This window comes from Gracilibacillus oryzae, assembly GCF_009498735.1.
In the GTDB taxonomy this organism is placed as follows: Bacteria; Bacillota; Bacilli; order Bacillales; family Amphibacillaceae; genus Gracilibacillus; species Gracilibacillus oryzae.
In genome coordinates this window covers 332,748-377,398 of the sequence record NZ_ML762425.1, presented here as the reverse complement: position 1 = coordinate 377,398, position 44,651 = coordinate 332,748, and the positions used below count along the sequence as shown (strand labels likewise).

Below are 44,651 nucleotides of genomic sequence, written 5' to 3'. Positions count from 1 at the left end.
AATGATCTCACCGCCAGATTTTATCTTACAGATCGTTGTCGCTATTCCTCTGATTGTTCTTTATGAAATTAGTATTATGCTGTCACGAATTGTTTATCGGAAAAAGGAAGCGAGACATAAGGCTTTTATGAACGAATCTTAAGAGAGGATCTAGTTGAAATGAAATCATTTTACCAATGGATGCTGCGTTATCGAGATGATTATGCATTAGACAATGAAAGAAAACTGGCAAACTGGATGTTCAGTGAACATGATTTTCCGATACATTCAAAGGATTATAATGAAATTAGTCAGTATTTAGAGTGGCATATCCCATTTGCAGACGCATTAACTACATTCGATCAATTATGGGAAAAATATAGGGAAGAAAACTAACCATGAGAAATCCTCATGGTTTCTTAATTATCTCTACCAGGAACATTTGTTCTGTTTCGATAGACGTAAATAATAGATTCATGTATAATATTAGATAAAAGTAGATATATAGGTTGGTGAAAGTTTTGAAAATTTTACATACAGCAGATTGGCATTTAGGTAAACTAGTGCATGGTATACATATGACAGAAGATCAAACCAAAGTCCTCGACCAAATAATGGAACTTATCATTCGAAAGGAACCTGATGTTCTTATTATTGCCGGTGATTTATATGATCGATCTGTTCCCCCTCGAGAAGCAGTTGAATTATTAAACCAAGTCTTTACAAGAATCTGTACGGAAATTGGCATTCCGGTTCTGGCGATTTCCGGTAATCACGATAGTCCTGATCGACTCGGATTTGGTGCTTCTCTATTCCGGTCGCGGCAGCTTTATTTACACACCTCGTTAGAACAAGCATTCATTCCAGTTACGTTAGAAGATAAAGATGGACCAATTAACTTTCATTTAATCCCATATTTTGAACCTGCTCAAGTACGAGAATATTTTCAAGAGGAAGAAATCCAGACACATCATCAAGCAATGGAAAAAGTTATAGACACAATAAGGGATTCTATGGATCCAGATGAACGACATATTATAGTTGCCCATACGTTTGCCGCTGGCGGGATGGAATCAGATTCGGAAGAGCGTCTAACAATGATTGGCGGCAGTCCCTATGTTGATGCATCACTTTTTATAGATTTTGATTATACGGCTCTTGGGCATCTGCACCGGCCGCAAAAAATCATGAAAGATACGATCAGGTACAGCGGTTCCATAATGAAGTATTCCTTTTCTGAAGCTAACCATCAGAAGTCAGTAACAATGGTGAATATGAATGCCTCGGGAAGCTGTGAAATCGATCAAATTCCCCTTACACCGGATCGAGATATGAAATCAGTAAAAGGCTATTTCCAAGAAATAATGGAGGAGAAAGTTATCAGCAGAACAGAAGATTATCTGCAAGTCGAACTGCTGGATGATGGGCAGATCCTCGATCCTGTTTCCAAGTTGAGAACTCTCTTTCCAAATATCTTAAGACTGGAGAGGAAACAGTATCTCCTGGGTCTTTCTATAAAAGACAGAGAAAAAATTCAGAAAAAACAAGAAATGAATCATGAACAGTTATTCCAAGCTTTTTATAAACAGATCAAACAAGAAGAGTTACCGGATGATAGATCAAATTATATACATGAGGTAATAACTTCACTTATGAAAGAAGAGAGGGAGAAATAAAATGCGTGTCCTTACATTAGAGTTGACTGCTTTTGGACCATACCGCAATAAACAATTAATAGATTTTCAAAAGCTGGGGGAAGAAATGATCTTCCTGATTACTGGTCCTACTGGTGCAGGGAAAACCACTCTCTTCGATGCTATCTGTTATAGTCTCTATGGTCGTGCTAGCGGAACTGACAGAGATCAAGACACTTTGAGAAGTCACTTTGCAACAAAGGATGACTTAACAAAGGTCACGCTCACTTTTTCCTTACATCAAAAAACCTATTCTGTAACAAGATCACCAAAACAATGGAAACCGAAAGCAAGAGGAGAAGGATATACTGAAGAACCTGCAACTGCTGTCCTTTATCAATTGAACGCTGAGAAGCAATGGGAATTAGTTCAGTCAAAAATTAAAGAAGTGAATGATACCTTGCAAGCGATGATTAATTTAGATTATGAACAATTTCGCAAAATGATTATGATACCACAAGGAGAATTCCGTAAACTGATATCGGAAAACAGTAAAGAACGGGAAGAAGTTTTACAAAAAATTTTCCGCACCTATATCTATCATGATATGACGGAAAAAATGAAAAATGACGCCAAATTAATAAAAGAGCAGATAGAGCAGCTTGAATGGAAGTTGCAACAAGAAAAGTTAAATGTATCATCTGAGATGATGGAACTGGAAGAAAATAAGCCATTTATCGAGCAAATAGAATTAAAAGTTAATGAATTAAAAGAACAGCTAAATCAGATTCATACAAGAAAAAATCAATTAATTCAGCAACAACAGGAGTTAGAACAAGACTATTATCGAAACCAGCAAATTGCAGAATTATTTGATCAACTGGATTTTAAAAAACAGGAAAAGATACAAATGCAAGAGCAGGAGACCGAGATACAAGAGGTTAAAGGTGTGCTCCAATTAGCATATTTTGCTGATCAATTGCTGCCATTAGACCAGCAATTGCAGACAAGAGAAGAAGAGTGGCAAAATCAAAAGAAACAACTTCAACATTTACAAGAACAACTGACGATCAAGCAAAACGCTTTTTTGAAGGAAGAACAACACTATCATCTGCTCAAGAATATGGAAGAAGACAGGGAAAAAATGAAATTAGATTTACTTCGCCAACAAGAGAATTTACACAATGTGAAAGGATATTTTGCTCGAAAAGATCAATTTCTTAAACTTTCAGGAACAGTAGAAAAACAAAGACAGGAAATAAACGGATTAGAGCAGTCAATAGAGCAATTAAACAAAGAAAAAGAACAAAGTTATCAAATAAGTGATCAGATTTATCAATTACAACAAACCATTCAAGAAGAAAGGTATAATCAGGAGAAATGGCAAAGGCAATTAGCAATCTGTCATGATATTCTCAAAGAGACTCTACAATTAGATACATTAAGAAGGAATTATCTCCAAGTTAAAAATAATGTTAATGAACTAAATCAACAGGTAGAGGTGCAAAAAGAAAAGTGTCTAGAGATCGAACAAGCGTATCACAAGAATATTGCACATATTCTTGCTGGTACTATCGTTGAGGGAGAACCATGCCCTGTATGTGGTTCAACCAATCATCCAAAAAAACGAAAAAGTAAGTCAAATGAATTAAATCAGGATATGGTAGATAAAGAAAGAAATTCATTACATCAACTAGAAGAACGACATAAATCAGTAGAGAGAAAAATGTATGAAATCCGGGAGCAGGGGGAAGCAAAAAAAGCTGTTATCAGCAGTTTTTATCAAACTTTAGATCCAGCACTCCAGTCGAAGAACTCCAAAGATTTAAATGAAACAGTTGAAAAGTTAACAGAACAAGAGAATAAAAGAGAGAAAGGCATTCTTGATTTGCATAACTCACTAGCAAAACTGCAAGCGGCTAAAAAGAATGTACAAGACATCCAAAAACAAATAGAGAGATCAAAAACGGAACAAACTAAGCTAAAGACAAGCTTCTCCCAAGATTTGGAGCAACTGCAACAGCTTCAAATCGAATTAACATCACAGGAAAAACAGCTTCCTGAACGTATAGATTCCGTTAATAGTTATCAAAAACAAGTAGATCAATTAGAACGAGATTATCAGAATAAAATAAAGCAATGGAAAGATACAAAAGAACGCTATGATAAAATAAAACACGAATTAGCAGAAATGAAAACAATTACCCAGCAAACAGAACAGTTTGAGCAACAATTGAAAGAAAGCTATGAAAAACAAAAGAACTTGTTCAACCAATCATTAGCTGAAAAGAACTTTTTGACTGTCTCCGCATACAAGGAGGCGTTAATATCTAAAGAGAAGCAGAGCCACCTGCAAGATAGGATAAATAGATATGATGAAAATAAGAAGTTAATAGAGCAAAGGATAAATGAACTAATGGCTTCATTGGAGAACAAAGAAAAGCCTAATCTTGAAATATTAAAAGACCAGCTTGATCAGTTTAAAGAGAAGCAACTGAGTCTCTCAAAAGAAGAGCAGCAGATAGAATGGCTTCTGACACATTTAAAACGATCGATCAAAACGGTTCAGTCGATTGAAAAGGAACTCGCAGATTTATCAGAGAAATATTATCATATTGGTGAATTAGCTAATATAGCAAAAGGTGATAACCCGCAAAAGCTTTCCTTTGAAAGGTTTGTTTTATCAACATTTTTAGATGAAATTTTACTTCAGGCCAATTTACGGCTTGATAAGATGACCGATCATCGATTTCAGTTGATTCGAAGTGAAGAAATAGCAAAAAGAGGAGCTCAAAGCGGGTTAGACCTGGAAGTACTGGATCACTATACTGGTCGAAAACGGTCTGTTAAAACTTTATCTGGTGGAGAAGGATTTAAAGCGGCTCTGAGTCTTGCACTAGGAATGGCTGATATTATCCAGTCACATGCAGGTGGTGTGCAATTAGATACATTGTTTATTGATGAAGGATTCGGTACACTTGATGAAGTTTCCTTAGAGCAAGCAATTCAATGTTTGAAGGATTTACAGCAGGATCATCGTGTGATTGGAGTCATCTCACATGTCGGACAATTGAAAGAAGCAATTAAAGCAAAATTAATTGTCCAAAGCTCGAATGACGGTTCCGATGCAAGGTTTGTCCTCCAATAAATTGCATAATGCAACAAATATAAACAGTTAAGAATCCTTTCTTGTCAAATTGTGCGCTTGCCCAGGAAATAATCGTAGTTATATTTCTTATTTCCTGCCCCTATTATGGCCTATACAAAATAAGGCAAGTAACATATATTGCTAATAAAAAGGCAAGAAAGGGATGAATAAGAATGAATTTATTTCGACCTCCAGGTCAATCACCATATATGTTTCAACAGCCTCCTTTTCAACAGGGTAATTTTATGAGGATGATGCCACCACAGCAAGGAGCTTTTCCGCCGCAAATTCCTGCTAATCAGCAAGGTATACAAGGGTTATTACAAAGATTTCTGCCAGGGAAAACAGCAACTGGCGGGGCTGGATTAAGTGCGAGTTCTGGTGGCTCTAATTTAATGGGTACGTTAAATAATGTGCAGCAAGTTTTGAAAGTCGCCCAACAGGCTACACCACTTATAAAAGAATATGGACCAATGATTAAAAATGCACCAAAGTTAATTAACATGATGAAAGCACTTAATGAAATAAATAATGAAGAGGAAACGGAAGACTTAGAAACTCAAACAAATGAAACGGAAAATTCAGCAGAAATTAATCTGGAAGATGATGATCATAATGAACCAGAACCAGCCGATGAGCAAGTTGTGACAAGATCAAGGATTTCAAGTCCAAAGCTGTTTATTTAAACTTGTAAGATGGAAGCACAAAACGGTCCACTTGCTTTTTTTTCTGATCCACCGCACAATAAGACTATCTAGAAATTAAGGAGGGTACTTATGGGTGATCAATCAATTGAGAAAGCTGTTTTTGCAGGTGGCTGTTTTTGGTGTATGGTAGAACCATTTGATGAGCAGCCAGGCATTATTAATATTGTCTCGGGGTATACAGGTGGAGAAAAGCCAAATCCTACTTATGAAGAAGTTTGCACAAATACAACAGGGCACAGGGAAGCTGTAGAAATCACTTTTGAACCAGATAAATTTCCTTACAAAAAATTGCTGGAATTATTCTGGCAGCAAATTGACCCAACGGATCCTAATGGGCAATTTAATGACAGAGGGGAATCATATAAAACAGCAATCTATTATACGAATGAAGAACAGAAAGAATTAGCAGAAGCATCGAAAAGGGAACTGGAAGAAAGTGGTAAGTTTGATAAACCAATTGTAACAGATATACTTCCAGCGAAACCATTTTATTTAGCAGAAGAAAAACATCAGGATTATTACAAAAAGCAGAGTTTTCATTATCAGTTATACAAAAAGGGCTCAGGAAGAGCGGACTTTATCAAGAGAAATTGGAAAAAGCAATATTCCAAAGATGAATTAAAAGAAAAACTCACCCCTATTCAATACCATGTTACACAGGAAAATGGCACGGAACGTCCATTTATGAATGAGTATTGGAATAATAATAGCGAAGGAATATATGTCGATTTAGTTAGTGGGGAGCCGTTATTTTCCACGAAAGATCAATATGACGCGGGATGTGGCTGGCCAAGCTTTACTCAGCCGCTAAACAGGCAAAGGTTGAAAGAAAATTTAGATACTTCTCACGGAATGAGAAGAATTGAAGTAAGAAGTGATGAATCTGATTCCCACTTAGGGCATGTTTTTGATGACGGTCCTATTGAAAAAGGTGGTATGCGTTATTGTATCAATTCTGCTTCCCTTCGGTTTATCCCGAAAGATAAACTTGCAGAAGAGGGATTGGAACAATATTTACCGTTGTTTGATTAATTACTGGTGTAAAAGAACTTGTATGATCAAGTTCTTTTACTTTATCTTAAAGGCGTGAGTGATATGAAATCAAAAATAATTCCATACATAAAGATGTACGGCGTTGCAATATTAATTACCGTTGTTTTTGTTTTGTTACATGTTCCGCTTCCTTGGATATTAGGTCCAATAGTCGGGATATTCATATTAAAGAAGTTTAGCAAAGATAATTATATTTTAAATAAAGAAATTCGTAATGTCAGTTTTGCCATTACAGGTGTTCAAATTGGAGCAACATTTACAACGGCAACGATTGGGCAAGTTGCACCCTATTTTCTGCCTTTTTTGCTTTTTACAGTAGTATTAATCATCTTATCAATTGTAAGCGGGATTTTTTTTGCGAAAATAGCTAAGATGGGACAGACAACAGGCGTCATTGGAAGTGTTCCTGGAGGATTATCTGTTATGGTAGCAATAAGTGACTCTATGAAGGCGAATACAGGTCTTGTCGCAATTTTCCATACTATAAGGTTGATCAGTGTTCTGTTCATTGTTCCAATAGTAGCCACATTGCTGTTTAAAGAGTCAGGTTCAAGTGAATTTGCTCAACAAACAGTGGATAATGATTCCCCTTTATGGACAATATTAATTTATGGTATTATCTATTTTATTGCATACCTGCTGCGTTTCAAGATACCTGCATCCTATGTTCTGGTTCCTATGATTATCATTGCAATCATTAAAATCATTGGACTGCCAATTATCCCTTTAGCGTCATTTTTGTTTCACTTTGCTCAGCTTTCCATAGGTATACATTTGGGCTTGTCGATTGAACTTAAAGATATAAAGAAAGCAGGTAGGTATACGTTTTTATATTTCTTTTTAACCATTGTCATTATTTCTCTTTCCGTTCTGTTTGGATATATGTTTGCTGAATTATCAGACTTAACCTTTGCAACAGGAATGCTGAGTATGGCACCAGGAGGTTTAGTGGAGATGGCGATAACTGCCCATGATATTGGAGCAGATCCTGCAATAGTTGGATCTTTACAGTTAGTAAGGATGCTGATTATCATTTTGTTATTACCCATTGTCTTGACTAAAGTATGGGGAAGACAATAATATTATTATGTAAACTAAAGTTCGCTTGTATTAATTTTAATTAATGGTATCATTATAATTGAAAGGGAGGTTTATATAAATGATACATAAAACTTGGGATAATCATGAAACTATTAAAAAAATTAAATGTATTCATACGAATGCCAAAAAATATAAAGTGAATTCTGTATTAACAGAAGGAAACGTTTATGAAGTAAAAAATGAAACAGAAGAGTTTTACTTTATTAAAGATAATACAGATCGTATGGCTGGATTCAGAAAAGAATATTTTGATGTCGTGTAATGTTTAAATCTGCAAATTTGTGGAAAATATGTTTTATTAGGTACATTTATTCAAAAGAAGCTTTTTATAGATTCACCTTAGGAGCTGATAGTTATGAAAAGAATACTATTAATTCGACATTGTCATGCAACAGGGCAGCACAAAGATTCCCCATTATCTAAAGTTGGAAATGTGCAAGCCTACGTATTAGCGAGACGTTTGAAACAATTAAGCTATCCAATCGACCGAATTATTTCGAGTCCATTTTTACGAGCAAAAGAAACAATTAAACCACTTGCTCACGAACTTGAAATAGATATTGAAATAGATGATAGGTTAAAAGAACGAACTTTAAGTGATGAGCCAATTGATGATTGATTAGACATTTTAGAACAATCTTTTCATAATTATCAATTAAAACTGCCAGGTGGTGAGTCGTCTAAGGAAGCATTAAACAGAGCGAACGAAGTGCTGGATGATTGTCTGACAAATGAGTACTTTGACACGACAATTATCGTTACACATGGTAACTTGCTGGCAATAATGTTACAAAGGTTTCAGGTGGATTTCGGCTTTCACGGCTGGAAGTCATTAACAAATCCTGATGTTTTTTCAATCCAGCGTACAGGTGGAGAATTTGTTATTGAAAGAATTTGGGATTAATCTATCGAATATAATGAAAAATAGTTGAAAATATTAATATTTGAGCTATAATGGTATTCGAGCTTTTTAAATGTATGGTAAAATGTATATATATACATAGCTAGATTATGGTTAAAGGAGGGGACAGTCTTGGCATTTGTAATAACTTCACCATGTAAAGTAGAGAAAGCAGGCGAATGCGTAGAAGTTTGCCCTGTAGATTGTATAGAAGAAGGAAAAGATATGTTTTATATCGATCCTGATATTTGCATAGATTGTGGTGCTTGTGAAGCAGTTTGTCCGGTCGAAGCAATCTATATGGAAGATGAAGTACCTGACGAAGAACATGAATATATCGCATTAAATAAGAAGTTCTTTGAAGACAATTAAAAAACCCACATGTTAGTGGGTTTTTTACATTTTAATCTCAAAATTAGAATGTTCCTTTGAATCATCAAATTCTTCAATCTTTACATCCGTAACTTTCGCAAACATAGAAGGTCCTTTTTTTATTTTTTCGATAAAGCTATCCAAATTTCCTTCTTCTCCCTGGGCCAATATTTCTACAGATCCATCATCTAAATTTCTAACCCAACCTGTTATATTATGATCTATTGCTGTACTTTGCGTGAAGTAACGAAACCCAACCCCTTGCACTTTCCCTTCTACAAACGCATGAATATTCTTCAATTCCATCACCTCTACTGAAAGAATAGCATTAGTATGGGACCAGATCCAAGTATAAAGACTGATTATAAGAAAATTTTGCTATAAAGAATGTCATATTTTTTCCCTGAATGGTCATGCTATTAACAGATATGGAAAGAAAGGGAGATATGGATGAATCATAAACGAATTCCTTTATGGCAGGAAGATAGAGACAGAAATAATTATCCTTCATTAGATAAAAATGAGAAAGCAGAAGTTGCTGTTATTGGTGCTGGTTTAACAGGAATTACAACAGCTTATCTATTAGCCTCTAATGGTTTGGATGTCATCTTAATTGATCGTGGGAAAATAGGCAGTGGAACTTCAGGACATACAACTGCCAAGATCACCGCACAGCATGGGATGATATACAGTGAATTTATTTCTCACTTTGGTAAAGAGCAAGCCCAATTATATTTTCAAAGCCAAATGGAGGCATTAGCCAAAATAGAAGAGCTTATTGAAAAGCATCATATCGATTGTCACTTTGAGAAACAGGATGCTTATCTTTATACAAATGATGAGAAAAATAAACACAAGTTAGAAGCTGAGTTCGAAGCATACCGCACATTAGATATTGATGGTGAAGGATTATTAGAAATGCCCGTTAACTTCCCAATGTCATATGCCTTAAAAATGAAGGATCAGGCTCAATTTCACCCGATGGCCTATATGGACGCACTGGCAAAAGCATTCTCTGAACTTGGTGGCAGAATATATGAGAATACACCTGTTTATGATATTGACAGTGCAGATCATCGAGTGATTAGAGCCGTTAATCAGCATACAATCGTATGTGATCAAGTGGTGATTGCCACACATTTCCCATTTTATGAAGGGGAAGCATTTTACAGTGGGAGAATGTACCCGTCAAGATCATATGTGGCCGGGTTCACCTCAAATGGGAAGTACCCAGGAGGGATGTATTTAAGTGTTGATCAACAAACACAATCCTTAAGATCGATTATCCACAATGAAGAAGAAATCTGGCTCTTTGGCGGAGGAGAACATAAAACAGGGCAATATAAACATAACGAGGAACCATACCGATTATTAAAAGACATGGCATCCCAACATTTTGATGTGAAAGAATGGAAGTATGAATGGTCAGCGCAAGATTATACAACGTTAGACAAGATGCCATATATCGGAAGACTAAACAAAAATCGCCAAAAGATATTTTTAGCAACAGGATACCGCAAATGGGGTATGACCAACAGTATGGTTGCAGCGAATCTAATCACAGATATGATTATACAAAATGACAATCCATATATCGATCTTTACCGGCCATCACGGTTTCATCCCGATCCTGACCTGAAGCAGTTCATCAGCACAAATACCAATGTTGCGAAAGAGTTTATCATGGGTAAAATCGGCAATAAAAACGATCATATCGACAAGTTGGAAATTAATACAGCAAAAAAAGTAAAGCATCACGGTCAAACAATTGGAATATATAAAGATACTCATGAAAAAATTCATGCAGTTGACACAACGTGTACACATTTAGGCTGTGAGCTGAATTGGAATAACACTGAAAAAACATGGGACTGTCCATGTCATGGATCAAGATTTCACTATAAAGGTGACGTGATCGAAGGACCAGCAATTAAACCACTTAACAAAATCGATTATTTGAATTGATTTTGTCTCACTATCTCAAGTATACTTTTGAAATGAGATAGTGAGTTGTCTTTCTATTTAACTTCCTATAATAAATATTATGTAAACTAGAATTAAATTTAGAATGGATGCATCGATATTTTCTATTATTTAATAAAAGTTTATCCATATCAATGACAAAAAAATAATTGCACAATCTCCAGTCTACCCTGCCGGATAAAATAAAGACTGTACAAACTTTAACGAAATTGATTATTATCTATATAAATTCTATATTCCGTCCCATTACTATCAGATTGCAACTTATATTGCAAATTCAGTATTCTGGCAATATCATCAATTATCTTTAACCCCAGTCCATTACCTGGATTGTTCACATCGAATCCCATTCCGTTATCACTAAGTGTAATTAATGAATCTTCAATTCTTACCTCAAGTTTGTCTGCAGCTGCATGTCTTAATGTATTTTGAAAAATGTTATCAAATAACCTTTGGAGCCACAAAGCATTACTTTCACATATCAAGTCCTTATCTATTCGCTTATATATTAATTGGATATTATGGATGCTATATAAATAGCTCCATTTCTGTACAATGTTCTCCATTAAAGTGTTCAGATTAGCCTGATCCTTAATAACATATGAGCTTTTCAGCGTGTCAGTTGATTGTAAATGAACTTCATTTGTCAAAACGGATATATATTCGATTTGGCTAGTTAATGATTCCACTATAGCTGTATGGTCTTTTAACTCAGCTTCTGAATAATACAATTGCAATTTCATTGCGGTTAATGGTGTATTAATATCATGTTTCAATTTTAATAAAAGTTCCCTTTTTATTTCCTCCTGCTGCTTAAGCTCTAATTCTCTGGATGTTGTTCTTTCTATTAATAAATTGACTGACTTGGTTAGCCTGCTTATTTCATCATCACTTTTTACCTCTATTTTCTGGGGAATTAGCTGATCATTCCTTGCTAAATCTCTAATCGCCTTATTTAAAATCCCTATTTTTTGTAATAGAGAATGAATGGATCTCGAAAATAAAAATGCTAATATAAAGAAGGATAAAAAAATAATAGTAACATGATTGGATAAGCAAACGATTCATGGAACGGAATGCTGCTGTTTTTAGCAACAATACTGTATATGATGGACATTAGAACACTAATCACAAGTACTAAGAACGGAACACTGACAATAGCGGAAAATAATAGTATCTGATACTTTCTTTTTAAATTCATCTCTTTGTAAAGGTATTTAATCTATACCCTTCTCCATATATATTTTCAATAATCTCACCATGTCTATCATTGATTTTTGTTCTGATCTTGTTAATGTGTACATTCAGTATATTAGGATTTCTGTCTTCAAGCTGCCATAAATAGTCAAAGAATTGCTCTTTAGTTAAGATTCGATCACGATTTTCATATAAGTAAAAGAACATTTTTCGTTCTATTGCAGTGAAAACAATCTCACTATGCAAGTTTTGATTGAAAACTTTCGTAAACTCTGCATCAATTGCTAAATGTTTGATTTGCATAAATTGCCCGTATTGATTTTCGATTTTTTTCTGAATTCTTAATAATAGCTCTCTTGGATCAAAGGGTTTGATCATATAATCTTCCCCTATTTTCAATCCTTGCAGTTTACTGTCCATATCATCTCGAGCAGATAAAAATATAATCGGGATATTAAATCCCAACCCTTTTATTTTCTTTGAGATTTGGAAACCGTCTTCTCCTGGTAACATGATATCCATTATAATCAGGTCTGTCTTGTCTGCAATCTCAAGAATCCCACTTCCCTCTGTCTTCCAATAAACTTTATACTGTTCTCTAAGCAGAATCTTCTGTAATAAATCGCCAATAATTAAATCATCTTCAATAATTAAAATAGTAAATCCATTCATGATAAAAACCTTTCACTTTATATTTACTGTATATTTTCTACTTTGTTCAAAAAATCTGTTGACAGATCAAAAATTTTCTCAGGATAATATAGATAAATACTATGTGTACTATTAATTTGCACAACTTCTGATAGAACCAGCTGTTCTGCAAACTCCTGGTATTCCTTCAGATTTAGTTTGGCATATTTAGAATGTTTATCTAGATACGCATCCACAAATAAGATAGGGGTTTCTTCCGGTATTGGCAGGTTCATTGATTTTTCCCATTTTCATCTGCTTGCAAGAGCTCTTTTTCCATATTATCATTAAGAAACTGTCTATAAGATAATGCTTTATACATTTCTTTCTCATGATCTGTTAAAAATGTTTGTTTCATCACTTCCGGATTATAAGTATACGAAGGAGCTAGTCGATGAAAACCTAATTTCGTTAAAAGGTTCACCCCTTTTATTGTAATCGAATCAAAGAATCCCATCTTAATGTTTGCATATTCCCTAGGTAAACCGATATCCAGCGCAATAATCGCTTTTACTTCATTCGGATATCTTTGAGCCCAGTAAATGGCTTCAATCCCTGATAAAGAGTGTGGCACTAAAATATACGGAGGTTTATTACCACTCTGAACAAGAGCTTTTCTCGTTTGTTCAAGTATTGTATCTATATCTCTGTCATCATCGAAAACATCACTGTACCCATAGCCAGCCCTTTCCACAACAGCTACTTTGTTCTGCTTTGAAAATTTGCTATATAGTCCCTTCATTTCATAGACTGGTGCGGCAATAGCCGAGCCAGACATAAATACAAATGTATTCTCACCATTCCCTTCATTATATACATTTATTTCTTTATCCTGAAACTCTACCAATGTCCCCTTATTGTCCAACAACTCTGCTTCTTTTCCTAACTGGTAATGATGAAAACTGAAAATTGCTGCAGTTCCAACTATGATTAAAACAATTATTACCCATAAAATTCTTTTTGTTATTTTCCATACTTTTTGCATACATTCTTCTCCTTTCTATTTCTATTAAAAGGATAGAATATAAAAATAAATTTGTTATTAATTTTCAAAAAATGATAAATAATTCAACTTCTTTTTATCCTCTGGACTTAAGCTTCATTTTATCATAAATATCCTGCATACTGTTTCTGTTTCCAGAAAGGAAGTTTAACTTACATTGTTCAAAATACTAGTTCAATAAAATGATTTTTAATTATTTTCAGGTGTAACCGTTTTAAATAATAACGGCGGTCATATTGTGCTTAGGAATGCTCATACACTTATAACAGACTGGTGAAGGGATTATACCGAAAGGAGAATACATGTTAAATATACCAACAAATCAAGATATTTATTTATTTCATCAAGGCACTAATTATTACAGTTACAAATTATTAGGTTGTCATCCATTCAAACAAAATGAGGAAAATGGATTCCGGTTTGCTGTCTGGGCTCCTCACGCTGTCTCCGTTCAATTAGCTGGTGACTTTAATCAATGGACTGGAGAAGGATTCGATTTGGAACGAATCAATGATGAAGGATTATGGCAAGGGTCTTTCAAAAACTTAACCGAAGATATAACTTATAAGTACAAAATTGTAACAGAGGAAGGCTGTAGCCTTTTTAAAGCAGACCCCTTCTCCGTTCAAATGGAGCTGCGTCCAAAAACAGCTTCAATCATTACTTCTTCTTCTACTTACCAATGGGGAGATAAGAAATGGAAAGCACTGCAAAAACGCTCCTCGTCTTACCATAATCCTGTTTCTATTTATGAATTACATTTCGGGTCATGGAAGTTAAAAGAAGACGGCACTTATTATAACTACCGAGAAATGGCCGATGTTCTCATCCCATATATTAAAAAATTAGGATTCACCCATATCGAATTATTACCGGTGATGGAACATCCTTTCGATTTATCATGGGGTTATCAGATTACAGGATATTATGCACCTACAAGCAGATATGGAAAAATGGATGATTTCAAATTCTTTATTGATCAATGTCATCAAGCTGAGATTGGCGTAATTTTGGATTGGGTACCAGGGCATTTTTGTAAAGATGAACATGGATTGCGGCAATTTGATGGAACAGCGATTTTCGAATACAGTGATCCAGAAAAGGCAGAAAAGCATACATGGGGTACCTTAACGTTTGATTTTGGACGTCCAGAGGTACAGAGTTTTCTTATATCCAATGCCGTATATTGGCTGGAAGAATTTCATCTGGACGGCTTACGTGTAGATGCGGTAGCAAGCATGACTTATTTAAACTTTGACCGGCCAGACTATAACAGGAAACTAATGAACAGTTATGGAACAGAGATTAATCTGGAGGCAACTGCTTTTCTAAGAAAATTGAATGAAGTAATAAGCCATTACTATCCTTCCGCATTAATGATGGCGGAAGACAGTTCGGATATGGCATTAGTTACTTCCCCAACAAATGTTGGCGGTCTTGGCTTTCATTATAAATGGAATATGGGCTGGATGAATGATTTATTAAAATATATGTCATATGATCCTGTTTACCGGAAATGGCATCATCATCTGGTAACTTTCTCAATGATGTATCATAATAGCGAGAATTTTGTATTACCACTGTCTCATGATGAAGTCGTACATGGTAAAAGATCGCTGCTTGATAAAATGCCTGGCGATCAGTGGCAGCAATTCGCAAATTTACGATTATTATATGGTTATATGTTCTGTCACCCTGGAAAGAAACTTCTCTTTATGGGGGGAGAGTTTGGCCAGTATATTGAATGGCGTGATCAACATGAATTAGATTGGTTATTGCTAAAATATCCGTTACATGATGCCATCCATCAATATATGCAGGCATTATTGCTTTTTTATCGAAACACCCCCCCACTCTATCAATTAGATTATGATCCTGATGGATTTGCATGGATTGATGCTGATAATTGTGATCAAAGTATTTTTGTGTTTCAGCGGAATGCTGAGCAATCAAATCAATTTCTTGTGGTCATTTGCCATTTTACACCCAACGTATATTACGATTTTAAAATTGGTGTACCAGTTCCTGGCACATACAAAGAGGTTTTTAATTCTGATGATGTGAAGTTTGGCGGTTCAGGACAAATAAATAGTCAACCATGTCAAACAATTGCTGAAGAGTGGCATCGGCATAAACAACATATACGAGTAAAAATACCTCCACTTGCAATCAGCGTATATCAATTAGAGGAAGAATTTGTGAAGGAGGAAACATAATGAAAAAAGAATGTGTTGCGATGCTTTTAGCAGGAGGAATTGGAAAACGTTTAGGACAATTAACTAAAGATATGGCAAAACCAGCTGTTCCTTTTGGAGGAAGGTATCGAATTATTGATTTTGTATTAAGTAATTGTCTTCAATCAAATATAAATACAGTTGGTGTGCTTACACAATACCAGCCGTTGACTTTGCATAAACATATTGGCGTAGGAAAACCATGGGATCTGGATCGAATGGATGATGGGTTGGCAATCCTCTCCCCTTTTACGCAACATAATGGCGGGAATTGGTACGAAGGGACAGCAGATGCAGTAACGAAAAATATTCATTATATTGATCAGTTTGATCCTCAATATGTTTTGATTTTATCTGGTGATCATATCTATCATATGGATTATAATGAGTTGCTAACTCACCATAAAGCAACAAATGCGGATGTGACTATTTCCGTTATGGAAGTCCCATGGAAAGAAACTTCCCGTTTTGGAATTATCCACATGAACACAGATTATGAAATAACGAGTTTTGAAGAGAAACCTCTAAAAACAAAAAGTAATTTAGCTTCTATGGGTATTTATGTATTTAAATGGAGTGTATTGAAAGAATGTCTCCAGTATGATCATAATAACGCCTATTCAGATCATGACTTTGGTAAGGATATTTTACCTTATATGTTACTGAATCAAAAGAAAATGTGTGCCTTTCCTTTTCGAGGCTATTGGAAAGATGTAGGTACAATTCAGAGTTACTGGGATGCCCATATGGATCTGTTAAATGGCCAGTTTCTTCTGCAATTAGACCAAAAAGACTGGATGACTTACTCTCATGATAATAATCATCCCCCACAATTAATTACAGAGACTGGTTCTGTTCATCAATCATTAATCAATAATGGTTGTATTGTTTCAGGAATGGTAGAAAGTTCTGTTTTGTTTGAGAATGTTCAAGTCGGAAACAATTCCATTGTCAAAAATTCGGTACTTCATCCCGGTGTTAGAGTTGGCCGTCATGTGTCATTGGATAGAGTCATTGTTCAAGAGGATGTAATCATACCAGACTATACCAATATTAATGTTCCATTATCTGATGAGCCGATCGTTTTATCAAAAGAATTTTTCATAGAAACCCAAAAAGTAGGTGGCATGAAATCATGAACAAAGTAATGGGAATTATTAATTTAGCTGAAGAAAAAAATTGTTTATCTGAATTAACGACAGACCGTTGCTTAGCTGCAGTTCCTTTTGCTGCAAGATATCGTCTCATTGATTTTGCATTAACCAATATGGTCCGTTCCAATGTGAAAGAAATCGCCATTTTTACTCATAGTAACTATCGTTCTTTATTGACACATGTCGGGTCAGGAGCTGATTGGGACCTAAATAAACGTCATGGTGGATTATATGTATTACCTCCTTACTGGCAGGATACTGATATAAATGGTGACATAGACTACTTTCTGCATAATTGGGATTATATAGAACGAAGCAAGGCGGAACATCTTCTCATCAGCGGCAGTTCTCTTATTACAAATACGAATTTTGATAAATTAATCCAAGACCATATCAATAAAAATGCCGATATAACTTTCTTAACAATAAAAACACCTGCCAGCCCGGCACTTAATGATACATCCACCTTTCAAGACAACCGGCAAAAGGCACTCTCAACTAAGATTAATAATGTAACAGAGTCAGCTTTTTATACTGGGATATACTTGATCAAGAAGTCATGTTTGCATTCATTGATTTTTTCCTCTGGATCTGAAATAACATCGAATCTATTAATAGATGTTATTTGCAGTCAGTTTTCATTAATGAATGTCCAAATCGTTCAGCATCAGGGATACAGTTGTTCAATTAATTCCATACAAGATTATTATCATCATAGTTTACAATTATTAGAACAGAAAAATTATGAACAACTATTTCAGTTAAGTAGAAATGTTACGACTAAAATAAGTAACTATAAACCAGCAAAATATGAGCAGACAGCATCGGTGAAACAATCATTAATCAGTACTGGCTGCCGAATTGCCGGGAATGTAGAGAAAAGCATGCTTTCAAGAGCAGTAACCGTTGAAGCTGGCGCTACAGTGAAAAATTCCATAATATTGGACCATTGTCAGATTAAATCAGGAGCCTATATAGAAAATGCCATTATCGATAAATTTACAGTATTATCAGAAGGTGACATAATTATCGGCGACAAAGAGCATCCCCACGTTATTGGAAAACAAAAAAATGTTCAAACGGTGGTTAAAAAATGAAAAAAAATATCTTGTTTGTTGCTTCAGAATGCACACCATTTGTTAAAACAGGTGGTTTAGCAGATGTAATAGGTGCCCTGCCTGGTGCATTGAATCAAGCAGATAGTGTAGATACACGAGTTATTTTGCCATTGTATCAATCTATTTATCCACACTGGTATGATCAGATGAGGAAAGTAGCTTCATTTGATGTTCTGGTAGGCTGGCGGAAGCAGCCAACAACATTATATCAGTTCACATTCAAGCAAGTTATGTATTATTTTATTGAGAATGACTATTATTTCGCTAGAGACGATGTATATGGATATGATGACGATGGAGAGCGGTTTGTATATTTTAGTGAAGCGGTGATCGCCTCCCTTCCCTATCTGGAATTTCAACCAGATATTCTCCATGCACATGATTGGCAAGCAGCATTAACCGTACTATTTAATAAAGTTTATCCTGATACATTGAAAATGAAATCTGTACTGACTATCCATAATCTGAAATATCAGGGAATCATGTTACGTGATTCCTTCCATGACTTGTTTCACTTAAATGAGGAACATATAAGCGGGATAGAATGGCATGGTCTTCTTAATTGCTTAAAAGCTGGTATTTTTCATGCGGATAAAGTAACAACAGTTAGCCCGACATATGCAGAAGAGATTAAGACCCCGTATTATGGGGAGGGTTTACATGCTTGTATTCAGGAAAAAGGCAATGATCTTGTTGGTATATTAAATGGAATTGATGTAAAAAGTTATCATCCAAAAACAGATCGTGCCATTCGTTTTCATTACCAGTTCTCTTCTTCAAGAAAAAGTTTAAATAAATTATATATTCAGCATAAATTCGGATTGGACATAGATCCTGATAAACCAATGTATGTCATGGTCACCCGTTTCGTTGAACAGAAGGGTTTACATTTAATAAAAGCGATATTAGACCAGTTCTTAACCGAAGAGGATGTTCAATTTGTTGTGCTGGGTACTGGAGATGGCGATTTCGAGCATTACTTTTATCAAATGGAACAAAGGTATAAAGGCACAATGATCGCCTATTTAAAATTTAATGAAAAGCTTGCCCGGCAATTATATGCTGCTGGTGATTTTTTTGTGATGCCATCGAAATTTGAACCGTGCGGATTAGCTCAATTAATTGCACTTCAGTATAATACTGTTCCTATCGTAAGAGAAACAGGCGGTTTAAAGGATACGGTCACCCCTTATAATGAGTATGACAAAACAGGGAATGGTTTCAGTTTTACAAATTATAATGCTCACGATCTTTTAGCAGTATTACGTTATTCTTTAGAAATATATCATGATCAAGATAAGTGGTATCCTCTCTTTCGTAATGTCAGGAAGTCTTCTTTCAGCTGGGAGCGATCAAGAGATCAATATATGGAGCTTTATAATCAAATGCTTCCATCTTAAAGAGTCTAGGCCCCATTGTAGGAGTGATAATATGAAAAGTATATCTGTTCAACAGTTTATTGACAAAATAGAAGAAAAGCGGGATGTAAAAGAGGTTCACGAGAATGGTTATCAGGAAATTTATTATATTATTTGCTCTATTTTGAATGAATATATTCATTCAGACTGGCAACAGACAGATGCTTCTATCAGGTCACAAAATACAAAAAAAGTATACTATTTGTCAATGGAATTTCTGATTGGAAGCTTATTAAAAAATAATCTTTTACATTATAATTTATTATCCATTTGCAATGAAGCGTTGGCGGAATTAGGTTTTGATCCGGAAAAGATTTATGAAGTAGAGCATGATCCCGGCTTAGGGAATGGTGGTTTAGGCAGACTGGCTGCTTGTTTTCTTGATTCCATGGCTTCACTCAATTATCCTGGCATTGGCTGTGGAATCAGATACCGTTACGGTCTTTTTGAACAAAAGATCATTAATGGCTATCAAACTGAATATCCTGATGACTGGTTAAAACAAAGCTACCCTTGGGAAATCAGAAAAGAAGATGAAGCAATGATAATTGAATATGGCGGTGAAGCGATTCTTGTCGAAACGGATACCGGGAACCTGACTTGTGAATATACAGGGACAGAAAAAGTAATGGCTGTACCGTATGATGTCCCTATTGTCGGATTTGGTAATCAATTTATTAACACGTTAAGATTGTGGAGTGCAGAACCTGTTAATGATAGACAAAACCATGATTATTATAATCAGTTAGAATATGAAAAGAATGTGGAACAAATATCAGGTTACTTATACCCTGATGATTCAAGTATTTCCGGAAAAAAATTAAGGTTAAAACAGCAGTATTTTCTTGTTTCCGCATCATTAAAAAAAATATTAGATGATTATTTACTAGATAAAACAGCAACTCTTAAACAATTAGATAAAAAAGTGGTAATTCAAATTAATGACACACATCCAAGTCTGGCTATTCCTGAATTAATGAGAATATTAATGGATGAAAAACAACTGAAATGGGATGAAGCATGGGGAATTGTCACGAATCTTTTCGCATATACAAATCACACGATAATGTCAGAAGCTTTGGAGACATGGCCAATCGATATGGTAAAAGAAATTGTCCCCCGTTTATATTTAATTATTGAAGAAATAAATGAACGTTTCTGTCAACGTATCTGGTTCGATTATCCTGAACTGCGCAATAAAATTCCCGAGCTTGCTGTTATTGCTTATGATCATGTGCATATGGCTCGCCTGGCAATCGTCGCAAGTTTTCGAATTAATGGAGTGGCTAAACTTCATACCGAAATATTGAAAACAAAAGAAATGAAAGATTTCTATAAGATATTCCCGCAGAAATTCCAGAACAAAACGAATGGGATCTCCCATAGAAGATGGTTATTAATGGTCAACCCACGTTTGGCTAATTTTATCTCTTCTGTTATCAGTCCTGTTTGGATTGAGCAGCCAAATGAGTTAAATCAAATGATCCGTTACGTGAATGATAAAGGATTACTGGAAGAGCTTGCAGCAATAAAATTAGCTAATAAGCAGGAATTAGCGCATTATATCTATAAAAATACAGGAGTTCTTGTTGATGACAGGTCTATTTTTGATGTGCAAATAAAAAGGCTTCATGAATATAAGCGGCAGTTATTGAATGTATTTCACATTATTTATTTATATCAGCGGATTAAAGAGAATCCAAATCTTAATTTAATGCCACGAACGTTCATTTTTGCTGCTAAAGCTGCGCCAAGTTACCATTTGGCAAAAGAAATCATTAAATTAATTAATACCGTTGCAGATATTGTAAATCATGATCCTGAGATTGATAACAAGATAAAGGTAGTTTTTTTAGAGAATTATAATGTCAGCTTAGCGGAAAAGATTATTCCGGCGGCAGATGTCAGTGAACAAATTTCCACAGCAAGCAAGGAAGCTTCAGGAACTGGTAATATGAAAATGATGATGAATAGCGCTCTTACTATCGGCACTCTAGACGGAGCAAACATTGAAATAGAACAATTAGTTGGAAAACATAATATGTTTATTTTTGGCCTTCGTTCCGAACAGGTTTATCAACATTATCAAATGGGCGATTATCATGTGAATGAAATTTATCAAACAGATCCACGAATCCAATCTATTTTACGCCAGCTTCATGATGGGATAAACGGCCAGACTACTTTTAAAGATATATATTTTCAGTTACTGCAGACAAATGATCCCTACTTTATATTGAAGGATTTTGACAGCTATGTGGAGGCACAGAACCTAATTGATTTAACTTACAGGGATCCGATTAAGTGGCATTCCAAATGTCTGGTTAATATTGCACATTCTGGAAAATTTTCCAGTGACAGAACGATTCATGAATATGCCAGTGCGATATGGAATATTAAACAATTAAAATAAACAAAACGAAGATATCTGTTAAGAACGGATATCTTCGTTTTTGATTTGATCAATATAATTGGATATAGCTTGCTGAACAAATTCTTCAATTTTTACATTCTGAGATTTTGCTAAAAGCTGTACTTGTTTCTTTAATTCTGTCGGGATAACGGTGTGTATGGTTACTTCGTCACTATCCAGTAAAATCCCTTGATGTCTTTCTACTATCTTCCCTTTAATGATGCTTTGCTTTAATAACTGAATTTCTTCGTCATTCCATTGGTTTAACGGGAGTTGTATTGGTTTTACGGAAAGTTCAATAGTATCTTCTTTTAGATTTATTCTGCAATTTTGTACACCAACTGTATAGATCAGTTTTTCGATAAGTTGATAAACAATGCTATTTAACTGTGCTGGATTTAATAGTCGAAAAACAGCAAAACCACGTTTATTGATTGATTTCTTATTATCCAGTTTATAGCTTGGCTGATATCCTTGTTCCATTAACGTTTCGTAGTGGAGCTTAGTACCTCTTTCTGTAATTCCTATTACTTTTTTATCATGATTGCTAATTTCGATAATTCTGGCAAGTTCACCTGTAGCACTGTGTGTAAATGATTGAAACATATAAGTTTGAGTTTCTTTGTCATAGAAAGGGATTTTTCTCTCTCTCTTATGTTTTTCTTCATAATTAATCAGATCTTCTTCATTTACAAACGTAATATCTCGACCTAAATATGTCGCTGTAAATGAGGGAATCTCCCCTGCTTTTACCAGCTTTTGAGCTGTTGAAAGAGAAATATTCAGACGTTCTGCTACATCTTTGTTCGTTAATCCCGGCTTTGTGTAATACTGTTTTAATCTCTCTGCAGTTTCCGTTGAAAAAAAGTATGTACCATCAATTGTCCAGTCTTCTTTATTAACAGGTTCTATTTCTTCTCTCTTGACTAGACTATAAACAGTCTGTTCAGAAACCTTTAAAAAAGAAGCTAATTCTTTTGTTGTATACATATCTTTCATCGACTCTATATTATCCAATTCTATCACCTTCACTTATCAAGCTGTTAATTATATTATAATAGAATGAAAAGAATAAATAAATAATAAACTATGATTTTTATTTTTCTGTATTATTTACTTAAGTATATAGTGATAAATATAATTAAAAGTTAAATATGTATAGAGTACAAATAATAGACGGTTATTTGCTATTTATCATATTTACCATTATTTAAATTTAAGATATAATATTTAAATATAATGAATAAAAAGATTTAATATATATTTATAGTTTTATACAGATAGAAGGTGTAGTTATTGCAACAAATCAATAATTTACTAACTAGTAACGAATTAATACATAATAACACTAAGAGTATAGTTATAGATTATTTATTAAAAGATGACATGATAGAAGAACTGCAAATCGAGATTTATAAAAATGAAGAACAACATAGTGACAGGTTTTATCAATTTAATGATCTGCAAATGATCTATTATTTTATTCACAGACAACAACATGTTAACAAAGCGAAAAAATTAACAGAATTAACGAAACGGAATTATTTGCGTGATATTTTGCAATTTTACCGTCACTGGGTTGATTTTCAGGAAGGTAGTATGATTAAGGAGAGTAATCAATTATTAGCAAGACTGGAACCAAGACATGTGGAATATTACCAAGTAAATTTCTTGTCAAAACAAATGAATTACAAGGTTGCTACAATAGCAAGAAAAACGATTGTGCTAAAAAGTTTCTTAAAATGGCTTCATCAGGTAGATTATTTAAAAAGACCAGTTCACCATACAATGATATCAGCATCAGTTAGTACAGAAGACCAACCTGATCGGGATTTGTCTTACCAGGAAGTTGCTATGCTGATAAATTACTGGAAAGAAAAAAAGCATCCGATTAATTATCCAATATTAGTTGTGTTAGCGACAACCGGTTTACGTATTACAGAATTATGTAAAGCTAACTGGGGAGATTTATTTTTTGATTACACAACTGGTCACTATTTTCTATCAAGTATTGGGAAAAATAAGAAACATCGTGATGTCCTTATTTTCCCTTATGTTCTGGAGGCACTAAAGATATTAAGAAGGAGACGGAGGCTGCCGGAGCAATTAAATCCCAATGATCGTTCACCACTATTGGCAAACAGGAGTCAGACATTTTATGAAAGTACTTATCTAAGTAAATATGTAAAAAAAATAATCTTTCAAACTAATTTTCCTTTTCTGATGAGCAAAAACGGCCCGATTACTCCCCACTGGTTTCGGCATTTTTTTGCTAATCATTCTCTAGATAATGGCGCTAATTTAGAATACATTCGCCAGACTTTAGGACATTCAATGTTAAAAACAACGCAAGGATATTTAAGGAAAAACATGGAGAGAAAGAATAATGCAGCCCTATTCTGGGATCAGCATCATTTTTAATAACAGTTTTTTAAAATAAAAAAAGTCGAATTCCCAATAATTGAAGGAATCGACTTTTTTATTTGCTGAAGCTGCTAAGAATTACTATTAAATTCGTTCTGTCATAAAACTTTTTAAACATTTATCAAATGGGTTGATCATTTTTTCATTTTATACTTTTCATCCAAACTATTTTTTATCAATTTAGTCGTACTAGCTACTTCTATCCCTAATTGGTAAGCAATATTTTCAATGGTCATTCGCTTTTCTTCATACAAATAGGCTGCAAATAGTTTCCTGATTCCTGACACGGTTAATTTATTTTGTAATTGTAAATCCTCACCAATAATCTCCAGGTGGGACACAACTGTTGTAAAGGCAATTGGCGAAATCGACTGATTATGCTTTTTGGTAATTAGAAAATATGGCGTATCTTCATGTGTTATATAATGATTTTGTCTGATGAATAAATCCACATCAGCTCTGTTATTAAATGTGATGATTCTGTTCTTTAAAAAAAGAGTCACATGATCTTTCTCCATTTGAATATCCTTTTTGCTAAATTGAAATTCTACATTGCGTAATCCTTTTAATGCTAATAAATATACAAGCTTTCTTTGAATAGTATACTTAGGATGATTTCTTACCTCTGGTAATAGCTCCAGTAATCCTTTATAAGTTGTTTGCAGTTGTCCCGTATCTTGCTTATTAATAGGAATAGATTTTATTTTCATCACCGGATCTATTGATACTTTGCCAATCTGCCAAACATAGTCAAAAAACACACGCAAAATAGATAAATATTTATTTACAGTACTGCTATTAGACCCTGCATCAAGTTTATATTGAAGAAAATCTTTTATATCACTGGGGTTGATCTCAAATAACTCTTTCTCTTTTTGATATTTTTTATCTATATATTGAAAAAACAGCTGCACAACAAGTTGATAATCTTTAATCGTTTGTTGGCTCTTACCTGACTCTTCTAAGTACTTACTAAAACCGTATGGCATTTATAGACACGTCCCATCAATTCATTGATATTGATTGACACATCTTTATTTTACCATAAAATTCCCTTGTTTTAATAGTTTCGTTGTTGTAGAATAGGTCTTGCTTTTATTTTTTTTCTAGGCAGTTTGAAAGTAATCTATTACTTTTAAATGCAAAAAAGAAAAAATAGATCAATTTCGAAACCATTCATAAATATACTTCTCTTTATACAGGTCATCTGGATATTGGATAAATCCTGTATCCCCCACTTCATATAAGTCTTGCAAAAACTCATTCATTGCCCCCATATATTGTTCATACAAGAATTCAAAGCTTACTGGTTCATTAGGCAATAGTGATTCTGCACATGCTTGTGGATCTGCATAATTTACATAAGTTCTGCATGGGATTGGTCGATATTCATATAACATGCATTGATTTGTATCCGTATCTAACATTATGCATGGCAACTGTTGTTTTCTGTATTTATATTTAAAATCCTCCTCTTCTCTATCGAGCTGTTTCGTTTCTATTAATTTATGTTGATATTTCATAAAGTACTCTTTTAGATGCTGTTCGAGTTTTGTTCGCCTTTCTTCCGGCAGTCCTTTAATAGCTGCTTTCATTAATTTTGCTTCCATTTCATTTATAATAATCGGGAAATAACAGCAGAAGGCACATCCCATTTGGCAGCTTGGCTGTACATTCATTGTTTTTTCCATCTGATCAATTTCTCCATTCACAAGCTCCAGCAATCCTTTAAAACTAGCTAAGAGCTTCTGATCTACAGACATATCTGCGATGGCAAAATGTTCTACTAAATCATAAAACTTATCTTCTTCTATTATATATCGTTCACTTAAAAGAGCACATTTTTGCTGAATTTGTTCAAATGTTAAATAATTACTCATTTTGTTCTCCTTTCCGGTCTTCATTCTTACCATGATAAAGCAAGATGGAAGATAAAACAATATACTTTCATAATCAAAAAAAGAACTTGGTACATACCAAGTCCCCTTTCAAGCAATTTAAGATAAATTAATTAATAACCCGCTCAACTGGGAGGAAAGTAAAATTGTTTTGCAGAAAGAAACAGATCATAATTCCACCTAGCAACAGTAAACAAAACCAGATATCATGATAACTATATCCTGATTGATAATAATACGTTCTCTTCGCGTTCCCATCAAATTGTTTAGCTTCCATTGCAATCGCTATTCGGTGTGCTCTGCGAATGCTTTGTGCCAGTATGGGAACAGAATAATATTTCAATCGTTGATAAAAACCGCTTATTCCTTTAGGAAAAATCACACCACGGACTTTTAGTGCCTGTTTCAGAACATATACTTCTTCAGCGACCATTGGTAACAATCGAATTGCTGCCATAAAACTGTAGGCTAATTTTGGTTTTAGTCTGTATTGCTGCATGGTAGAATAAAAAAACATAACAGGTTTTGTAGTTAACGCAAAAATCAAACCAAGAAAGCCGAAGATTATCCCTCTAAGTCCTAAATGGATCCCTCTGAAAAAGCTCTCTTGTGTTATATGGATCATTCCAAATCGATACCATAGAGTTTCTCCTTCACCAAATAACGCCATTGAGATAAAGGAAGAAAGAAAGATGATAAAAAAAGGCGAGATAAAAATCAATAACCATTTTATCGGAAAGCCTGTCATAAGAAAATAAATAATCAATAATCCAATCGTGAAATATAAATAAAAGTGGATATTATCGATAAACAACAATCCTACAAACAAGAAAACAAAAAGTAAAAGCTTGAAGGATGGATTGACCTGATTTAACCAAGTTGATTTATTACTAAAGTCCAAGAACATTCTGTTTTCCCTCCACCCTGCAAGTTCTTTTAGTAGAAATAGTAAGCAACTTTCCTGCATCCATTGTCCATTCAGCTGTAGCAAAATGTTCGCTAATCTGCTGATCATGTGTCACCATCAGGATTGTTGTTCCCTTCTGGTGGAGTGAGACAAAATAATCAAGCATCCGAAATGTATTTGCAGCATCCTGCCCGAAAGTCGGTTCATCTAATAGCAAAATCTCTGGTTCCATAATGGTGATCGCTGCAATGCTTAATCGTTTCATTTGCCCAACAGATAATTGAAAGGGATGAATGTTTTTCACATGATCCAACTGGAAAATTGCTAAATGATCCGAAATTCTTTGTCTTTTTTCTTGCTCACTCAAGGGAATGTTTAAAAGTGAAAAAGCTAATTCGTCATACACTGTATTTGTTACAAATTGTAATTCAGGATTCTGAAAAACAAAGCCAACCTTGCGATAAAATGGTATATCTTGTGTAAATGAATAATGAACCGTCCCTTTTGTTTTAATTAATTTCGCCAATGATTGTAAAAGGGTGCTTTTACCAGAACCATTCGCTCCTGTTATTGCAATCCAGTCTCCTTTGGTTACGTGTGCAGTATCAATATGAATAATTTCTTTTTTAATTTTATATCCCGTTAATTGTGTAATAGTTATAGCCGGGTTAAAGGAGAGCTGATTTTGAAAAGAAGGCTTATTTAATCCCTTCCAGACACCTGGATACCAGATACCATACTTTCTAAATAGATCGAGATGTTCCTCTATCATCTTATATGGCTCCCCGTCGGCAATAATCTCGCCTGCAGTATTAATCATAATGATCCGGTCAACAAAGTCGTACACCTGTTCAATCTTATGTTCGACAATGATAACCGTTTTATCTGACGCTATTTTCATCACAGAATCCCATACTTGGTCAGTGCCCTCTTCATCTAACATAGCGGTAGGTTCATCTAAGAACAATACATCTGGTTGTAATGCGAGCACACTGGCAATGGCTAATCTCTGTTTCATTCCACCAGATAACTGGTTAATCTTTGTATGAATATCAGATAGATGCAGGCCTACTGTATCAAGATAGTATGGGATCAGTTCAGCCATTTTTTGAAAAGGTATTTGTAAGTTTTCTAATACAAATGCTATCTCTTCATCCGCATATGGCATACAGAATTGGGAATCGGGATCCTGAAAGACATAGCCATAACGCTCTGGTAAAATGCTGTTGGTGTATTTCATCGGAATTTCCACTGAATTCGGGATAATACCTGCAAGAATTTTTAATAAGGTAGACTTTCCCCCTCCAGACGGACCAACCAACAGTACTTTTTCTCCTTGCTTAACCGTAAGAGAGAGGTCCATAAATAAAAAGGACTTCTCATTTGGAAACTTTACTTTTAAACCTTCCATACTAATTGCTATTTGTTCCATGATATCACCTTGCTTCTTCATCTAATGCCTTGTAGTGGGTTTCATTGACCGGTCTTACTAAATTAGTAACACCGGTTTTTTCTAATGCTTTGACTAGATAGTATGCAAAGAAACCAGTAATAACAATTGCTCCAGCTGTCCTGAATAAAATTAGAAGAGCTAAATTCCACCAGACTAATTCAGTAATATAACCATAATAGATATCTAGCCAAAGTGAACCAATTGTTGCTCCAATTGCTGCAAGACACAACACAAATATCTGATAGTTTTTATAACGGAACAGCGCAAATATTAACTCACAACCTAATCCTTGAACCAGACCATATAAAAGCAGGCTGATTCCCCATTGACCGCCAAACAAAAATTCTCCTTGAGCTGCCGCTAATTCTGCCAGCAATGCAACACCTGGTTTTCTAATAATTAAAAATGCTACAGTTGCTGCCATAAACCACATGCCATAAACTAATTGATCAATATGCAATCCAAAAATAGAAAGAGTATTATACAAAGGGCCCCATATTTTATAAATCACACTAAAAACAACAGCGATGACGACCGTTACTAAAATATCTGTTAATGTCAGCTTATTTTTCATATCATTAGAAACCTTTCTTAGTCAGACTATCCCATGTTTCCATTTGATAAGCCATTTCCCAAAATGACAACTCATAATTACTGCTGATCAAAAAGTGTTCCTTCATACGCTCCCTATCTGTTTCGGTTACTTGTTCTGCAATAACATTCAGTCTGTCAATTTGCTCCATTACTAAAGAACGGAACCAATCTCCGCCATATGTTGCAATCCACTTTTGATAGACAGGATGGTCTGGTTTACAATCTTTTAATTGTTCACCAACTTCATAATATAGCCAATAACATGGCAGAATTGCTGCGATAATATCACCTAAATGTCCTTCATATGCAGCTCGATACATGTGGGAAGTATAAGCGTAAGCAGTTGGTGATGGCTTAAATGCCGCTTTTTCTTCTTCTGTAATACCAAGAATTTCACTAAAAGCCCTATGCAGCTCCAATTCTGCTTCATATGTACCTTGAGCATGTGAAGCCATCCGATTGGTTACTTCTAATGAATTCGATTTAGCAGCACCTAATGCTTGGACTCGAGCAAAATGTGATAAATAATAGGCATCCTGCTGCACATAGTATTTGAATTTTTCCACTGGTAATGTTCCCTGACCTACCCCCTGTACAAATGGGTGATCAAAACTTGCCTGCCAAATCGGATCTGCTTCCTTACGTAAAATCTCTGAAAATTTCATCATAATTCCTCCTCTTAGTTAACACAAAAAACCACTATCAATACAGACATAGAGATAGTGGTCATAACTACAGAATTATGAGAATGAAAGTGTACACTTTCGCCACTTCCCTACGCTGGTATGAACCAGATCAGGTTCTAAGGGTCTTAAAGTTACACTTTAATCTCAGTCTTTTAAAGACACCCCTAGTGGAATTTTGCGTTATTTAATTTCGTCTTAACTATAACAGATTATATTAACTTGTCAATACAAATTATGATATACTTTCCAATATTACTGAGACAATCTTTTATTTATCTTCAGGAAAATATTGATCCTTATTGCAATATAAACTAAAATCTGCTATAGTGGGAGACAATATTAAAACAATTGAATAAGTATTACTTCAAATATTTTTGAAGTGAGCATAGAGGTGCGAAGACCATTAGTAAGCAGTTAGAGGAGATGTGGCCAATTACAATTGCTGAAAGGGGGATTTGCCGAAGTGATTAGAAACACGTCATTTTAAATCACTGGTCTTACATTGAATAAATGTTGGGCTGTCATATAGTAAATCTATATGGAGGGCTATCTCACGCATCTTATCCATAAATAATGATGCCACAATGAGACCCTCTCATTGTGGCTTTTTGATTGGGTAAGGATGCAGTAAATAAAGAAAACTTCCTTTTTTCCGGAATTCTAGTTTTCTATGTTGGGATATGCTCTATTCATAATCCAAAAAAGTGCGAATTGTTTTAAATCTATGAATAGAGGTGGATGAATATGAACTTTGGTCGAGTGATCACAGCAATGGTAACACCATATGATCAGAACGGACAAGTAGACTATCAAAAAGCGGAAACATTAATAAATTATTTAATTGCGAATGGTACAGAAGGAATAGTCGTTGCTGGAACAACCGGTGAATCACCAACATTATCTACAGAAGAGAAAATAGCGTTAATCAAATTCGTTGTAAAAACCGTAAATAAGCGAATTCCCGTTATTGCAGGTACAGGTTCGAATAATACGCAAGCATCGATTGAATTGACAATACAGGCCGAATTAATTGGTGTGGATGGTGTCATGTTAGTAACACCATATTACAACAAGCCATCACAACAGGGAATGTATGAACATTTTAAAGCTATCGCCAGTGCAACAACTTTACCAGTGATGTTATATAATATCCCTGGAAGAACCGGTGTTAATCTATTACCAGAAACAATTATTGATCTGGCACAAATAGATAATATTGTTGCCGTAAAAGAAGCTAGCGGAAATTTAGATGCAATGACTACAATTATTCACCATACACCAGCTCACTTTTCTTTATACAGTGGTGATGACAGTTTAACATTGCCAATACTCGCAATCGGTGGTAAAGGTGTTGTTTCCGTTTCTTCACACATTATCGGTAATGAAATGAACGAAATGATATCAGCATTTCAGCAAGGACGTATAGCTGATGCTGCTATTCTGCACCAGGACCTTCTTCCGGTAATGCAGGCAATGTTCTCAGCGCCTAGTCCAAGCCCTGTAAAAGCTGCATTAAATATGTTAGGTATTGAAGTTGGTTCAGTAAGACTTCCACTAGTACCGCTAAATACAGAAGAATTACAATTATTAAAACAGCAATTGCCTTTTCTTAAAAACAACTATCATGCTGGATAATAAATGTTGGGAATCATCATGAATGGCAGAAATGTCATTCATGACGATTCCCCTTTTTTTTATTTTAAAATCGTCTTCCAAAGTTAAGACAATTGATACTAGTATTTAGAATTATTAAACAGGAAATCCTGCTACTCCGCTTTTTCACTCAACCATTTTGTCAATTTCACTCCTACACCCACCACAGTTTCTAAAATGGCCTGTCCCCCAGCGATGGATAGAATAAATATGACTATCCAAGCAATGTCATGTAAATATAAAAAAGCTAATACAATAATAATGGCACTCCAGATCCCTGCACACCAATAGCAATTAAGAAGATAACCAAAATTAGATGTTGGCACTTTTTTAATATGTTCTATTCCGTGTGCATCCTTGACCTTCTGCTTTTTTAAGAAAGGTTTTCGGATAAATTCTGTTATCTTATCAAATACGATTAAATGTGTCAGACGATAACTTGCTAAAATAAGAATGAAATATGTTAACCAATCAACTGAGACACTTTCCAATTAATAGTTCTCCCTTCAATAATCAGTTTACATAATTATAATACGGTTAATTTAATTAGTTAGTAAATTTGCTTAGCTGGCTAAAGATTTTGGTCCCACGCTTTTCTTCAGAACCATTTATCTTCAAATAAACGATTGACGTACTCATTACTGCATACCTGCCTATTTAGTATGGTACAATCTACATATTTTATTCGGTTCATTATAACAGACTAACTTTCTAATCCTTGTTACTAGAAAATTCTATTATGTTTTGAAATTGCGTTTATGGAGAAGTAATATATTGAAGTTGATCTATATGGTAAAAAGAAGTGAAAAGAGGAGGTTACAGTGAAATCTGCCTGGAGGCTTATTACTCTTTTAATGAATTAGAATACTTGCCTCAGCTAAAAATGGTATGAAGGATCATTCTTAGCTGATATATATATATTTTCCATTAATTTATTATTACCAAATAGTTTCCTCTTCATTTGATAATTTCATATAAAAAGGATATGTTCCAAAGAATAAAAAAACAACACCTATTAACAAAAATAAAAAAACTAGAGAAGCACCGAAGAATAAATTGACTAACATGATGACAGGTACAGCAAACGTAATTAGGGCCGTTATTTTCCTTGTTTTTGTCGTAACATATTGTTTTTCGCCGCAATAGGGACAGTTCATTCCCGTATCCAAAGTAAACGATTTTTTTATCGTCTGTTTCCAGCTCCATGTTTTGTGACATATCTGGCAAACCGGCATGTTTACATCGCCCTTTCCACTAAAATAATGAGTTGAATTATTTCTTCTCTGTTTTAATTATAACATAACAAGAGTTCCACCAAACTTTTCTTGAAAACAAAAACAGCAATCCAATCAGAATATGAATGGAGTTGCTGCCATAATTACGCATTTATTTAACTTATCGACTTTTCTCGTTTACTGATAATTTTATTGGCTAATTTCTCAATTACTTGAGCCAATAGTAATGTCCTCGGAATGAGTGAATCCAATTCCAGATACTCATCTTCTCTATGAGCATTTCCTCCCACTGGTCCTAATCCATCCACAGTTGGGATTCCTAATGCGGCAGGATAAGAAGCATCAGAACCGCCGCCCGTCTCTGTGTCAATAATGTTGATCTGTAATTCACTGCCTACTTTTTTAATAATTTTTAATAAGCGCTCTGTTTTCTCTGTCTTTTCCATTGGCGGACGATTCATTTCTCCATCGATAATCACTTTTGTGCCGGCAACTTCTGTTGAAGAAGTAATTTGTTCGATTTGTTTTTCAATCACTTCGGCTTGTTCTTGATTTCTAAAGCGAACATCAATCTCTGCTGTAGCATGGTCTGAAATCGTATTCACTGAACTGCCGCCTTCGATAAGTCCAACATTAACATGGATCCCTGCATCTTCATCTGTGATTTCGTGTAGTTGAATAATCTTATGTGCTAATTCTTCAATGGCACTTCTCCCTCTTTCCGGTTCAATTCCTGAATGTGCCGCTTTTCCAATGACTTCTAACGTATAATGTCCTTTTCCTCTTCTTGCAGATACGATCGCACCATTTTTTCTTGCTGGTTCCATTACGAGAGCAAATTTTTTACCTGCCGCCTTTTTTTCAATCAGCTGTCTTGAACTAGCAGAACCAATCTCTTCATCACTTGTCAATAGAATCTCTACTTCATCAAATGCTTTCCGGTTATAATTTTTTAATGCTTTCATTGCATAATATACGGAAACTAAACTTGCTTTCATGTCAATTACACCAGGACCAAATGCGCGATTATTTTCCATACGGAAAGGTCGCCTGGCAGCTGTTCCTTTTTCAAAAACAGTATCCATATGTGCTATAATAAGAATGGAAGGTTCTTTGCACGTAATAGAATGAATGGCAAGATGGTCGCCGAATTCCGTTTGCTGATATTTTTGTACATGTAAACCTAATTGCTGATACAGTGCTTTCAACCTGTCACCAATTTTGTTTACACCATCTTTATCATATGACCCGCTGTCTATATTAACCAATTGTGCTAAAAGTTCCAACATATCCTCTTGATGCTGTTTTACATAGTCATTCATCTAACGTTCCCTTGCCTTCTATTAAGATTAAGAAAATCATACTATATTTTATGAAAGAATGCTATATATATTGACACAGATATAGCAATAATTGTGAAAATATGCCGAAATATTGCTGAAAGGAGATCAATATGAAGATATATGTGGATGCAGATGCCTGCCCTGTAATTGATACAATTATTAAAGAAGCCAAAGACTTTCACATTAATGTAGTTTTAGTGAAAAGCTACAGTCATTTCTCTTTACAAGAATACCCTGAAAATGTGAAAGTAAGCTATGTTGATTCCGGAGCAGATGCTGCAGATTATAAAATTGTTGGAATGGCCAAATCAAATGACTTGATTGTGACCCAGGATTATGGGCTGGCAGCTCTAGGACTGGAGAAAGGCTGCTTTGTTCTTCATCATATCGGATTTCATTATACGAAAGAAAAAATCGATCAAATGCTTGATGAAAGACATCGGAAAGCAAAGGCGAGAAAAGCAGGGTTTCGGACAAAAGGACCAAAGAAATTAGACTACAGCCAAAAAGAAAGCTTCCGTAATTCCTTACGAAAGCTTCTGGAACAATATAATTAATCCTCCTGGATGATCTCGGCAATTTTACTTACTTGCCAGCGTTCAGCTGTTTCTGCCGGAACTTCATACACTCTTCCTTCGCGTAACAGCTGGCCATTGTAAGTAGATTGGACTAACATTTTTACTTTTGTCATTCGAAAAACTCCTTTTATTTTGCTCTAATATACTGATTCAGCCAATTTAAACAGACGTCTTTCCACATATAGGCATGGGGGTGTTCGTCTGCGAGTCCCAATCCATGTCTACCCTCCTGGTATATATGTAAATCATAGTTGATATGGTATTGTTGCAGAGCCTGGACATATTGCAGACTGTTAAAGACCGAAACAGATGCATCATCAGCTGTTGACCAGATAAATGCAGGAGGTGTATTTGCTGTAACTAATTTTTCTGCTGAATAATGATCGATCAGAAAATCAGCAGCATCAGGCCCAATCAAATTATGTTTACTACCTTCATGTGTATATGCTCCCATTGATAGAACAGGATAACATAATATCTGAAAATCCGGCCGGCTAGAATAATGGTACAAAGGATCATCACTTGACTGATCGCCGTCTTCGAAACGGTTACTAATCATTGCTGCCAGATGCCCGCCTGCTGAAAATCCTAATACGCCAATTTTTTCTGGAACAATTCCCCACTCTTTTGCATAGTAGCGTACCGCCCTGACTGCCATTTGGCCATTATTGATTGTTTCCTGATCCTGAATTGGTGCGACTCGGTAACGCAGTACTGCGGCATGATAGCCATTTTCATTCAGCCATTCAGCAACAGGTTCCCCTTCATGATATGCTCTGTGACTATAACCGCCTCCTGGAATGACGATAATAAATGGTGCTTCCTTATTATCATTCAAAAGATATGGAGTAAGGCTTGGGCATTCATCATGAAGCGAATCATTCTGCCAATCGATTTGATTTTTATCTAATATTTTCATCCTCTATCCCCGCTTTATCCCGTAATTTGAAAGACTTATCTTAAATTTTTGAAAAATGGGTATTTACCCTTACATAATGGGTATCCGTGCATAGGCTACTATCAGGTAAGTAATTATCTGTTTATCACTGAAAGGAGCATGTATGTTGTATACACCTATGAACCAATCTTATTATAATGATCCGCATATGCATAGACAGGATGAACGATTCTTCGGACCAATTGGACCACTTGGAGCTGGGTTGTTAGGATTTGGATTAGGCTTTCTTGGAGGAGAAATAGCAGATGGTCCGCCAAGACCTTATCCTTACCCGCCTTACGGACCATATCCTTACTATGGACCTGGACCTGGTCCTGGACCAAATCCATATCCGTTCGGCCCTAGACCTCCATATGGCCCAGGACCTTTCTATGGACCATATTAAATGAACTGATGAAAGGATTTAGATGAAAAATCTAAGTCCTTTTTTCACGTTTTGAAGTTCCAATTATAAGAAAAATGGACAAAGTCGTTAAAAGACGAGCGATTGCAAGTTTTTCTTATTAAAATAGATTCATACTCAGATATCTTTCTCCAGTGTCTGGTGCAATACAGACAACTTTCTTTCCTTTCCCGAGTTTTTTCGCTACTTGAATGGCAGCATAGGCAGCTGCTCCTGCAGACAGTCCCACAAAAATTCCTTCTTCTTTTGCCAGCCGTTTAAAAGTAGTAACCGCATCTTCGTCACTTATCTGAAGAATTTCATCATAAATATTCGTATTCAAAATATCCGGAATAAAACCTGGGCTTGTCCCTACCAATTTATGCTTTCCTGGTGTTCCGCCAGATAAAACTGGCGAGCCTTTAGGTTCTGCTACCGCAATATAAAGGTCTGCCAGGCTTTCTCTTAAAACTTCCCCTGTACCCGTAATAGTGCCGCCAGTTCCAGCCGTAGCTACAAAGCCATCTAACTGGTGATTCATTTGCTCTAATATCTCTTTGGCCGTTGTAGAACGGTGGATTTCCGGATTAGCATGATTTTCGAACTGTTGCGGCACAAAACTGTTCGGTATTTTATCAGCCAATTCCTTTGCTTTTCTTATTGCACCAGGCATTTTCTCCTGACTTGGTGTTAAAACAACTTCCGCACCATATGCTTTTAACAAATTAATTCGCTCTTGTGTCATATTGTCAGGCATTACTAATATCGCTTTATAACCTCTTACTGCAGCATTCATGGCGAGTCCAATGCCAGTATTTCCACTGGTTGGCTCGATAATGGTCGCTCCCTCTTGTATATATCCTTCTTTTTCCGCTTTGTCGATCATATTGTAAGCTGCACGATCTTTGACACTTTTGGTTGGATTAAACATCTCCAGTTTCATATAAACATCGGCAGCATCACTAGGTACGATTCGGTTCAATTTTACCATTGGTGTGTTTCCAATCAATTCAGTCATGCTTTGGTATACTTTCATTAATTTCTCCTACCTTTCACACAACTTATTTTATCAAGGATTTATTTTTTTTACCAATATTCTTAAAAGATAAAATGCTTAAGTAATTGTCCTCCTTAAGCATTTTTATCATCTATTTATCTTCAACAATAATATAAGCTGCCTGAATGGGACCATGTACACCAACAACTAAATTCATCTCAATATCTGCACTATTACTAGGTCCAGTAATAAAATTTACACATGAAGCTATATTTTTCCCCGTTTTCACCAGTTCATGGATATATTGTGTTGCCTGTGTCATTCTTGGGACAATCGTGGATTTAGGTACAATGGCAATATAATCACGTGGCAGAAGACTAACAGAACGTCCTTGCCCTTTTCCATTAAACAACACAATTGTTCCCGATTCTGCAAGTGTCATATCACTAAATGTGATTCCGGCATCTGCTTTCTCGGCAAAACTTACAGAAGTCTCCCGATCTTCCGGGTCCCATTCCATTATTGCTCGTTTTTCATTTACTGAAGATTGGAAAAAATCATCAAGGTGATATGTCTGAAAACGTTCATCTGCTGAATAAATAAATGACTTTGTTGCATACTGTGCCAAAACATCATTTAATGTATCCTTTAATCTGTCAGATGTTGTCTGAAAAAAATCTGTATGAATATGTTGGCATTGCTCTTTTAACACATCCACCAACTGGTCTTGTGTAAAATCTTTCAGTACATTATGCTGGGGGTTCACAGTCCATTCCGGTTTTTCGATGGACTTCTCTGGTGTCAAGCCGCCAATTTTTGAGGAGACATTTGTTAAGAACCGCTCTCGATTGATTATCTTTCCTTTCATTAGACAGCTCCCCCTTGTTTTTCCCTGTTTTTAAACCAGTCACGAAATCTTTCTTTGGTCGGTCTAGGTAGATCCCTGGTATCTGTCCAATTTCTAATTGGTCCCGGTCCTTTTGTGATCACATTATTCTTAGCAAACGGAGTTGTTAAAAATGGGGCCATCCTCGTAGCTGTACGATAAAGGTTTGCAGAATGAACTATTTGCTCAAAGCCTCTCATGGCAATACGCTCAGCTAACGTAGACTTTTTCTCATCTTCGACTATCTTCCTTCTGTGCATAATCAGCTGCTCATGTAACGGTATTTTCACTGGACAAACTTCTGTACACGCCCCACATAAAGAAGAAGCATATGGTAACTCTTTATATTCATCATAATCTGATAATAATGGGGATAACACCGCCCCAATAGGACCAGGATAAATCGATCCATAAGCATGACCGCCAACATGACGGTAAACAGGGCATACATTAATACATGCAGCACAGCGAATACAGTGTAAAGCTTCCTGAAATTCTGTACCAAGTATTTTTGAGCGGCCATTGTCTACGATCACTAAGTGAAACTCTTCTGGTCCATCCGCTTCGTCTATCTGTTTCGGCCCCGTTAATGCCGTTATATAACTGGTTAATTTCTGGCCGACTGCTGCTCTTGTTAAAAGACTGACAACAATATCAAGCTCCTCCCAGCCAGGAACAATCCGTTCCATGCCCATTACCGTAATTTGTGTTTTTGGTAATGCTGTTACCATGCGTGCATTTCCTTCATTTGTGACAAGGGCAAATGAACCTGATTCCGCAACAGCGAAGTTGCAGCCGGTTATCCCGATATCGGCAGTTAAAAATTCTTCTCGCAATTTTTCCCGAGCAAATAACGCAAGTTCTTCTGGTTTTTCAGTCTTTAAATAATCCAGTCTTTCTTTAAAAACATCTCTAATTTGTTCCTTATTTTTATGCAGCGCTGGTGCCACAATATGAGATGGGGGATCATGGTCATCAATTTGCAGAATATATTCCCCTAAATCTGTTTCAATCACTTCACAGCCGATTCCTTCCAAAGCCTCATTCATCGAAATTTCTTCTGTTACCATTGATTTTGATTTGGCGATTTTCTTTGCATTCTTTTCCTGAACAACCTGTTTAATATACTCGTTTGCTTCTTCTCCTGTTTCGGCAAAGAAAACATGTCCCCCAAGTTCAGCTACTTTTTCGCTTAACTGGTGTAAGTAATAATCCAGGTGTTCAACAGTGTGGCTTCGTATTTGCTGACCGAGTGTTCGCCATTCTTCCCAGTCTCCCAATTCTTCTGCTGCAGCAGCACGTCTGTTTTGCAGCCTTTCCTGAGCCGAGCGCACAGCACCGCGCATAAAATCATCCTGAATACCTTTTGTTACACGTTTTTTAAAATCCTTTTCCCCAATATGCATCGGCATTATTCATCACCTCTGCTGTTTAAAATTTCGGCAATATGCTTTACTTCAACTGGTTTGCCTTGTCTAGTAATTCGGCCACCAATATTCATTAAGCAGCTTCCATCCGCACCCAGTAATAGATTCGCTTCTGTTTCTTCAATATGAGAGATTTTTTCATCAACCATTTGTTCTGATATATTTGCCATTTTAACAGAAAATGTCCCTCCAAACCCACAACAATCATGACGATATGGCAAATCTACCATTTTTAAGCCTTTTACATTTTCCAATAATTTGAAAGGTGCTTCTTTCACACCAAGTAATCTTGTCATATGGCAGGAAGTATGATATGTTGCTACAGCTTGATAACTTGCTCCAACATCTTCTATGCCAAGTATCTCAACGATAAATTGAGAAAATTCATAGGTTTTCTCTTTAAGAGCAATGGCCCGTTTCTGCCAATTGGAACCGTCTTTAAATAAATGAACATATTCATGCAGCATATAAACACAAGATCCGGAAATACCGACAACATACTCTGACTGCTCAAATACTTCTATCATATGTTTGGCAGCCTCAAGCGTCTCTTTATGGTATCCGCTGTTATATGCCGGCTGACCACAACATGTCTGAGCATCGGGAAATTCTACTTCACAACCTAATCTTTCTAGCAGTTCTACCGCAGCTTTTCCGGCATTTGCATAAAAAATATCCCCTAAACATGTGATAAAAAAAGATACTTTCACTTTTAACGCCCCTTTTTGGATGTTCCCAATCATGACTTTCCTATTATTTTATCACTATTCTCGTAAATAGTAGAATGGATAAACCCTCTAAATTGAGAGTTTATCCATTTTCCTTCATTATCTGGTAAATGCAGCAGCAACGCCACCATCTACTGTTACCATACACCCTGTTGTTTTCGCCGCTTTGGAAGAAGCTAAAAATGCAACAGATTCTGCAATATCTTCTGGTAAAATGTTCACATTTAAAATCGTACGTTTACGGTAATGTTCTTCTAAATCATCTGTTCCGATACCGTAAGAAGAAGCACGTTCTTTCTTCCATGAAGAATCCCAGATTTTTGACCCGCGGATCACAGCGTCTGGCAAGACAGAGTTCACTCGAATTCCAAGTGATCCTCCATCAGCAGCAATGGTTCTCGCTAAATGGACTTCCGCAGCCTTTGCGGTACTGTATGCTGCCGCATTTTTCCCTGCATAAATCGAGTTTTTCGAACCGATAAATACCATATTACCACCAATTGCCTGATCTTTCATCAGCTTGAATACTTCTCTGGCTACAAGGAAATAACCTGTGACTAAAACATTGATATTTAAATTCCATTGATCGATCGTTGTTTCTTCAAAAGGACTGGAGCTTGCTAAACCTGCATTGTTTACCAGAATATCGATTCCCCCATAATGAAGAACGGAATTCTGGATTGCCTGCTGTACTTCTGCTTCTTTGGTTACATCCATTTTTAATGCAAATGCCCGGTTTTCACCATATCTTTCATTTACTTCTTTTGCTAAGTTTTCTGCACCTTCTAAGTTAATATCGGCAATGACAACATGTGCACCATCTTCTAATAAACGATAAGTGGTTGCTGTCCCGATTCCGCCAGCACCACCTGTCACAAACGCAACATGACGGGAAAATTCTTTTTCAGCAGGTGCTAAACTTAATTTATATAACTCCAGTGGCCAATATTCCACACCATAGGATTCTGCTTCATTTAATGAAACAAAGTTACCTAATACCGTCGAACCAGCCATTACAGATATTGCCCTGTGATACAGCTGTTCACTGACATTCGCTGCAGACCAGCTCTTCCCTGTATTAATCATCCCAAGTCCGGGAATTAATATAATCCGCGGTGCTGTTTCGGATAATACATCCCCTTCTTGCTTATTTCTTTCAAAATAGGCTTCATATTCCGCTTTAAACTGATCCAAACCAGCTCTTACCTTGTCAATTAATACCGCTTTATCTTCTGATTGAGGATTCCAATCAATAAATAGAGGCACCCGTTTCGTATGAACAAGGTGATCAGGACATGCTGCACCAATCTGCGACAATTCTTTTGCATCACGACTATTGACAAATTCCAGGACACTGTCATTGTCATTATATGTTGCTAGCATTCTATTATTCTGACTAACTTGTCCTCTAATGATCGGCATAATGTCTGCAAATAAGTCTTTTCTGTCTTGTTCATTTAACGAGTCGTATTGTGCCCCGCCAAACAGTGCTTTTCCTTCTGATTGCTGATTAATATAGCTTTCTGCCTCATTAATAATCTCGATTGTTTTATTATAGCTTTCTTGTGATGTTTCACCCCATGTAACAAGTCCGTGCTTCTCCATAATCACGAGTTCCGCCTCAGGATTGTTTTTCACACCCTCTGCAATCATTTTGGATAATTTGAAGCCTGGACGAATGTATGGCACCCAAACAAATCGATCACCATAGATCTCTTTAGCTACTTCTTTCCCATTATCTGCACATGCAATACTAATGATTGCATCTGGATGAGTATGATCCACTTGTTTAAATGGTAAAAATGCATGTAATAAGGTTTCAATAGAGGAACGTGGATGTTTGACATCAATCATACAATGTCCTAAATATGAAACCATTTCCTCATCTGTCATATCCTCACGCTCTAACAGCGGCCGGATATCTGCTAAATTAAGGCCGGTAAAGTTTTCTGCCTTCATTGTCGCTAGGTCAGACCCACTTCCTTTCACCCACATGACTTCAATGTCTTCCCCTTTAAAATCCTTCTCGATGGTTTTAGCAGAGGTGTTCCCACCGCCCCAGTTTACAACAGACCGCTCAGATCCAAGTAAATTGGAACGGTAAACAAGTGATTCTAATCCATCTTTATTTACCGCTTTTTTATCATCCCAAAGATATTGTACCAAGTAACTTCCTCCTCATTGTTTGATTTCTGTTTTTATTTTTGTTTAAAATTATATCTCCTTTTATTATAGCTATTAAACAAACATAAATCAACACAAACAAATATTTATCTGTTTTTATTCTCGATGTGATAATACAGCTTTTTCATATTTTTTTATTTCATCCAGCCATTGTTCTTTTACCGGCACACCCATTTTCTCACAATAATAATCCCATACTGCGCCAAATGGGTAAGTTTTGAATTCTTCCATTAATGCCAATCTGTCTGTAAAGTTTCCTTCTTCTTGCAACTGTTTTAAATAATCATGTGGTAATAATAATGCATACAATAATGATTTAATCATATTACGAGTACCAATCGTCCATGCTGCTACTCTATTAATGCTCGCATCGAAAAAATCAAGACCGATCATCACTTTATCGATGGCATTATTACGGACAATTTCCAAACCAATCTCCCGTAATTCATCGTCAAAAATGACAACATGATCACTATCCCAGCGAACCGGCCTGGAGACATGAAGTGCTAATTTATCACTGAACAAGAGCATTGCAGAGATTTTATTAGAAACAACCTCTGTTGGATGATAATGTCCTGTATCTAATAAGCAAAGCTTGTTATTTTTCAGTGCATAACCCATGTAAAACTCATGAGAACCTACAACGTATGCTTCTGAACCAATACCAAATAATTTACTTTCTACCGCGTCAATGTTGTAAGTTTCATCCACATCTGCAGCAAAAATCTCGTCTAATGACTCTTTCAGTCGTTTACGGGGTGTTAAGCGATCACTCGGAATATCTTTATATCCATCAGGAATCCAAATATTTGTTAAACAAGATTGACCCAATTCTTTTCCAAAATACTCCCCAATCCTACGTGACTTTATACAATGCTGAATCCAGAAATCGCGAACTTCTTCATCAGGATGAGCAAGTGTTAAACCATCTGCAGCTTTTGGATGGGAAAACAATGTAGGGTTAAAATCTAACCCTAAGTTATTCTCTTTTGCCCAGTTTACCCAATTAGTAAAATGCTTTGGCTCTAATTCATTACGGTCAACAAATTCTCCATCTGTTTCTGCATAAATCGCATGCAAATTAATTTTATGAGTACCGGGAATTAAAGAAAGTGCTTTTTCCAGATCAGATCTTAATTGCTCTGGGTTTACTGCTTTTCCCGGATAATTTCCTGTTACATCAATTCCGCCAGACAGTTCTTGCTGATTCACTTCAAAACCAGCAATGTCATCACCTTGCCAACAATGAATGGATATGGAAACGTTCTTTAGTTTTTCGATAGCATTTTCTACGGAAACTCCCCATTTTTCATACTGCTGCTTTGCTTGTTGAAAATTATCATTTACTGACATCATTATTCCCCTCTCGGTTATATTGTTGAATATCAAATGATTGATTTATTAAATTTTTCGATTTTTCCAATGAATCAATTTCTCCTGTTGCTACCATTTGTGCTATCAGGTTTCCAATTGCAGTCGCTTCCGTTGGTCCTGTATAAACCGTCTTTCCTGTACTTTCCGCCAACTTTTCATTTATATAATTGTTTTGACTGCCGCCACCAATTATATGGATAGTTGCATAACTTTTACCTGTTAATTCTTCAATTTGTGCTGCAGCATTTTTATAACTATCAACTAAACTATTGAAAATACATGCTGCTATTTCACCGGGTGTTTCAGGTATCAACTGTGATGTTAAAAGACAATAATCCTGAATCGCCCGAACCATACTGCCCGGGTTCAAAAAACGGGGATCATTTACATCGACAATAGACGGGAAATCAGCTTTTTTATAAGCAAAGTCTACAAACTGAGGAAAGTCAAAGTGGTCTTTTAATTCTCTTTTTACTTCCTGAATCATCCATAGGCCCATTATATTTTTTAAGAACCGAATATTATTATTAACGCCACCTTCATTGGTGAAATTATATTCCAACGCTTTTTCTGTACTTATCGGTTCATGATGTTCTACACCGATTAGCGACCAAGTTCCAGAGCTAATGTAAATGGTTTCATTACTCGGTACACTGACTACCGCTGAAGCAGTATCATGTGTTCCTGGTAATACCACATCAAGGTCACACCCCAGCTCGTCTTTCAATTCTTCTGTCAGTCTGCCAATTGCCTGCATAGGCTGAACTGGTTTAGAAAAAATATGAGGAGGTATACCGATTTTTTCTATAAATATGTTATTCCAATCTTGTTCTTTTGCA

The 44,651-nt window shown here is 35.7% G+C and carries 39 protein-coding genes, 4 pseudogenes and 2 riboswitches; of the genes and pseudogenes, 20 read left to right on the top strand and 23 right to left on the bottom strand.

The window, feature by feature from the left end:
* The 10 genes and pseudogenes from F9U64_RS22820 to F9U64_RS04500 form a co-directional block, all read left to right on the top strand.
* Positions 1-142, top strand: a pseudogene (locus F9U64_RS22820) (twin-arginine translocase subunit TatC); the annotation flags it as partial.
* 17 nt (positions 143-159) lie between these two features.
* Complete coding sequence (locus F9U64_RS04540; protein ID WP_153401822.1) at positions 160-375, top strand: YozE family protein; 216 nt, start codon at positions 160-162, stop codon at positions 373-375.
* Positions 376-491: 116 nt separating this feature from the next.
* Positions 492-1,655, top strand: a complete 1,164-nt coding sequence (locus F9U64_RS04535; RefSeq protein ID WP_323125819.1) for an exonuclease SbcCD subunit D — start codon at positions 492-494, stop codon at positions 1,653-1,655.
* Position 1,656: 1 nt separating this feature from the next.
* On the top strand, positions 1,657-4,761 hold the full coding sequence (locus tag F9U64_RS04530) for an AAA family ATPase (protein WP_153401820.1): 3,105 nt from the start codon (positions 1,657-1,659) through the stop codon (positions 4,759-4,761).
* Between the two features lie 173 nt (positions 4,762-4,934).
* Positions 4,935-5,447: a VrrA/YqfQ family protein gene (gene vrrA, locus F9U64_RS04525; protein WP_153401819.1), complete on the top strand. Its 513-nt coding sequence runs from the start codon at positions 4,935-4,937 to the stop codon at positions 5,445-5,447.
* A 90-nt stretch (positions 5,448-5,537) separates the two neighbouring features.
* Positions 5,538-6,500, top strand: coding sequence for a peptide-methionine (S)-S-oxide reductase MsrA (msrA, locus tag F9U64_RS04520; RefSeq protein WP_153401818.1), 963 nt, complete (start codon positions 5,538-5,540; stop codon positions 6,498-6,500).
* A 63-nt stretch (positions 6,501-6,563) separates the two neighbouring features.
* Positions 6,564-7,601, top strand: a complete 1,038-nt coding sequence (locus F9U64_RS04515) for an AbrB family transcriptional regulator (protein WP_153401817.1) — start codon at positions 6,564-6,566, stop codon at positions 7,599-7,601.
* A gap of 79 nt (positions 7,602-7,680) precedes the next feature.
* Positions 7,681-7,884 (top strand): DUF6501 family protein, encoded by a 204-nt coding sequence (locus F9U64_RS04510; RefSeq protein WP_153401816.1) that lies wholly within the window; start codon positions 7,681-7,683, stop codon positions 7,882-7,884.
* A gap of 93 nt (positions 7,885-7,977) precedes the next feature.
* A pseudogene (locus F9U64_RS04505) lies at positions 7,978-8,526 on the top strand (histidine phosphatase family protein).
* Between the two features lie 129 nt (positions 8,527-8,655).
* Positions 8,656-8,895, top strand: a complete 240-nt coding sequence (locus F9U64_RS04500) for an indolepyruvate ferredoxin oxidoreductase subunit alpha (RefSeq protein ID WP_153401815.1) — start codon at positions 8,656-8,658, stop codon at positions 8,893-8,895.
* A gap of 24 nt (positions 8,896-8,919) precedes the next feature.
* Here the strand turns inward: F9U64_RS04500 and F9U64_RS04495 are convergent, their stop codons facing one another.
* Positions 8,920-9,195, bottom strand: coding sequence for an acylphosphatase (locus F9U64_RS04495; RefSeq protein WP_407647284.1), 276 nt, complete (start codon positions 9,193-9,195; stop codon positions 8,920-8,922).
* A 150-nt stretch (positions 9,196-9,345) separates the two neighbouring features.
* Here F9U64_RS04495 and F9U64_RS04490 point away from each other — a divergent pair, with 150 nt between their 5' ends.
* A complete protein-coding gene (locus tag F9U64_RS04490; protein ID WP_153401813.1) occupies positions 9,346-10,860 on the top strand; it encodes an FAD-dependent oxidoreductase in 1,515 nt (504 codons plus the stop codon).
* A 218-nt stretch (positions 10,861-11,078) separates the two neighbouring features.
* On the opposite strand, the pseudogene F9U64_RS04485 reads toward F9U64_RS04490, so the two are convergent.
* The 3 genes and pseudogenes from F9U64_RS04485 to F9U64_RS04475 all read right to left on the bottom strand — a co-directional run bounded on the left by F9U64_RS04485 (position 11,079) and on the right by F9U64_RS04475 (position 13,750).
* Positions 11,079-12,079: pseudogene (locus F9U64_RS04485) on the bottom strand (sensor histidine kinase).
* On the bottom strand, positions 12,076-12,747 hold the full coding sequence (locus tag F9U64_RS04480; RefSeq protein WP_153401812.1) for a response regulator transcription factor: 672 nt from the start codon (positions 12,745-12,747) through the stop codon (positions 12,076-12,078). The pseudogene F9U64_RS04485 and the gene F9U64_RS04480 overlap by 4 nt, the downstream one beginning before the upstream one ends.
* A 23-nt stretch (positions 12,748-12,770) precedes the next feature.
* Positions 12,771-13,750 (bottom strand): annotated as a pseudogene (locus tag F9U64_RS04475) (alpha/beta fold hydrolase).
* Between the two features lie 320 nt (positions 13,751-14,070).
* Here F9U64_RS04475 and glgB point away from each other — a divergent pair.
* The 5 genes from glgB to F9U64_RS04450 are packed head-to-tail and all read left to right on the top strand — an operon-like array spanning position 14,071 to position 22,105.
* On the top strand, positions 14,071-15,984 hold the full coding sequence (gene glgB, locus F9U64_RS04470; protein WP_153401811.1) for a 1,4-alpha-glucan branching protein GlgB: 1,914 nt from the start codon (positions 14,071-14,073) through the stop codon (positions 15,982-15,984).
* Entirely contained in the window at positions 15,984-17,141 is a 1,158-nt protein-coding gene (locus F9U64_RS04465) for a glucose-1-phosphate adenylyltransferase (RefSeq protein ID WP_153401810.1), read from the top strand. The genes glgB and F9U64_RS04465 overlap by 1 nt, the downstream gene beginning before the upstream one ends.
* Positions 17,138-18,253 carry a glucose-1-phosphate adenylyltransferase subunit GlgD gene (gene glgD / locus F9U64_RS04460; protein WP_153401809.1) on the top strand — a complete coding sequence of 372 codons (1,116 nt, stop codon included), beginning with the start codon at positions 17,138-17,140 and terminating at the stop codon, positions 18,251-18,253. Before F9U64_RS04465 ends, glgD begins: the two co-directional genes overlap by 4 nt.
* Positions 18,250-19,674 (top strand): glycogen synthase, encoded by a 1,425-nt coding sequence (locus F9U64_RS04455; protein ID WP_153401808.1) that lies wholly within the window; start codon positions 18,250-18,252, stop codon positions 19,672-19,674. The genes glgD and F9U64_RS04455 overlap by 4 nt, the downstream gene beginning before the upstream one ends.
* A 31-nt stretch (positions 19,675-19,705) precedes the next feature.
* Complete coding sequence (locus F9U64_RS04450) at positions 19,706-22,105, top strand: glycogen/starch/alpha-glucan phosphorylase (RefSeq protein WP_153401807.1); 2,400 nt, start codon at positions 19,706-19,708, stop codon at positions 22,103-22,105.
* Positions 22,106-22,123: 18 nt separating this feature from the next.
* Here the strand turns inward: F9U64_RS04450 and F9U64_RS04445 are convergent, their stop codons facing one another.
* Positions 22,124-23,122, bottom strand: a complete 999-nt coding sequence (locus F9U64_RS04445; protein WP_153401806.1) for a helix-turn-helix domain-containing protein — start codon at positions 23,120-23,122, stop codon at positions 22,124-22,126.
* 279 nt (positions 23,123-23,401) lie between these two features.
* Between F9U64_RS04445 and F9U64_RS04440 the strand changes: the two genes are divergently transcribed.
* Positions 23,402-24,526 (top strand): tyrosine-type recombinase/integrase, encoded by a 1,125-nt coding sequence (locus F9U64_RS04440; RefSeq protein WP_153401805.1) that lies wholly within the window; start codon positions 23,402-23,404, stop codon positions 24,524-24,526.
* A 137-nt stretch (positions 24,527-24,663) separates the two neighbouring features.
* On the opposite strand, the gene F9U64_RS04435 is transcribed toward F9U64_RS04440, so the two are convergent.
* The 6 genes from F9U64_RS04435 to tenA form a co-directional block, all read right to left on the bottom strand.
* Complete coding sequence (locus F9U64_RS04435; RefSeq protein ID WP_153401804.1) at positions 24,664-25,518, bottom strand: tyrosine-type recombinase/integrase; 855 nt, start codon at positions 25,516-25,518, stop codon at positions 24,664-24,666.
* A gap of 171 nt (positions 25,519-25,689) precedes the next feature.
* A complete protein-coding gene (locus F9U64_RS04430; RefSeq protein ID WP_153401803.1) occupies positions 25,690-26,409 on the bottom strand; it encodes a YkgJ family cysteine cluster protein in 720 nt (239 codons plus the stop codon).
* Between the two features lie 127 nt (positions 26,410-26,536).
* Positions 26,537-27,334, bottom strand: a complete 798-nt coding sequence (locus F9U64_RS04425) for an energy-coupling factor transporter transmembrane component T family protein (protein WP_153401802.1) — start codon at positions 27,332-27,334, stop codon at positions 26,537-26,539.
* On the bottom strand, positions 27,318-28,766 hold the full coding sequence (locus F9U64_RS04420; protein ID WP_153401801.1) for an ABC transporter ATP-binding protein: 1,449 nt from the start codon (positions 28,764-28,766) through the stop codon (positions 27,318-27,320). Before F9U64_RS04420 ends, F9U64_RS04425 begins: the two co-directional genes overlap by 17 nt.
* 4 nt (positions 28,767-28,770) lie before the next feature.
* The gene (locus F9U64_RS04415; RefSeq protein ID WP_153401800.1) at positions 28,771-29,361 is read right to left on the bottom strand and encodes an ECF transporter S component; all 591 of its coding nucleotides are present in this window, start codon (positions 29,359-29,361) and stop codon (positions 28,771-28,773) included.
* 4 nt (positions 29,362-29,365) lie between these two features.
* Complete coding sequence (gene tenA / locus F9U64_RS04410; protein ID WP_153401799.1) at positions 29,366-30,046, bottom strand: thiaminase II; 681 nt, start codon at positions 30,044-30,046, stop codon at positions 29,366-29,368.
* A gap of 90 nt (positions 30,047-30,136) precedes the next feature.
* Positions 30,137-30,243, bottom strand: a riboswitch (TPP riboswitch).
* Between the two features lie 202 nt (positions 30,244-30,445).
* Positions 30,446-30,624: riboswitch (Lysine riboswitch) on the top strand.
* 187 nt (positions 30,625-30,811) lie between these two features.
* On the opposite strand from tenA, the gene dapA reads away from it, so the two are divergent.
* Entirely contained in the window at positions 30,812-31,702 is an 891-nt protein-coding gene (gene dapA, locus F9U64_RS04405; RefSeq protein ID WP_153401798.1) for a 4-hydroxy-tetrahydrodipicolinate synthase, read from the top strand.
* Positions 31,703-31,833: 131 nt separating this feature from the next.
* Here dapA and F9U64_RS04400 read toward each other — a convergent pair whose 3' ends face one another.
* The 3 genes from F9U64_RS04400 to F9U64_RS04390 form a co-directional block, all read right to left on the bottom strand.
* Entirely contained in the window at positions 31,834-32,211 is a 378-nt protein-coding gene (locus F9U64_RS04400) for a DUF1360 domain-containing protein (protein WP_153401797.1), read from the bottom strand.
* A 447-nt stretch (positions 32,212-32,658) separates the two neighbouring features.
* Positions 32,659-32,955: a TIGR04104 family putative zinc finger protein gene (locus F9U64_RS04395; RefSeq protein ID WP_153401796.1), complete on the bottom strand. Its 297-nt coding sequence runs from the start codon at positions 32,953-32,955 to the stop codon at positions 32,659-32,661.
* Between the two features lie 155 nt (positions 32,956-33,110).
* Positions 33,111-34,277 (bottom strand): M20 family metallopeptidase, encoded by a 1,167-nt coding sequence (locus F9U64_RS04390; RefSeq protein WP_153401795.1) that lies wholly within the window; start codon positions 34,275-34,277, stop codon positions 33,111-33,113.
* 131 nt (positions 34,278-34,408) lie between these two features.
* On the opposite strand from F9U64_RS04390, the gene F9U64_RS04385 reads away from it, so the two are divergent.
* The gene (locus F9U64_RS04385; RefSeq protein WP_153401794.1) at positions 34,409-34,855 is read left to right on the top strand and encodes a YaiI/YqxD family protein; all 447 of its coding nucleotides are present in this window, start codon (positions 34,409-34,411) and stop codon (positions 34,853-34,855) included.
* On the opposite strand, the gene F9U64_RS22595 is transcribed toward F9U64_RS04385, so the two are convergent.
* Positions 34,852-34,989 carry a hypothetical protein gene (locus F9U64_RS22595; RefSeq protein WP_194287276.1) on the bottom strand — a complete coding sequence of 46 codons (138 nt, stop codon included), beginning with the start codon at positions 34,987-34,989 and terminating at the stop codon, positions 34,852-34,854. The two genes, F9U64_RS04385 and F9U64_RS22595, sit on opposite strands and share 4 nt — an antisense overlap.
* A gap of 14 nt (positions 34,990-35,003) precedes the next feature.
* On the bottom strand, positions 35,004-35,795 hold the full coding sequence (locus tag F9U64_RS04380) for an alpha/beta hydrolase (protein WP_153401793.1): 792 nt from the start codon (positions 35,793-35,795) through the stop codon (positions 35,004-35,006).
* Between the two features lie 145 nt (positions 35,796-35,940).
* On the opposite strand from F9U64_RS04380, the gene F9U64_RS04375 reads away from it, so the two are divergent.
* On the top strand, positions 35,941-36,219 hold the full coding sequence (locus tag F9U64_RS04375; protein WP_228275582.1) for a hypothetical protein: 279 nt from the start codon (positions 35,941-35,943) through the stop codon (positions 36,217-36,219).
* A gap of 118 nt (positions 36,220-36,337) precedes the next feature.
* Here F9U64_RS04375 and cysK read toward each other — a convergent pair whose 3' ends face one another.
* From cysK to F9U64_RS22815, 7 genes are all read right to left on the bottom strand, one after another.
* On the bottom strand, positions 36,338-37,252 hold the full coding sequence (gene cysK, locus F9U64_RS04370; RefSeq protein WP_153401792.1) for a cysteine synthase A: 915 nt from the start codon (positions 37,250-37,252) through the stop codon (positions 36,338-36,340).
* Between the two features lie 112 nt (positions 37,253-37,364).
* Complete coding sequence (locus F9U64_RS04365) at positions 37,365-38,081, bottom strand: LutC/YkgG family protein (RefSeq protein WP_153401791.1); 717 nt, start codon at positions 38,079-38,081, stop codon at positions 37,365-37,367.
* Complete coding sequence (locus tag F9U64_RS04360; protein WP_153401790.1) at positions 38,081-39,511, bottom strand: LutB/LldF family L-lactate oxidation iron-sulfur protein; 1,431 nt, start codon at positions 39,509-39,511, stop codon at positions 38,081-38,083. Before F9U64_RS04360 ends, F9U64_RS04365 begins: the two co-directional genes overlap by 1 nt.
* Complete coding sequence (locus F9U64_RS04355; protein WP_153401789.1) at positions 39,511-40,236, bottom strand: (Fe-S)-binding protein; 726 nt, start codon at positions 40,234-40,236, stop codon at positions 39,511-39,513. The genes F9U64_RS04360 and F9U64_RS04355 overlap by 1 nt, the downstream gene beginning before the upstream one ends.
* A 117-nt stretch (positions 40,237-40,353) precedes the next feature.
* Complete coding sequence (locus F9U64_RS04350) at positions 40,354-42,420, bottom strand: bifunctional aldolase/short-chain dehydrogenase (protein ID WP_153401788.1); 2,067 nt, start codon at positions 42,418-42,420, stop codon at positions 40,354-40,356.
* A gap of 114 nt (positions 42,421-42,534) precedes the next feature.
* Entirely contained in the window at positions 42,535-43,791 is a 1,257-nt protein-coding gene (rhaA, locus tag F9U64_RS04345; RefSeq protein WP_153401787.1) for an L-rhamnose isomerase, read from the bottom strand.
* On the bottom strand, positions 43,778-44,651 hold an 874-nt coding region (locus F9U64_RS22815), incomplete at its 5' end, for a rhamnulokinase (protein ID WP_266095239.1). The genes F9U64_RS22815 and rhaA, both read right to left, overlap by 14 nt.

What these genes read in the sequence shown, in the direction of transcription:
- F9U64_RS04540 (WP_153401822.1), top strand. Translation starts at nt 160, where the DNA reads ATGAAATCATTTTACCAATGGATGCTGCGTTATCGAGATGATTATGCA.
- F9U64_RS04530 (WP_153401820.1), top strand. Translation starts at nt 1,657, where the DNA reads ATGCGTGTCCTTACATTAGAGTTGACTGCTTTTGGACCATACCGCAAT.
- vrrA (WP_153401819.1), top strand. Translation starts at nt 4,935, where the DNA reads ATGAATTTATTTCGACCTCCAGGTCAATCACCATATATGTTTCAACAG.
- msrA (WP_153401818.1), top strand. Translation starts at nt 5,538, where the DNA reads ATGGGTGATCAATCAATTGAGAAAGCTGTTTTTGCAGGTGGCTGTTTT.
- F9U64_RS04515 (WP_153401817.1), top strand. Translation starts at nt 6,564, where the DNA reads ATGAAATCAAAAATAATTCCATACATAAAGATGTACGGCGTTGCAATA.
- F9U64_RS04510 (WP_153401816.1), top strand. Translation starts at nt 7,681, where the DNA reads ATGATACATAAAACTTGGGATAATCATGAAACTATTAAAAAAATTAAA.
- F9U64_RS04490 (WP_153401813.1), top strand. Translation starts at nt 9,346, where the DNA reads ATGAATCATAAACGAATTCCTTTATGGCAGGAAGATAGAGACAGAAAT.
- F9U64_RS04480 (WP_153401812.1), bottom strand. Translation starts at nt 12,747, where the DNA reads ATGAATGGATTTACTATTTTAATTATTGAAGATGATTTAATTATTGGC.
- glgB (WP_153401811.1), top strand. Translation starts at nt 14,071, where the DNA reads ATGTTAAATATACCAACAAATCAAGATATTTATTTATTTCATCAAGGC.
- F9U64_RS04465 (WP_153401810.1), top strand. Translation starts at nt 15,984, where the DNA reads ATGAAAAAAGAATGTGTTGCGATGCTTTTAGCAGGAGGAATTGGAAAA.
- glgD (WP_153401809.1), top strand. Translation starts at nt 17,138, where the DNA reads ATGAACAAAGTAATGGGAATTATTAATTTAGCTGAAGAAAAAAATTGT.
- F9U64_RS04455 (WP_153401808.1), top strand. Translation starts at nt 18,250, where the DNA reads ATGAAAAAAAATATCTTGTTTGTTGCTTCAGAATGCACACCATTTGTT.
- F9U64_RS04450 (WP_153401807.1), top strand. Translation starts at nt 19,706, where the DNA reads ATGAAAAGTATATCTGTTCAACAGTTTATTGACAAAATAGAAGAAAAG.
- F9U64_RS04435 (WP_153401804.1), bottom strand. Translation starts at nt 25,518, where the DNA reads ATGCCATACGGTTTTAGTAAGTACTTAGAAGAGTCAGGTAAGAGCCAA.
- F9U64_RS04430 (WP_153401803.1), bottom strand. Translation starts at nt 26,409, where the DNA reads ATGAGTAATTATTTAACATTTGAACAAATTCAGCAAAAATGTGCTCTT.
- F9U64_RS04425 (WP_153401802.1), bottom strand. Translation starts at nt 27,334, where the DNA reads ATGTTCTTGGACTTTAGTAATAAATCAACTTGGTTAAATCAGGTCAAT.
- F9U64_RS04420 (WP_153401801.1), bottom strand. Translation starts at nt 28,766, where the DNA reads ATGGAACAAATAGCAATTAGTATGGAAGGTTTAAAAGTAAAGTTTCCA.
- F9U64_RS04415 (WP_153401800.1), bottom strand. Translation starts at nt 29,361, where the DNA reads ATGAAAAATAAGCTGACATTAACAGATATTTTAGTAACGGTCGTCATC.
- tenA (WP_153401799.1), bottom strand. Translation starts at nt 30,046, where the DNA reads ATGAAATTTTCAGAGATTTTACGTAAGGAAGCAGATCCGATTTGGCAG.
- dapA (WP_153401798.1), top strand. Translation starts at nt 30,812, where the DNA reads ATGAACTTTGGTCGAGTGATCACAGCAATGGTAACACCATATGATCAG.
- F9U64_RS04395 (WP_153401796.1), bottom strand. Translation starts at nt 32,955, where the DNA reads ATGCCGGTTTGCCAGATATGTCACAAAACATGGAGCTGGAAACAGACG.
- F9U64_RS04390 (WP_153401795.1), bottom strand. Translation starts at nt 34,277, where the DNA reads ATGAATGACTATGTAAAACAGCATCAAGAGGATATGTTGGAACTTTTA.
- F9U64_RS04385 (WP_153401794.1), top strand. Translation starts at nt 34,409, where the DNA reads ATGAAGATATATGTGGATGCAGATGCCTGCCCTGTAATTGATACAATT.
- F9U64_RS22595 (WP_194287276.1), bottom strand. Translation starts at nt 34,989, where the DNA reads ATGACAAAAGTAAAAATGTTAGTCCAATCTACTTACAATGGCCAGCTG.
- F9U64_RS04380 (WP_153401793.1), bottom strand. Translation starts at nt 35,795, where the DNA reads ATGAAAATATTAGATAAAAATCAAATCGATTGGCAGAATGATTCGCTT.
- cysK (WP_153401792.1), bottom strand. Translation starts at nt 37,252, where the DNA reads ATGAAAGTATACCAAAGCATGACTGAATTGATTGGAAACACACCAATG.
- F9U64_RS04365 (WP_153401791.1), bottom strand. Translation starts at nt 38,081, where the DNA reads ATGAAAGGAAAGATAATCAATCGAGAGCGGTTCTTAACAAATGTCTCC.
- F9U64_RS04360 (WP_153401790.1), bottom strand. Translation starts at nt 39,511, where the DNA reads ATGCCGATGCATATTGGGGAAAAGGATTTTAAAAAACGTGTAACAAAA.
- rhaA (WP_153401787.1), bottom strand. Translation starts at nt 43,791, where the DNA reads ATGTCAGTAAATGATAATTTTCAACAAGCAAAGCAGCAGTATGAAAAA.